Origin of the sequence: Paenarthrobacter sp. NPDC057981 (assembly GCF_042886835.1) — a bacterium.
Lineage (GTDB): Bacteria > Actinomycetota > Actinomycetes > Actinomycetales > Micrococcaceae > Arthrobacter.
Genome location: NZ_JBHVQI010000003.1, coordinates 56955 through 112910, shown reverse-complemented (window position 1 = coordinate 112910; position 55956 = coordinate 56955). Strand labels below are relative to the sequence as shown.

Sequence of the window (55956 nt, the reverse complement as noted above, 5' to 3'; positions counted from 1 at the left end):
GCCCTGCCGTGTGGCTGCCCTTGAGACACCCATGGGGGTCTTGCCGAGCAGGCTCTGTTCGTCCAGGCTGCCTTCACCGGTGATCACCAGGTCGGCGCCCTTCAGTTTGTTTTCCAGCTCAGTGAATTCGAGTACGACGTCGATACCCGGCCGCCGCTCTGCCTTCAGTGCCGCTATGGCAATGTAGCCAACGCCGCCCGCCGCGCCTGCGCCTTCAGCTTTGGCCGCGAACTTGGCGTGTTGCCCGGTCGCTGCGGCGAGGACGTCGACGAAGTGGCTCGCGGCTGCGTCCAGTTCGGCTACGTCGTCCGGCGTCGCGCCTTTTTGCGGACCGAAGATGGCTGGGGCTCCGCTGGCCCCCAAAAGGGGATTGTCGACGTCGGACGCCAACACGAACTCAGTGGCTTCGATCCGTACGTCGAAGTTGGCGAAGTCGATGCTGTCGAGCTGGGCGAGGGCGGCGCCGCCGCCGGGGAGCTCGTTGCCGTTCTTGTCCAGGAAGACGGCGCCGAGGCCCTGCAGGACACCCGCTCCTGCGTCGGTGTTGGCGCTGCCGCCCACGCCGAGGATGATCTTCCGGCAGCCGAGGTCCAGTGCGGCGCGGATCAGCTCGCCCGTGCCGATGCTGTTGGCGGTCTTGGCTGTTTTCGACGTTGGGCCCTCGGGGAGGAGGGCCAAGCCGGAAGCTGCCGCCATTTCGATGACAGCTTCCTCGCCGCGGATGGCGAAGTCGGCCTTGACCGGTTCGCCGAGCGGGCCGGTGACGGTGGTGGTACGGCGGGTGAAGCCGGAGCCGATGGCGGCGTCGATGGTTCCTTCGCCGCCGTCGGCCACCGGAATGCGGGTTGCTTGTATGCCCTGGCCGAAGCCCGCCAGCAGGCCTGTTGCCAGGTGCTCGGCGACCTCGGGCGCGGACAGCGAGCCCTTGAATTTGTCCGGGGCGATGACAACACGCATTCCGGTGCCTCCTTACTGTTTCTCTTTAGGCCTTGGTCAGGATCGCGGTGGGTGCGTCCGCCGCGGTCTCGGCCAGCTCTTCGAACTCGTTCACGCCGTTGATCTCAACGCCCATGGAGATGTTGGTGATCTTTTCCAGGATCACTTCAACAACCACGGGAACCTTGAATTCGCCGGCCAGTGCCTTGGCCTTGTCGAAGGCGGCGGGCAGGTCGTTCGGGTTCTCAACGCGGATGGCCTTGCAGCCCAGGCCTTCGGCAACCTTGATGTGGTCAACGCCGTAGCCGTTGGTCTCCGGGGAGTTGATGTTCTCGAAGGCCAGGGAAACGTTCTGTTCCATGTTGAAGCCGCGCTGGCTCTGACGGATCAGGCCCAGGTAGGAGTTGTTCACCACAACGTGGATGTACGGCAGGTTGAACTGTGCGCCCACGGCCAGTTCTTCGATCATGAACTGGAAGTCGTAGTCACCCGAGAGGGCAACAACGGTGGCGTCCGGGGTGCCGCGTACAACACCCAGGGCTGCCGGTGCGGTCCAACCCAGCGGGCCGGCCTGGCCTGCGTTGATCCACTTGCGGGCACCGAACACGTGCAGCATCTGAGCACCGGCGATCTGGGACAGACCGATGGTGGACACGTAGGTGGTGTCCTTGCCGAAGGCCTTGTTCATCTCCTGGTACACGCGCTGCGGCTTGATGGGCACGTTGTCGAAGTTGGTCTTACGGTGCAGGGAACCCTTGCGCTCCTGGCACTCGGCAACCCAGCCCGAGTAGTCCGGCAGGGTCTTGGCTGCCTGGCGCTCGCGTGCCAGCTCCAACAGACCGTCCAGCGCCGCACCGGCGTCGGACGCAATGCCCAAGTCCGGGGAGAAAACGCGACCGATCTGGGTCGGCTCGATGTCGATGTGCACGAACTTACGGCCTGCCGTGTAGGTGTCCAGGCCGCCTGTGTGGCGGTTGGCCCAACGGTTGCCGATGCCGATGACGAAGTCGCTCTGCAGGAAGGTTTCGTTGCCGTAACGGTGCGAGGTCTGCAGGCCAACCATGCCGGCCATCAGCTGGTGGTCGTCCGGGATGGCGCCCCAGCCCATCAGGGTGGGGATGACAGGAACGTTCAGGATCTCGGCCAGTTCAACCAGCTGGGCCGAAGCGCCGGCGTTGATGATGCCGCCACCGGCAACGATCAGCGGGTGCTTGGCGGCGGTCAGCAGGTCCAGGGCCTTTTCCAGCTGCTTGCGGGAAGCCTTGGGCTTCTCCACGGGCAGGGGCTCGTAGGCGTCGATGTCGAACTCGATCTCGGCCATCTGAACGTCGATGGGCAGGTCCAGCAGAACCGGGCCCGGACGACCCGAACGCATTACCTGGAAGGCCTTCTGGAAAGCACCGGGAACCTGGCCCGGCTCCAGGATGGTCATGGCGAACTTGGTGACCGGCTTGGCGATGGACTCGATGTCCACGGCCTGGAAGTCTTCCTTGTGCAGCTTGGCAACGGGTGCCTGGCCGGTGATGCAGAGCATCGGGATGGAGTCGGCCTGGGCTGCGTAGAGGCCAGTGATCATGTCGGTGCCGGCGGGGCCCGAAGTGCCGATGCAGACGCCGATGTTGCCATCAGCTGCGCGGCTGTAGCCGTCGGCCATGTGGCTGGCGCCTTCAACGTGGCGGGCCAGCGTGTGGCGGATGCCGCCGTGGGCACGCATTGCCGAGTAGAAGGGGTTGATTGCTGCGCCTGGCAGGCCGAACGCCTCTGTGGCGCCTTCCTTTTCCAGGATGGCTACGGCCGCATCAACGGTACGCATCTTTGCCATGGTGTGCTCCTTGAAATCTTGGGTTCGCCCCGCGTTCGGGGCGGAAAAAGGGTGTGGTGAGGGAGCCGCCGTCGTAATTTACGATGGCGGGTTCCCTTGTTTTTGGTGCTTAGGGCCTTAGTTGCGGCCGCTGAGCTGGAGGACCTGCTTGAAGAGGCCCGAGTGGTCCAGGCCGCCGTCGCCCTGGTTGACGGTTGCGGCGACAAGCTGCGCGACGACGGCGCCGAGCGGGACGGCGACGTTGGCCTCGCGGGCTGCCGAGGTGACGATGCCCAGGTCCTTGTGGTGGAGGGCGAGGCGGAAGCCGGGGTCGAAGTTGCGGTCGAGCATCTTCTGGCCCTTCTGGTCCAGGACCTTGGAGCCGGCCAGGCCGCCACCGAGGACCTTCAGTGCTGCGTCGGTGTCTACACCGTAGGCCTCAAGGAAGGCGATGGCCTCGCCGAGGACCTGGATGTTGACGGCCACGATGAGCTGATTGGCTGCCTTGACGGTCTGGCCGGAGCCGGACGGGCCGACGTGGACGATGGTCTTGCCCACTGCGTTGAGGACATCCTGTGCTGCCTCGAAGTCTGCTGCGTCGCCGCCGACCATAATGGAGAGGACTGCGTCGATGGCGCCCTGTTCGCCGCCGGAGACCGGGGCGTCGAGGGGGCGGATGCCTGCTTCTACTGCTTCTTCCGAGAGGCGCTTAGCGACGTCCGGGCGGATGCTGGATGCGTCGATCCACAAGGTGCCCTTCTTCGCGTTGGCGAAGACGCCGTCCTTGCCGCTGACTACGCCCTCAACATCGGGGGAGTCCGGCACCATGGTGATGACGACGTCGGCGTCCTTGACTGCGTCCGCGATGCTGCTGGCGCCCTGGCCGCCCTCGGAGACGAGCTTGTCAATCTTGTCCTGGCTGCGGTTGAAACCGGTGACCGTGTGGCCTGCCTTGACGAGGTTGATGGCCATGGGCAGGCCCATGATTCCGAGGCCGATGACTGCAACGTTGCTCATTGTGGTTCTCTTTCTAAAGTCTTTTTAGCTCAGGTGTGCTTACCCAACTAGGGGACAGTAAGTGTTCTAGCGGGTGCTCATTGGAGCGTTTGCTGTCCCCTAGTTGGGTGGGCGGTGCTTAGTTGGCGTTGGCGCGCTGGCGGATGGCCCAGCTGAATGCCGTCTCCTGCGGTTCCTTGTATTCCAAACCGATGTAGCCCTCGTAGCCGAGTTCGCGGCTGCGGGCGATCCACTCACCGAGGGGGAGGTTGCCGGTGCCGGGTGCGCCGCGGCCGGGGTTGTCGGCGATCTGGATGTGGCCGAAGTCCTTGGCGTGGTTCTCGATGACGGATTCGACGTCGTCGCCGTTGACTGCCAGGTGGTAGAAGTCGGCGAGAAGCTTGATGTTCTGTGCGCCGGATTCTGCCTTGACGCGGGCGATGACCTTGAGTGCATCTTCAGCGGTGAGGAGCGGGTACTTGGGTGCGCCGCTCACCGGCTCGAGGAGGACAGTTCCGCCAATACGTGCGACGCCGGCAGCTGCTGCGGCGAGGTTCTTGGCGGCGAGTTCGTCCTGCTCTTCAGGGGTGAACTCGTCTTGGCGGTTGCCGTAGAGGGCGTTGAAGGCCTTGCAACCCAAGCGCTCACCGATGCCGGCGACGACGTCGATGTTGTCCTTGAACTCGGAGCAACGTCCCTTCCAGGAGACGAGGCCGCGGTCGCCGCCAGGCATGTTGCCGGCGTTGAAGTTCAGGCCCGTGAGCTGAACGCCGGCGTCCTTGATGGCTGTTTCAAACTCGGTTACTTGGGCGTCGGTGGGGACGGAGGTCTCGAAGGGCCACCAGAACTCGACGGCGTCAAAACCGGCTGCCTTCGCGGCGGCGGGGCGCTCGAGCAAGGGCAGCTCCGTCAGGAGGATGGAGCAGTTCACTGTGTACGTCATCGTAGGTCCTTCCGAGGAGGGGCTTTGATCTATCTTCCACTGTGCTTCTTGTTGGCCGTGGTGCTTGGCTTCGGTTTCCGCTTTATGGAATTTAGATTCTGCTTTATGAAAAGTTTAGGGAAGGTGGGGGTGCGAGTCAAGGGGGTGGGTGGGGAGGTGGGGGTTTGGGATACCAAGAGGGACGCACTTTGCTGTGTCGCCGCTTTGCATGGCGGCTTGTTGTTCCAGTCGTGCAAACTACCTTCGCCGGATTTCAGGCCGACGATCAGAGAGGGAAAGTGCTTATTGGCCTTACTTCCTGCGTGCCTGGGTTGTCCGTAGGATTGCCATCGTGTCAGATGGAACTTCAGTCGTCCCGCCACGTCCGTTGAGCGTCGGAGACATCGTCGTTGGTCCGAATGATCTCGTCGGTGAGTGGGTGGGGGCGCAAGTCACGAGTATCGATCCAAGTTGGAAAAAGGTTGGTGTCCTTGACCTGGATTGGTCAGGTCCGGAGCCGTCATCAACCGATGACTTGGACGTCATTGAGCCTCTTGTATTGACGCACAATTCGTGGAATGGCCGATTGTCCTACGTCAATTGCGACTGGGTGCTTCCTCGAAGCTTTCGCGTCCTTGGCAGTCTGCCGCTGATTCACGACCAACCGTCGAATAGCTACACCAGCAGTTGGAGAGTTGGTTATCAGCTGGCCCGGCAACGCACTTGGGACAGGGGCGAACGTGAGTGGAACGAACCAGGGGAACTTTTAATGACCCCCGCGGACCTGGACTGTGCCCTCGCCGAGGGAGCACCCGTTCAAAGTGATGTGCGCAGCCTGAAGGCAACCGGCTTGTCCGAAGTGGACTGTCTTCGGATAGCGTCTACGTTTCCCAATCTGAAGAGACTGACTCTCGGAGGCAACCTCGGACAGGTCACAAACGCTGGAATGCTTAACAGGCTCGGCCTGCTCCAGGACCTCTTTATATCCGACCTGTTCGGCATGACGAAGTCCGACTGCCTGCTTCCTGTCCAAGTTCCAAACCTCGAGTACCTCTACCTATACAGCGTCCCTCATGAGTACGCCTCAGCGATGCGAAGTCGTTGGCGATCGGAGACCGCCAACGGCACAAGCGTCAGCATCACCAAGGCGCGGAAGCCTGAATGGGTCCAAGAGAATCTTGAGAACCCGCTTCGCGACTGGGATGGACGCGAACACATAAGTTCTGGTCGGTTCAAGAAAGCTGTGGCGCAATTCAAGAAAACTCGAAGCGATGTGCTCGAAGCGCTCTCCGCCCAGCCAGACGAGACCACCTTGGGACGGTTAGAGGACGTTGGGCGTGATTACGCTAGCGCCTTCAACCGCCTCGACGGGCGGTCCCCATTCATTGAGACAGAGGAGCGTGAGGAACTGTTCGCCGCGCTTGCCTCTGTCATGGATGAGTTCGAAGTGGAGCTGGGTCGTCCTCTGGACGCCGAGCGGCTGGCCCTTTTATCGGGAGTAGAGGACGCACGGGACTGGTGAGCTGGCACTGCTTTGGGCATGGCCCACGACGCGGTGCAAGAAACTCCAACCGCCACCCCTGAATCAGAGGCCGGTCGCGCTGATCCATCTGCTGAGGTGCCCCGGCTTCTACAAGACGCATATGCTTTGTTATCGGCTATCGGCTATCGGCTATCGAGGCTTACGGAGGTGACGTTTGTCCTTTTTAGTCGCGATTGATCGCGGACGGCAGTGGATTCTTGACAAGTTGCATTACCAGGAGCGGGCGCAGTCATTCAACACATCGGCGACTGCCGAGGGCAGCCTCGAGGATGTCATCGCGATGGGCAGGCTGTCTTGGGTAATGTGCTGTCAGCTGACCGCCAGTTGGGCGGGTTCGACGCAGTCACCTGCGTGGATTTGATTCTGTGGCTAGCAGTCTCCTGCTGTGTTCGTATAGGAGGGTCAGCAGGGCGTTGCCAAGATCACGCCAGCGCTTTGGCGCTTAGGTATGTTGGACAGCTCAGGTGACCCTGCGATGCAATTTTTTGGGGGGCCAGCCAGGTTCTGGTGACGAGACAATCACTTTCAACAGCACGAAGGTCACTCAGTGAGCCGCTAAGCAACGGTCACCTTCTTGCGCGGCCGACGCCCGCTGCAGCCAGAGCCCTCTCGCATTGCAGCCAGGACGATCCGTGCACAGGTGTCTTGGAGCCACGACAGTGCGGGGCCCGCTCCAGTTGCTCAGAGTTCAAACCGTTTATTGTGAAAAGTAGCTACCCAACTTCATTGCCCGAGCAATCGACTGGACTTGATCGTACAAGTCGCTTGCTTCGAATTGAATGCTAACTTGGAATGGATTCTCATCAATTAACGCGGCCATCAATATACACTCGGGCTGAGCGGCTAGTGCGTGAAGTTTGACCTCGTGCCGCTGTGACTCTGGGCCGATTGCTTTGTGTAGTGATGCCAGCTTTGTTCGGCCTTCAATTAAAAATTTTCGAGAAAGGGCCGCTAATTCATCAACAGGTCGTTTTGTTCTTGATTTGATTTCATCCAGATTTTCGAGGGTGAGAGACCGACTTCCCTGTGACCAACCGAGATTTTTAGCAGCCTCCGCCAGCGACTTAGATAACTTTAGAATTGCGAAAGAAGGGAGCTCCGACACGGACTTGACACCTCGGTCTAGTTCTAAATCCAAAAGCTCAACAAGAGCGAGCACTCGAGCGAACTGTCGTTGTGTTTTCTTGGGGATTTCATCGGGTCCTTTGTAGATGAACTCATGCTCAGTCTCCGCCCAAGTGTGTTCTGCCAGCGTACGAATCTGGACTTCACATCTAATCTTGTCACTGAGCGGGGTCGCCGCCCAATTGCAAAGTAGGTCCAAGTGAAGACCCGCATAGGTGAGAGCTTTCACCTCACGGCTGGCCTCTTTGTCATCTACGTCAAGCACAGTGAACTGGTCCGATGCCTCAAAAGCATCGGCTACAGGCCACTTCTCGGACGCGAGTTGAACAATGATTCGAACCCCCAATAGATCCGAGCATTCCTCCCAAGGGTTGGCATAGCGTGTGGATGACTGTGAGTCTTTAGCAGGTTTGCCCTGCTTCACGTAAAGGCTTAAAGGTTCCTTATCCCGGAGTTCAGTCTTATGAGGCTTGATATCAGCAGCAAGCAACGTCGCCGACACGCGGTCGCTAATCTCACTCAGAACTCTCCTGTATTCTTCGCGGTGAAGGACATACGCGTCGTGGGTCTCCTGAGCGGACCAAGAAGGCATCACGATTCCTACTATCGTGATCGAGTGTTGGTAACGGAGCCGAGAGGCACACCTTCAATTGTGACGTCGTAAAGTTCTTCGCTGCCGGAGCTCGTGCGCTTTGATACCTTGACCTGACCATCGCCACCGACAAGGTGCGGAGGTGCTACAAGTGAAATTTCATTGCCCAGGCTAATCTTAAGATTGTCGAGTCTTGGTTTGATACGTCGACTGTCTTTTGTAAAGGCAACCATGGGCACCCCGCGATTTTCAGCGGCCCTTAGTACATCCATTTGGTGACTGGGAGGAATGAAATCAGCAATGAAGTTCTTAGCGTCAATCGTTTGAGCATTGCTCTTAATTGCGATAGCCAAAGCTGCCTGAGCTTGAACCTTTTCGTCGGCGTCTAGGCTGCTCTGCTGGATGGCAGACGTCATCTGGCTGAGGTAGCGTTCCGTCATTACTTCAGGCTCATCGGCTAGTCTCATTCCCAAGAACTCGCCTAAGTAGTAGTTGGCGAAGCCGCCACCGTTCTGAATGTCAGCCAGGACACCCTCAACAGGATCACTGTCCGCATGGGGCGAGAACAGGATAGATACCTTGTAAATTCGGTTCTGTTCGCCGAATACAAGGTCGGGAATACGCTTGATGGCCAAGGCACGATCCCCGTTTTCAAGAACCTGAAGCTCAGCTTGCATTGCCTCCTGGTGTTCGACTTTGGCGACCAGTACGCACGCAGAATCATCGAGTGACGCATCAGCTACGACCAGCAACCCGGTCTTTGCGGTCAGTCTTTGTGACGATGCGAGTCTTATTGCGAGTTGCTGGCTCGTCGTCTTCAAATCGGGAGATGAAAAATGCTCTTGCAGGATTGATGGTGTGGGGCTATCCACCTCACTACTAGGCACGACGCCTAGGGCGCGCTTTTCGAGTGCATCACAGAACCTATCGGTGAGGTAGCCGATATCCTTGGCGTCGAGCTCTACCGGCACGTCGGTCACCAAAGCTTCGAAGCCCTTCTCGCCACGCTCGCTCAGCGCAATTTGATGCATATAAATTGAGTTCAGCTCGAGCGTGCTGTAGTCAGGCAAGATCTCCCCCGAATTTTTCAATCATTGACTGCAAATCATCCCTTGCGATACTTCCATCAGAACGCGCTCAGGCGCCCCTCGTACTGAAGTTTACAGCGCCTCACCCCGAATGCGAGCATCGATTGCGATGGGAAATTATCAACCGATCTGGGTTGACATAACATCGGCTAGCGCCGCGCTTAAGTGGTTCTTGAGTCGTAGGCCATGGTTGCCCAACTGCCTGCCGCGCAACCGAAGTCAATGGCCTTTGGTACTCGGGAGACAAGGACGTCAGGTCAAAGGATCTTTGATGGGACTCCGAGTTTGGAGCTGGTTGACGATTCCATCTCCCGAGTTTTCGGCACGCCCCTTGTCCCAACAATGTGTCTTCTACGGAGATTCTCAACATCACTGACAGTTGTCCTTTGACAAGACCGGAGAAGCGATGGCACGCCTTGGATGCGGCCGCGTCAGTCTGGCTGACGAGAAGCACCGATTTGCAGATCAGGGAACTGGAAGCAGTTGTGCGCGAGCGGATCTGAAAGATCACGGGATTATCGGGACCCTGGTGAGCCGACCGGAGTCGGACCGGATGCTTGACCGTCTCTGTCCAGGGATGAAGCCGTGGTGTGGAAACTGGACCGTGTAGACTCGCAACACTCGCCACCTGCTTGAGCTCCTATATGATTTCAAGGTGCGAGGCGTCAAGTTCCGATCGCTACGGGTTGGCATTGCCACCGATACGGCCAGCGAGGTCGGGGGAGCGATGGCCCGGCTGACGGCGCTGATGTTGCGGCTGCGATCCGCGGACAAACCGGCAGAAGCGGCCCATGGACCCTCAATGTCTTCGCGGCTTTCGGAGCACGGGTGCACCCCTCCAGGCAAGCGTCAACAGAGGTAACCACAAGCCGGGATTGGTGGGAGGCGGCCCGTCTACACGCGGGCTTCCCCTCCATCGCCTGGCGCATGGCTTCTCATGCGATCCTGTGTGAATGACTATGGTGAACTGGGAACGCGAATCGGGCGATCGCGTGGAGGAATTCGCGGCGGCGCTGATCCTTTTGGATAACCCACAGGGCAACCGCATCACGCCTTCAAGAGGTGATGGCGGAATTGACCTTCAGGTCGAATCGAACGGTCAATGGGACATCTACCAAGTCAAGAAGTTTGCCCAGACTTTATCTGGTTCCCAGAAGAACCAGATCAAGGAATCTTGGGAACGGTTTGTTGCAGAGACGTTACCTCTAAAGAACGTCCGTTCGTGGACCCTGGTCATGCCTTGGGACCCCACTAGGGAGCAAATGGATTGGCTTGATGAGCTGACTAGCGGCTACACGTTTGAAATCCGATGGTGGGGACGAGCTCATTTAGACGGCCTAGCCGCTGGTCGACCAGCCGTCGTTGACTACTTTTTCGGAGACGGAGGCCAGCGCATAACCGCTCTTATGGAGCAGATGCTGGCCTTGGGTGGCGGCATTCCAGATGACCAACCAAGGGGCAGCCTGCTTGAGCGCATCGTGGAACGTCAGCAGCAAATTGTCCAGGCTCTTTCCCACGTTGACCCTTTCTACAAGTACGTAGTGGAGATCCGGACGGGCAACGTGAACGACGTTGGAGAAAGCCAGATGCACGGGGACGCCCGGGGCGCGTCCCTCGTTCAATATGTGCAAATCAATGATGAGCAGTACGCGGGGATACGCGTCCTGCCCTTATCGGCAGAGTCTTCCTGGCTCCGGCCGATAGGCGGGACATTTGTTTTCACCCCACCTCCCGGTAGCGATCAAGCTGCAGCGCTTGCTGACTTTTTGGATTACGGGGCGGGGTTCACCGCAATGCCTGGTGAGCTAACCGACGTAAAAGGGCCGCCTGGGCTGTTAGAAGCCGGGGCCGGCCTATTCTCGGTCATTCCGGTCTTTGATGAGAACAGTATGCCTCCCCTCGAACTTCAAGTGAGCACTCCGGGTGAGGGCGTGATCCTTCGCCTACCGCTTACAAACGTCAAGGCTATGGGTGCGCCACGCGGAGATGGCTTCTCGCTTACAGCAGAGGATGCCAGCGGAACATTAAGCTTCGGATTCAAGGGAAGAACCCACGAAGGTGCTAGCCAAGAGACCTTCAATTTCCGTGCCCAATCCTCTGTGGGGAAGTACCCCCATGATGTCCTGCCAGCCATTACCTTCCTTGCGAAGATGGACGGCAAGAACGAGGTCAGTCTTGCTGTGCGCGGTGGTCGGCCTCTCCTTAAACCTCTGGTAGGCGAAAATGGCACATGGGTTCGGGCCTTGGCGTTTGTCACCTTTTTAGAGGACTTGATCCTGATCCAGCAACACACCCACGACGCCCTGAAGGTCCCCGACCTTGAGGTGTGCTCGCAAAAGGAACGTGATTCTGTCGGGGCCATCGCCAAGATGCTGCGAGGCGAAAAGGCCGAGGGCCGCTGGAGCACGTTTACGACAGACGGTATAGAGGTGGACCATTCGATGTTCAGCGAACGTAAACCTATAACCGTGGTCACGGAAGAACCCATGTCCCTGACTTTGGCAGGTGTCCGAACGGAGCTGGATGTATGGATGCGTGTCAGCTCCTCGGGTGTCCCGGAGAGTCGTTCATTAAGTGCTGACGGACTTCTGACCGTTACCGTCACTGACGGCATACTCACGTCAGAGATGATCGAACCGCCCATCGAGACGAATGAGTAGGGGCTAACAAAAGGCGACACAGGGCAGGCCTTACTTATTTGGGGCCAATCTGGATAACCCAATATCGGAGGCTGGGAAACTCCGTCGCCAGCATTAGCAGCTGATACGGACCCGATTAAGGGCCCGGAGCTGCGCGCAGGCTTACCGAGGTGGTCACGAAACCCCTGAACTCCTTGGTACAAGTCCGCCTTTGGCGAACGGTTCCGTTACCGAGGCCTTTCCGCATCTAACTGTCGGAGCCGCCGGTACGGTAAGTGCTACATCGTTGATGACTGGTTGGGATGCAGGCCGCTATCCATGACATGGAAGGGGGACGATTAAGACACCCTGGAGCTCGCGGTAGTAGAGAGAATTGTCGAAGCACTCCCTAAGGTCGGGGGCAAGCCCTATCTCGCAACATCTGTACTCGCACATTCTGAAAAGATCATTGTCGGGGTTTTCTGGACCTCCTTCAGCAGGGGACAATTGGGGAGCTATGGGCGAAACTGCGCCTTTGGCGCGAGTACAACGTCCCGGACGGCCGGAGCTATGCAGCGACGCTGTTGCATTCCCGTGAGGAGTCAGAGCCAAGCTCATCACCGATGTCACGCACCTGGGCATGGAGACTGTGATTTTATCAACCGACATGAGGACCGGAAATGCAGTGCGATCCGGCAGCGCCCTGAGCGCATGCTCACCCTTGGGGCGATCCAGGGTAATGTGACTGGTGCGGAAGCAGTCGCAGCCTCGGCGGCCTTTCCTGTTCTGGTTACCGAATTGTGATGAAGCTAAGAATTCCCGTGATATTGGTAATCGACGAAGCGAGCGGCCGACCATGACGGCTGGCGGTATATACGACAACCTTGGACTTGGTTCCTGACTCCCTGGCCCGCTCAACCAACTAGAGTCTCACGTATTCAATCTCGATTATGTTGGCGCTGTCGGCGCTGGACGCGGACGTTTTGAGCGTTCTGCGGCGCGATTCATGGCCGGCAGGCTCGCCCAAAGATTTGACATCACTCACACCGAAGCTCAAGACGCTGCTGGAGCCGCCTTCATTCGACCCGTGATAGTGAGGAACTGAGGGGTTAGGTTGACGTCTGCCTGGGCATGCGATGTGAGCAGCTGCCACTGGCACTGGCCGATCTAGTACCACGCGCCAGGGTTCAAATTTATCCGACGAACTTTGCTCCAATGCGAGCTGCCGACCTGGACACCTCCGCGATACGCTGGGAACAGCTCACTCGGATGCTGCTGAATAACTAAACGCCTGACCTTGGAGGATAGTGGGGGCTGCCTTCAGAGACTAAAAGGGTCATCACCGGGAAGCCGCTCGAGTCTTCCAACCTGTTCGTACAGTCTGCCAATGGTCGAAAGTGAGGTGAAGACACCACGCATAAAGCCCACCCGGCCCAGAAAATGGAAAGCTGCGTCGTCGAACTCGTCTCCTCCTACTCTGGGTACGGTGCCGAGCCGCTCCTTTAGCCGCGAAATTCGATCTTTTAGGGTTGTGAGCGTGTCTCGAAACTCCTCTACGGCACCCCATTCCAAATTTGTCCTACGCCAGATGTCCAACTCCGAAATTTCATGCGCATATTGATCTGCCTTCTCTAGAAATCGAGAAGCAGCTAGGTGGAAAGCGTCTGGATTCGAATCTGCATGGTCGAGGTCAACTAGGGCGTAATTCAGTTCTGTGGAGTAGTGGTGAGCGAGGTTTGCGGCGCTGTAAATCTTACTGCGGCGAGCTATTCTGCCAAAGTATCCCCAATGAGAACTTGGGTCAAAGCTCTCATCTGAAACTTTGATCTGGTTTCGCATCGGGAGGTAAAGCGTCACGGTCTTCTGGCTACGCCAGGCGGGATTGCTTGGCGCCAGAACCTTTGAAATATAGTCGTTGAGGCAAACGTAGAACACTTGCAGCTTAGCCCGATCAACTACGAACAGAATGACTGGGACGCTTGCGCCCATAGCTTCGACCAAATGGAGTTCTGAAACCTCCATATTGAATTTTATAACATCAGATTCTTGGCTATTTTTATCATAACTTCCAAGAATGATATTATCGGTAGTCTTCACTTGGAGGTAGAAGTGTTCTCCCCATGTTTGGTATTTCTGTCGCCCATCTCCGGACGGGACAGCATGAAAAACTTCGATTTCTAAGTCGAGACCATAATCATGCTGAATTGGTCGAACCACCCACTCAGGCGGAAATGCAAAGGCTGAAAGAAGCTCGCCGAAGCGGCCCTTCAGCTGATTCTCATCTTGATATTTAGTCAATCTTCTCTACTTTGTATAGTCCTATGGTAATCACTTCTGCGAGTTCTCGCATATGGCGTCGATGCCACGAATGATTTTCGTCTATCGGCACTCTGTCGGTAGGGCGAGTCCGGGCCAAGGTTCTAGTCGGGCCATCCACTTGCTTGACCCAGCGTTTTCGCGCTCCTTTCCGATTAGGCGATAGGCGCCGGCTTGTATGGCTCACTGTGGCCGTCATTGCCTAGTAGGAAAACTGTCTCACTTTGACACTCTCAGTATGGATGAGTTCACGCCTATAACGAGACTTTGGGAGCATGCTCCCCCGTGATGACGCGGCCCGAGCCAATAAATAGGCTCGCACCCCTACGCCGCTTTCGGTAATCGCACCAGCGGTCGACCCGCGATTGACCGTCAGACATGGTCGGTTTCCTTCTTCCGGCTAAGCTGAGGAGCGCCGATGGGTATGGCAGAAGTATGGCGGCAGACGCCATCCGCGGAAGGACTACAAATGGCACGGCCGACAGTTCAGGATGTCGCCAGGACTGCGGGTGTTTCCGTGGGGACGGTGTCGCGTGTTTTGAACGGAAGCTCGGCGGTCAGTACGTCGGCCAAGGAGAAGGTCAACGCCGCCATCAAGGAGCTCAGCTACCGTCCTCTCGCCTCGGCACGGGACCTAAGAAGAGACCGGACAATGCGTGTCCTTGCCCTGGCCAAGAACCTCGACTCCCTCGTCATCAGCGAAGTCTTCCGAGGCGTAGGAGACGCAGCAGCGGACAATGGCTACGTCAGCCTTATCGCCGCTACAGACGGGGATCGCGACCGCGAACAGCAACTCGTGGACATGCTGCGCAACGGCTCAGTGGACGGCCTGGTGATCTTCTCGCCGACCATGCCGGATGAGGATGTCAACGCTGTCGCCGAGCAACTGAGCGTCATCCAGGTCTGCGAAATCGTGGACGCAGAGGCCGCCTTCGGGGTGTCCATCGATGACCGTCAGGCAGGCTACGACATCACCAAACATCTCATCGACACAGGCGCCAAGAAGCTGGCCATGCTCGCCCACAGGGGTGCCCGCTCGGGTCGGCTCAGGGAAGAGGGCTTCCGCCAAGCGCTCAAGGAGGAAGGCCTGGCGCCGGACCGGGTCCTCCTGGGTGAAGGCAACTTCGGATTCCACGCCGGACGCAATCTCACAAAGAAACTCTTGGAAGCCAAAGACCTCCCCGACGCCGTCTTCTGCGGGACCGACGTCGTCGCTGCAGGGTGTGTCCGCGAGCTCACCGACGCCGGGCTAAGAGTCCCACAGGACGTCGCCGTGGCCGGCTTCGACGACTCCGCCCAGGCAGAAATGTGCGTGCCGGAGCTGACGACGGTGAGGCAGCCGGCGTATGAGATGGGCCAAGCGGCCTTCGCTGAACTACTGGAACGCATGACAGTCGAGGGCGCGCACCGTAAGGGCCGGACCTTCTTCCCGCACCAACTCGTCATCCGGGACTCCACCAAATAAAAGGGTTGACAGCCACGAGCAACCACTGCAAAACTACTTTGGAATCGATTCCACGGGCCGCAAGGCCTTTTTTCAAAGCAGCATTTGGAATCGATTCCACCACTCAGCACAACACACGGCAATGAAGCCAGGTTCAGGGCGCGCAGCAGCTAGAGCGCACCCAGAACCACTCATCCCCACAGTCACCAAAGGAGCCACTTGTGGACTTGAACCAACCTGCTCTCCCGCTCCAGAACAAAGTCACCAAACGCACAGCCCTCGCCGCAACAGCAATCGCAGCGGCCCTCCTCCTCAGCGCCTGCGGTGGGGGAGCAGCTCCCCAAGGTGCGGAGCAAGCGGCAGCTGCCGATCCGTCGTCGGGCGCGAATGCCAGCGGTGCCGTGAACGTCTGCGGCGTCAAGGACGCGAGCGGCATCTACAAGGGCACGGCGGAAGCGTTCACCAAGGCAAACGGCAAGGTCACGGCCAAGTACACCGAGATCGGCGCCACCACGGACGAAGCCCGCACGCAGATCGTGCAGCGGCTCGAAGGCAAGTCCACGGAGTGCGACATCTTCATCTCGGACGTCATCTGGACCTCCGAGTTCGCATCGCAGGGCTGGCTGCTGGACCAGACCAAGCTGGTGGAGGCCAACAAGGACCGCCTCATTCCCTCCACTGTGGAAACCACCAAGTACCAGGACAAGTACTGGGCCTCGCCGTTCTTCACCAACGCCGGCCTGATCTACTACCAGAAGGACAAGGTAGCCAAGCCGGAGACCTGGCAGCAGCTCTACGCGGAAGCAGCCAAGGCCCCGGGCAACGGGTTCGTCTACCAGGGCAAGCAGTACGAGGGCCTCACGGTGAACTTCCTCGAAATGCTCTACAGCGCCGGCGGCGAAGTCCTCGATGACCAGGGCAACGTCAAGATCGACTCCCAGGAAACCCGCGACGTCCTCAACTTCATGACCGACGGCCTCAAGAACGGCTCCGCCGACCGCGCCGTCCTCACCTACAACGAGGACCCGGCCCGCCTCGCCTACGAGTCCGGCAACTTTGGATACCAGCGCAACTGGCCGCACGTGTACCGTCTGCTGAACGCGACGCCGCTCGCGTCCAGCTTCGCCGTCGCACCTTTGCCGGCGTGGGAAGGCGGCAAGGCCTCGGGCGTGCTCGGCGGCTGGAACCTGGCGATCTCGGCCAACTCCACCAACCAGGCCGGGGCGGTGGCCTTCATTGACTTCGCCACGACGCCGGACTGGCAGAAGCACGTCGCCATGGACTACTCGCAGGCACCGGTCAATGAGGCTGCCTACTCCGACGCCGCGGTGCTCCAGAAGATGCCGTTCGCTACCGAACTTCTCGCCTCGGTCAAGGGTGCCAAGCCGCGCCCGATCTCCCCGGTCTACCCGCAGATTTCGCAGGCGATCTACAAGAACGTCTACGCCGTCCTCTCCGGCACCACCTCCACCGAGGACGCCGTGAAGAAGATGGCCGACGAAGTCGCTGCGGCCAAGTCGAGCTTCTAACCATGGCGATCAAGACCCTCCAACCCGGCCGCGGGGCGTCAAAGCGCCCCGCGCCGGGCGGCGCCCCCGCCCGCGTGTCAGGCCGCGACCGCGCCGAACGCCGTCTCGCCTTCCGTATGACGGCGCCGTCGCTGATCCTCATGGCCCTGGTGGCCGCGGTCCCGATCGGCTACGCAATCTGGCTCTCGCTGAACCAGTACAGCGTCCGCACGGCCGGGCTCTCGCGGTTTGTCGGCCTGGAGAATTACATCAACGCCCTGGCAAGCCACGAGTGGTGGGCCGCGTTCGGCCAGACCTTCCTCTTCGCGGGCCTCTCGGTCACCCTCGAACTGATCCTCGGCACGGCAATGGCGTTGCTGCTCAACCTCGCGTTCAAGGGCCGCGCCCTGCTCCGCACGGTGGTCCTGCTGCCGTACGCGATCGTCACCGTGGTCAGCGCCATCACCTGGCAAACGATGTTCCAGCCAAACCTCGGCTTGGTCACCAACGTCCTCTCCGCGCTGGGACTGCCGGGCGGCGACGTCGTATGGCTGGGTGAGCACGGCTACGCGATGGCGGTGATTGTCCTCGCCGACGTGTGGAAGACGACGCCGTTCGCCGCGCTCATCATCCTGGCCGGACTGCAGGTCATCTCCGCCGAAACGTACGAGGCCGCAGAACTCGACGGCGCCAGCAAGTGGCAGACCTTCGTCCACATCACCCTGCCGCTGTTGCGCCCCGCGATCGTGCTCGCCGCGATCTTCCGCACCATGGATGCCCTGCGCGTGTTCGACCTGCCGTTCGTCCTCACCCGCGGCGCCAACGGCACCGAATCAATGTCCATGCTGGCCTACGGCGAACTCCGCGAAAACCGGCTGGTTGGCGAAGGCTCGGCCCTCTCCATCCTCACCTTCATCACCGTCATGGTGGTCTCGGTCATCTACATCCGCTTCGGCGGCGGCAACATCCGCGACGTCGCGAAGGAGGAGCAATGAGCACGCTGACGGCAGAACGCACGACGCCGGCACCCGCCACCGGGCGCAAGTCACCCAAGCGCCGCTTACGTGGGGAGTCGAAACTCCATCCCCTGGTGTGGGTGTTCGTGGTGGCCGTCATGGGTTTCTCGCTCATCCCCTTCTACTGGCTGGTCAACACCTCCCTTAAGAAGGGAGCGAGCCTGTCCAAGGGCGAGCTCTTCCCGAGCCAGCCAACGCTCGAGAACTACCTCGTGGTCTTCCAGAACCCCGAGTTCCTCCTGGCCTTGCGCAACTCGGTGATTATCGCCGTCGTGACTACAACCGTGGCGCTGGTGTTCGCGTCCTTCGCCGCGTATGCGCTGGCCCGGCTGAAGATGCGCCGCAAGGCGATGATCCTGACGCTGATCCTCTCCGTCACCACGTTCCCGGCCATCGCCATCGCGGCCCCGATGTTCTCCATCTGGCGCGAAATCGGGCTGTACGACACACTGTTGGGCCTCATCATCCCGAAGCTGACGTTCGCGTTGCCCCTGGCGATCTACACCTTGACGTCGTTCTTCAAGGAGATCCCGCGGGAGCTCGAGGAATCGGCGTACATGGATGGCGCTACGCCGTTCACCGCGTTCCGCAAGGTCATCCTTCCGTTGGCAGTCCCCGGTCTGGCGACTACGGCGATCCTGGTGTTCATCTCGGTCTGGAACGAGTTCCTCCTGGCCGTCACGCTGACCACCTCGCCCGAAGCCCGCCCGGTTCCGGTGGCGATCGCGTTCTTCAGCGGAACCAGCGAGTTCGACCAGCCCCTCGGCACCATCAGCGCGGCCTCGGTGATCATCACCGTCCCGCTCGTGATCCTGGTGCTGCTGTGCCAGAAGCGCATCGTCTCCGGCATGACCGCGGGCGCGGTCAAGGGCTAACAGCTTTCCAAAACCATCAAGAAACCCAGAAAGAACAGGAATAACGTGAGTATTCAGCAGCAGGCCACCACCGCAACCCTCAAGGTGGGAGTTGTGGGCATCGGTTGGGCCGGCCAGCAGCACCTCAAGGCGTACAGCAACATCGACGGCGTCGAGATTGTCGCCGTCGCGGGTATGGAACCAGAGCTCCTGGCCCAGCTGAAAGAGGAGTACAGCATTCCGCACGCCTTCGCGCGCTGGGAAGACATGATCGAGCTCGAAGGTCTCGACGCCGTCAGCGTCGCAGTGCCGACGTTCCTGCACGCGCCCATCGCGATTGCTTCGCTTGACCGGGGCCTGCATGTGCTGAGCGAGAAGCCCCTGGCGCGCAACGCCGTCGAGGGTCAAGCGATGGTTGACGCCGCCCGGAAGGCGGGCCGCGTCCTCGACGTCGCGTTCAACCACCGCCGGCGCGGCGACATCCAAGCGCTCAAGAACGTGATCGACGAGGGAACCCTCGGCCGCCCGTACTACGCCAAGGCTTCGTGGCTTCGCCGCCAGGGCATTCCGATGCTCGGCAGCTGGTTCACCAACCCCGAACTCGCCGGCGGTGGACCGTTGGCCGACATCGGTGTGCACGTCCTGGACTACTCGCTGCACTTGCTGGGTGAGCCCAAGGTGTTGGCCGTCTCCGCTTCGACCCACTCCGAACTCGGCCCGCGCGGCCTCGGCGGCAACGCGAGGTATACGGCGTCGAACTCCAGCCATAAGTTTGAAGTGGAGGACTTCGCCTCCGCGTTCATCCGGCTGGAAGGCGGCGGAACCTTGATCCTCGAAGCGGGCTGGGCCACCTACCGTGACGAGCGGGATCTGATGGACTTCACGGTTTACGGGACCGACGGCGGAGCGGACTTGCGCTCGGTGGGCGCCTCCGAGAACCCCGTCGCAGACGTGCACATTTTCACCGAGAAGGACGGCCAGAATGCCGACTTCGAGGTAGTGGCCGAACCCGGAAAGGCGCACCAGGCCGTCGTCGACGATTTTGTTGCTGCCGTCCGCGGCGGCGAGACCGTGTGGGGAAGCCACGACGGATCGCTTGCCCTCAGCCGGGCGCTGGTGCTCGACGCCTGCTACAAATCCGCCCTTGAACAACGTGAAGTGGTGCTCTGACATGTCTGATACGAAACTGAAGATCGTCGTCTGGAACGAAGGCGTCCACGAGGCCCGCAACGAGCCCGCCACTATCGGCGAGATGTACCCGGAAGGGATCCACGGCGCCATCGCCGCCGGGCTCCGGGGCTTTTACCCGGACTCTGAAATCACCACCGCTACCTTGGCTGATCCGGAACACGGGTTGTCCGAGGAAGCCCTGGCGCAGACGGACGTGCTGCTCTGGTGGGGCCACATTGCCCACGAGGAAGTCGCCGAGGAAGTGGTGGAGCGCGTGCAGCGGCATGTGCTCGGCGGCATGGGCTTGGTGGTGCTCCACTCCGGGCACTTCGCCAAGATCTTCACTCGCCTGTTGGGGACCACGTGCTCGCTCAAGTGGCGCAACGAGGGCGAACGGGAGCTGGTGTGGACCGTCAAACCGTCGCACCCGATCGCGGCCGGGATTGAAAGCCCGATCGTGATTCCGCAGCAGGAAATGTACGGGGAACTGTTCGATATTCCGGAGCCCGACGACCTGATCTTCATCAGCTCGTTCACCGGGGGAGAGGTGTTCCGTTCAGGCGTGACCTTCTCGCGCGGCAAGGGACGGATCTTCTACTTCAGCCCCGGCGACCAGGAATACCCGGTGTACCACCAGCCGCAGATCCAGAAGGTCATCGCCAACGGCGTGGGCTGGGTTGCGCAGCCGGGTGTCTTCCGCGAGGCGCCCGAGGTTTCCAACCCGTCGCGGGACTGGTTCGCCTAAGCCATGACAGTATCTCTTCCTGCTGGCCGTCCGTTGGGCGTGGCCGCTATTGGCTACGCGTTCATGGGGAAGGCCCACTCCAACGCGTGGCGGAACGTGGCCAGCTTCTTCGACGTCCCGGCCTTCGAGCAGCGTGTGCTGGTTGGTCGGGACGCCTCGGCGGTGGCCGAGGCCGCCCGCAAGTATGGCTGGGCGGAATCGGCGACCGACTGGCGATCCGTGATTGCGCGGGACGACATTGACATCGTGGACATCTGCGCTCCGGGCTGGATGCACGCGGAGATCGCTATCGCTGCGCTGGAAGCCGGTAAGCATGTGCTCGTGGAGAAGCCGCTGGCCAACACGTTGGAGGAGGCTGAGTTGATGACTTCGGCGGCAGCTTCGGCCCTCGAGCAGGGCGTGCAATCGATGGTCGGGTTCAACTACCGGCGCGTCCCGGCGCTCGCCTTGGCCCGCGAGTTGATCGCCGAAGGCCGTCTCGGAACCGTTCGGCACGTCCGTGCCGCCTACCTGCAGGACTGGCTATCCGACGTCGAAACCCCCATGAGCTGGCGGCTCCGGAAGGAGACCGCCGGCTCCGGGGCGCTGGGCGACATCGCTTCGCACGCGATCGACCAGGTCCAGTACCTGACCGGCCAGACCGTCACCGAGGTGACCGGGACGCTGCGGACCTTTGTTGCCGAACGGCCCGGTCCGTCGGGCCTTGAGAACGTGACAGTGGACGACGCCGCGTGGACCACTTTAGGGCTGACCGGCGGCGCGAGTGCCTCCGTGGAAGCGTCACGGGTGGCTACCGGACAGAAAAACTCCCTGAAAATTGAGATCTATGGGTCTTTGGGTTCGCTGACGTTCGACCTGGAGAACCTGAACGAGCTCGGCTTCCTGGACGCTACGTTGCCCGTGCGGGAGCAGGGGTTCCGGCGGATCCTGGTCAACGAGCCTGAACACCCGTACCTCGAGGCATGGTGGCCGCAGGGGCACATCATTGGCTGGGAGCACACGTTCACGCACCAGATCCGGGACTTCCTGTCCGCGATCCGCGATGGTGAGTCGCCGTCGCCGTCGTTCGAGGACGGGCTGCAGGTCCAGCGGGTGCTGGCCGCCGTCGAAGAGTCGGCGCGGAACAGAAGTGTGGTGACGGAGGTCCGACAACGGGTTGCCGTCGGTTAACCGGCAAGGGCCGCGACCCTTGAGGGTCGCGGCCCTTGCGGGCGGACTGCTACTTGATCAGTGCTGCTGCCTGCTCCATGAGGTCGCTGGCGGTGGCGACACCGTTGGCTTCAGCACCCTTGCCGGACGCCGTTGCGGAAATCAGCACCCCATCCTTGATGGCGTAAGCCATGTAGGTGGTTTGTGCCGAGCCGCTGGCCGTCGACATTTCGGTCTTGTAGGCCACGGTTCCGGGAACTGCATTGATGCCGTCGAACTTTTCAGTGGAGACGTTCATCGACTGACCGGACATGGTAAGTGTCATCTTCGAGCACTTCTCAACCTCGGCGCCGCTCTTGTCGATGCTGTCCTGAAGCTTCTGCTTCTCGAGCCCGGACGTCAGAGTCACCATTGTCATGACCCCTGATGCAGCGTCCAGATCTGCACCGGCGGCTGTTGTCGAACCGGCGAGGGTTTCAGTTCCGCCCAGCGTTGCAAGGTCCTTGCACTCAGCCGGTTCAATGGTGAACATGCTCATGAGCGCCTTAATGGGGTTCTCCTGGGCGAGTTCCTCGCTGGAAGCAACAGTCAATTCCTTGCCCGACTTCGGCTTGATCTGCTTGACGAGTTCAACGAGCTCGTCGTTGGTGTACTGCTTGGCGGCGGTGGGCGTGGGTGACGCCGTAGCCTCCGGCGAAGCGCTATTCGTGGAGCCCGTTGACCCACCACAACCTGTCAATGCCATCACTACCAACGCCGATATTCCGACGCTCTGCAGCGCAAACTTCTTCACTCTATTTCCCCCATTGGGTCTGCATTTACTGCCGGGGATTCCCAGCTGAGATAAGACTATCGGTCGCGAGGGTGTGTGCCCGTTCGCCCAGTAAGTTGCCGACCGTGATCCCTACTAATGGAAGAGAACGTAGAAGACGATCGCCAGTGCGGGGAAAAGCGCCTGGCCAATAGCGCTGGCAAGGAGACGCTTCTCCGAAGCCCTTCAAGAGAAGATGGTGTGCATTATCTAGAAGAGACTCACAACAAACTCTTCGATCCTTTCGAAGATCTCGGATTGCGCCGTCTGGGAAGCACGCCAATCGTTGTGAATCTGTAGGGAATGATCGGCCCCCGGCACTTCAATAAACGTGCCGTTAGTCTCCTCCAGTCGTCCTCCGTCCCAGAGTTTGTCCTCTGATCCACCGATGAACAGGTCAGACTTGGGGGTGGCAGCGATCGTGCTTCTCACTGAGGCATCGGTGAGGAGTGGTGTCAACCAGATGCCCGGAGTCAATGTCTCTTCGGCCCAGGGGATGCAAAGAGTGCTGAATGACTTGGCCACGATAAGCCGCTTATGCGCTTCGGGTGATTCCGCGAAGGCTTGCTGGGCGGCCATGGCAGCGAATTCGTGAGGATTAGCACTTGGAGAATCTTCGGGAGTCCATTTGACAGCGTGTACATGCCATCCCAAGGCGCCGAGCATCTCGCCTATCCAAAAGAGGACAGGCCCTTCCACCGGGTAACCGGAGCCAGGCAGCATTACAGCTACTTTGTTGGTTTCCGGATTATCCGTTGCGGCTCTTGCCCAAGTGAAGGATTTCATAGTGCATGCTACTGCTCGGACTGACGGGCAAATTCCACTCCCGCGTTATCGGTCACCGAGCTTCATCCCTTCTTGATCACGGGAGATGCTCCCTGCAGGCACATGGAAATGGCCATACCGGCGCAAGCAGAGATACATCCCCACGAAGCTGGCCACACCTAGGACCGGGGCGGCCCAGCCAACCACCGGCGAGTCGCGCAGGAGTATGGCAATTACCGAAAAGGCCATCGCCGCTACCGTGATCGCCGGGCTTTCACGGACCTTTTCGCGGCGGACACGGGAGCCCATCTGGCCGTAAAAGAAGCCAACCATCAGCGGAAAGGCGGTGAAAACGCAAGCCACAATCAGAAGCCAAGGCATAGCTATCGTCGTAGCAGCGCCGATTGTCAGGCCGTAAGAGGCGGCTAAGACAAGCCAGTAGCTGTTTGCACCATTTCGCGTCCTGACCACCATTTATGCACCGTGTCCTTTCTACCTCCGGCCTCAGAGCGATGAATAGCTATTTGGCCTGCCGTCTGTAAGCCACGTAGGTGGCAACCATCCCCACAGCCGCGGCGAAAGACAGCCACGCCGCCAACGGATTACTGAAGTACGCGATGCCGGCTGCAATCAGGAGCGCGGCAGCCGCAGTAAGGGTCAATAGCTTCATCGCCTCAGGATGCACCACCAAACGGCACTCATGAGTAGCACGACAGGAAATGAGTGGTCTTTTGGGGTTCTCTAGGTGCTCGCCAAGCCGAAAATGAGTGGTTTCAACAGCTGTCTAGGTGCTGAACCGGTCTCCCCCTGTCGAAAACGGCGGCCCGTGATGAAGCGGGGTGGGCAACTCCGCTCCACCACCTAGACGGCCGCGGGTCACCACCTAGATGACCACAAATCGCCACCTAATTTTGGCAATCCACCACCTAGTTTTCAAACTTTGGTCCTGTGCAAGCAATTCCATTCAGTTAGATGCCGATAGGTGCGGTGTTCACCGCAACCAAATTTGGATGCAAAAGTATCCAATTACATCGGAGGAAATTTGAAGAAGAATCTCTTGATGTCCACAAGGGTGGTCTTGGCCACGACACTGAGCGCTTGTCTCTTGGCAGCCGGTCTGGGTCCTGCCGTGGCCGATGACCACCGGGGTGGTTCACGTGCGATCGAACACACACGGTCGAATCCGTGGAGGGGCGACGCCGAATCGCCCGTCGCGACCGTACCGGTTGCGGGCACTGAAATAGTTACAACCGACGAACAATCGCAAGACAGCATCTCGGTATCGCTTCCCGGGACGCCTTCGCTTCCCGACGACGTGGATCTAAGCGGAGTACCGGCTGGGCTCTTTCATGGCGAGGATGCTCCCCTGGTGAGCACAGCGCTGCCCGCGGCATCGGTCACCGCCTACGCAACTGAGTATGGAAGTCAGTCCATCATCAGCGTCGAGGGTGACGCGGCGCCCCACGAGTATCGATTCGATTTGGATCTTCCTTCAGGAGCGTCAGCAGAAGTGAACGCTGACGGTTCTGTTCGGATCGTCGACGCCACCGGCAAACCGCTGGGTCTTGTGCAGGTTCCGTGGGCATACGATGCCAACGGGGCGAAGGTGCCCACATCGTTCTCCCTGGTAGGTTCGCAGCTCGTCCAAACGATCTCCCATGATGCCTCTACGGCCTACCCGATTAAGGCGGATCCAAGCATTCAGTGGATTCCGTGGCCGGTGCTCGCCGTCTGGGGTGCGGAGATAAAGGCCTTCAGCTCCATTTCAGTCGCCCTCGCGGCCGGCGGGGCATGGGCGGGATGTACCTTCACGCGGCTTTCCGGAGCCTGGGCGAAGATTGTGAGTCAGATCTGTACGGTAGTCGGTATTGCCGGCGTCAAAGGAGTCGTCGATGCTGTCGCTTCAGTATGGGGGCCTTCGTACATCAATAGCGGCACGTGTTACGGCGTTCCGCTGTACAACCCCCGGGGTGGCTTGGCAACCATGCCAGCCCGGGATTGCTGGTAGCAGAGGTGCTGCTTTGACCAGGGAAAAACCATGAAATGGTACCGGTACGTTCATCCAGCAATTTTCGTTGCATCGTTCATGCCGCTCGTGTTCTCATGGGTTCCGTTTTGGCAAGGCGTCGCTATACCGCTGGTCGCACTAATCCCCTTTGCAGCCAACGAAATCTGGCTTTCCCGAAAGGACAGGAAGCCGTCTGGTGGTAAGGCCCCGTAGGCATCCTGGCGGCGAACCCCCGGCACACGGGTCTTTGACCGGCGCCGGGGGTTTGCCCGTCTGAATTGCTTGAGCCACCTAGACGAAGTCTTTTTCACCACCTAGACGAAGCCAAAAAGCCCCTAAATTGGCCCGATTCACCACCTAGTTTTCCGATTCCACGCTGGGGTGACCAAAACCGCCCGTAGGGTCGGTTCAACGAACACATTCCAGCGCAACACTTTGGGGGAGTGCCAACAGATGACAACCACACCAGAGAGAGACACCGATCCCGTTCTGCAGACTTTGGAGGGAACGGAGCTGCCCGTGGTCCAGCGGGACGTCCACGGATTTCGCCTGTATGACCGGCTCATCGCCAACCAACCGACTGAGATTCCCGAGATCCTGGCCGCTGCGCGCCAGACCTCCGGGTCAATCCTTGAGCTGGCGCCCGGTTCCGGCCGCTTCACACGGAGTCTAAATCCCTTGGGGAGGGAAGTGTCCGCGGTGGAGCTGAACCTGCCAGAGTCCCAGCCGGAAGACACATATGGTTGCGTCATCCTCGGATCAAGTTACGCGACGCTCCTCGAGTCCCACCGCAGGCGACTGCTCTTCCGCTTTGCTAACCGGTGCTTGGCGTCTGATGGCCTTTTCCTGATGACAGTGCTGAACGCAGATCACCGCTACGAGCCAGGATCCACCAACAGCGGCGCCACGATATCGCAGTTGGACCAGGACTCCTTCCTGGTCACGGTTGAACGTCGGGATGCCCTTAACGGCGCACGGCACGTGAGTCTGAGCCACATCAGCTTTAACGAGCACGGAACCTACCGGTCGTCTGAGTACACGAGCGATATCGCCTTCGTGAGCACCGAGCTCATCGAAGAAGAACTCAACGCTGAGGGTCTCAGCGTTTTGGAACGTCGGCCCATCAAGGTTGACCCCGAAACTGCTGGCATTGAAGCGCTCAACCTTTGGGTGTGTGCCCGGAATCAACAGGGCCAGACAGAAGTAAAGGATCGTCCATGAGCAACAAATCGATGAGCTGGCTAATCCTGGCCATGGTCCTGGGATTCTATTCCCTGTACGTCTTCATTTCCGGTGCCAACGACTCCGTTTGGTCGCTCATCACCGGCGTCGTTTGCGCCCTCGCTGCCTGCACAGCGTACTGGCGATCCAGATCGGAACGCAGAGCGGACCGCGGCTGACAATGCCGCGGTCCGCTTTGACGGTAGGAAGCTACTTGAGCTTTGGACCCTTTCCGGGGCCTTGACCATGGTCCGAGACCACCATCGCCGACCCACCTCCGCGACGCGTCGGCTCGGCAACCGCGGTGAGCTTCCCGCCGTCGCCGAATTCGATGGCGGTCGCCGCGCCTATCTCGGCTTGGGAAGTGAACGCGTCACCTGCCGGCATCAGGTTGTGACCCTTCGCCTTCAGCGCCGGGCCGTAGGCATCAATGAACGCCGGCTCCGAGCTGACTGTGGTGCCGTTCCTCGGCGCTGCACGGGGTGCCGCGATGGCCTCGGAGACGGTCATGCCCAGGTCAACCCGGTTGATGATGGTTTGCAGGACAGTCGTGATGATGGTGGAACCGCCCGGCGAACCCAGAGCAAGGAACGGCTTGCCTTCGTCCAGGATGATGGTGGGCGACATGGAAGACCGCGGCCGCTTCCCTGGCTGAATACGGTTCGGATCAGCGGCGTCGTAAACGGTGCTGAAGTCGGTCAGCTCGTTGTTCAGGAGGAACCCACGGCCGGGAACAACGATTCCGGAGCCGCCCGTCTGCTCGATGGTCAGCGTGTACTCCACCACGTTGCCCCACTTGTCCGCAACCGTCAGATTGGTGGTTGAAATGTTCTCGGTATCGGACTCCTTGGCGTGCGGTGCCGCCGAAGTGGGGCACGCGCCGTCGTAATCCGTGACGTCGCCCGGGGCGACCGGCTTCTTGGCTGCCTTCGCCGGATCGATCAAGCAGGAGCGTTCCTTGCCGAAGGCAGGGTCCAGCAGTGCACTGGTTGGAACCTGCACAAACGCGGGATCACCGACATACGCGCCACGATCGGCGAATGCCAACGAACTGGCTTCGAAGTAGTGGTGCAGCGCGTCCGTCGGCTTCATCTCGGACAGATTGAACGGTTCAAGGATGTTCAAGGCTTCGCCGACCGTGGTTCCGCCGCTGCTCGAGGGTGCCATGCCGTAGACGTCATAGCCGCGGTATTTCATGTGCGTGGGGTCCTGATCCACAGCAACGTAATCCGCCAGGTCCTGTGCGGTCATGAAACCAACGGGAACGGGCAAGGTGGGCTTGGCAACTTTAGGCGGCGCCTGCACGGTATTGACGATGTCGGCAGCAAGCTGCCCGCCGTAGAAGGCGGCAGTGCCTTCCTCGGCAAGGAGCCGATAGGTCGCCGCGAGATCGTGGTTCTGGAAGACACTTCCGACGGCGGGAGCGTCACCACCGGGAAGGAACAGATCCTTGGTGGAGGAGAAGTTGCTGAAACGGGCCTGGTTATCCTCGGTTTGTTGGCGGAATGTCTCGTCCACCACGAAACCTCGGGTCGCCACCTTGATGGCGGGCTTCAGCGCATCTCCCAGACTCAGGGTGCCCCAGCGTTCCAGCGCCCGCTCCCACGTGGCAGGCGTGCCGGGGACGCCGACGGATACGCCGCTGGTCACCAGTTGTGGGGTGAAGTCGTACGGCTTGCCGGTGCTTGGGTCGATGAAAGCATCGTTAGGCATCGCCGCGGGGGCGGTTTCCCGGCCGTCTATGGTACCGACTTGGCCGGTCTTGGCGTTGTAGAAAACGAAGTAGCCGCCGCCACCGATGCCCGCGCTGTAGGGTTCGGTGACTCCGAGGGTCGCCGCCGCAGCAACGGCGGCATCGGCAGCGTTTCCGCCCTTCTTCAAAACCTCGATGGCGGCTGCGGATGCTTCAGGATCCACGGTGCTCACGGCCCCGCCGTAGCCGGTTGCTGTCGCTGTTTTCTCCGTTTGACGGGGATCAGCGAAAGCCGGATTGGCGATACCCAGGCTTGTAGCGCCCAGTGCGAAGGCTGCTGTGACAGCGGCCAGCTGACGTCTCACATGAGTCATGGTTTCTCCCAGAATTTTCCCAGACGATGATGTGGCGAACGGTTCGGCCACCCTACCCCGGGGGTTCTGCGAGGGACAAAGGTTGATTCTTGAAGCAGCGACGGCGGCTCAAGCCTGCGCTGGGTTCTTCCGGCCGGTCATTGCGCGAATTCCTGCACCAGCCAGCCCAATGCCCACGGCGAGCAACAGCGTTTGGCCGGCACCGCCGTCGGGCCCCAAAGCGGCGGTGAGGACCTGCTGGCCCATGAGGACCATCTCGGTGACATCCCCGGCGATCGCGCGGGTCGCCAACACTGACTGGACCGCGGTGAAAACGGCCGGGATCACCCACAAGAACGCGAGGTCCAGAACCCAGACGATAGTGCGGCGGGCGGGTTTGAGACCGCACCAAGCCAGTGCGCAACCCACCAGGACAGCGGGGATCCAGTGGGCTATTGTCGGGACTTCGAGGGGCATGTTGCTTCGCCCCGCAACGCCGATGACCCACTGTACTGCCCAGGATGTGAAGGGGACGGCGACGAGTCCGACCCCCAGAGCGGTAGCAGCACGAGACGTCGAGCCGATCAGGAGCTGCGCCACGATACTGGCAGCAATCGAGAGGGTGACGCAGGCAAGCAGGCCGAAGTAGTAGAAGTCCGTCAGCTTCCCGCCGGCGAGACCGTCGTTGAGCACTGTAAAGGACTGCGCTGTTGCCACCACCTGGACCATTAAGACGCCGACAACCGCGCACCACATCGCAATGGCCCGGCGGGCCGGATTCCAGAGCCGTACCGCCAAGCCAGCGAGGGCGCCGCCGGTGGTCAGGAGCGCGACCAGGGTGAGGATCTCATACTGACTCAACGGCAGCAGCGCCAGCGGCATCTGATCCGGCATCACCGGGGAAGCCCAGAGGTTCTGCAGCGGCAGCTTCGCGCCAGTAATCCACCAGGGGAGCAGGCCAAGTGCTCCAGCAAGGGTTCCGATCAGCAACGCGACTGCAGCTTGGACGCTCGCCCTGCCCGGATGGCTGGCCGACGGCGGCGCGTGTTCCGTTGCGTGCTGGGCGTGGCTCACGGAAGCTCCTTGGTATCGGGGATTGCGCGGCGGGCTGGGCCCGGGTAAGAGAGTCAAACCGTATACTACATTGATTGGATTAAGTGGACCTGAATGGTGATTTCTTCAATAAGCGATTAATGAAGAAGCAGGTGCTGGGGCTGCGTGACTTAGGGGAAGATGCCGTTGGCGGAAGCCGGAAGAAGGACGAATTCGGCGGTCCCGCGGGGTGCGCACGTTTTTGTTGATGAATCCAAGTCGAAAGCGTATTTTGTTGCCGCCACCGTGGTAGCCCCGGAGGCCCTCACGTCTGCAAGGCGAGCAATATCGGATTTGCGCCGCGCGGGCCAGCGCAGCGTTCACTTCAAGAGCGAGAGCGACAGTTCAAGGAATGCTTTCCTGAGAGGTGCGATTCGAGCTGGGCTGAGGGTTCGTCTTTATGTTGCTCGTGGCCTCCCCGACAAAGTTGCCCGGCCTTTGTGCCTGGAGCGCCTAATGGAAGACCTTGTTTCGGGTGTGGCTGCCAGGCTGGTGTTGGAAAGCGACGCGTCGTTGGAGCAGGCAGACCGTCGCATTATTGCGCGGCACCTTCGGGAAAACGAGAGTGGTGGTTCGTTGCGCTACATGCACTCCCGGCCCCACGAAGAACCTCTTCTCTGGGTGAGTGATGCAGCGGCTTGGTGTCACCAAAAGGGTGGCGATTGGATTCGTAGGTCAGCCCCGCTGGTGGAAGAAATCATCCCTTGCGTTCCTTAAATACCGCAGGTCCGGCTCGTCATACCATCCGGAAGACTGCCAGACCCACTTCGCAGGGCTACTGCCCATTGCACTCATCATCTTACCGCAATTGCCGGATTGGGGTATTGCTGGTTGCGCACAGCCCAGCACCAACATGGTGTACTAAACAACCAGCCGCAGCGGCCTTTGCCCCAGCTGCACAGTGATCTCCTGCCCCCACGAAGCCGTCAGCCGGTCGTCCTCCATGCCATCGCCGAACACCACCAGCTGGTCCGATGCCACGGTGATCCGCAGCGTTTCGCCTGCTTCCAGCACACCTTCGGTCAGTGAAGCGCCCGTGACCGGTGACGGCCATGCCTCGCGGACAAACCACGCCAGCCGAGGATCGGTGGGTGCGGGCAGCGTCCGACCGCCGCGTTCCAGGGCAATGGAAGCGCACCATCCCGTGGCGCCCGTCCCGGTGGAAACGATGAGGCCCGACGACGACTGCCGCTCAGTCTGTCCGCCTGCCTGGGTGAAACTCGGGGCGGTCAGGGTGTACTTGGCCGACTGGTGCGAGGCGTGCCCGACGAAAACTTCGTTCAGCGCCGAAAGCTGCTGACCGTCGTCGAGCGTTGCTGTCACCGTGGTGAGGGCCTGGCAGCGAAGCCGCCCAACGTCGCCGGAAGCCAGAAGGGCGGCAGCCGCGGCAGGGGTGTGCCGCACCAGTACGCCCGGGTTCGCGCCGGGTTCTGGATCGATGCCGATCACAGGCTGCCCATTCAGATACTTGGCGACGTTCGCCACCAGCCCGTCCTGCCCCACGACGGCGATGATGTCTTCGTCTGTCAGCAGGAAGCGGCTGAGGTCCGCACGTTCCACTTCGGCATGCCGCCAATCCGCCGGAATGGATGCCCGCACGGCCGTGAGTGCGGAAGTGAGGCGCTCGTGCCGGTCCTGAACGTCCTGGAGGCTGCGGCCACGGGTGCGGAGGAAGAACTCCGCCTGGCCCCGGGTGGCGTGCCGGTCCAGCAGTTCCTGGAGCTCGGTGCGCCGGTGGACGATGACGATGCGCGGTGTTGCCATGGTGCGACCTTACTTGGTGGTTTCGGTGGTGGCGGTGTCCTTGAACAGCCCGGCGAGTGCTCCGCTGAGCAGGTCCGGGGTGATGGTGAGGTTCCCGATGTTTGGCAGGCTTCCGGCTGCGTCCTTGAGGGCCAAGGCCAGGAGGGTGGTCTGGTCCATGCCGCTGTAGACCTCCATGGTGGCAGCTTCGCGGGCGGCTGCCGCTTCACCCACCAGGCGAATCTGGTTGGCCTCCGCAGCGGCGCCGATTCCCTGCCGTTCAGCGGAACCTTGAGCTTCGATCAGCCCGGCAGCTGCCTTCTCCTCGGCGGCGCGGCGGGCGTTTGCGCCTTCCTGCGCCACCAGGTTCTCCCTGCGGACGGCCAGTTCGATCTGGCTCGCCATTTCGTTCTCGGAGATGGTGCGTTCACGTTCGACGGCGACTGCCCGCCTTTCGTACACGGCCCGGTCCGCTTCGGCTTGGAGCTGCTCGCGGACAGGGGTCTGCAGGGCACGTTCGACCTCGGCTTCGGGCCGGACGGCGAGGACCTGGACGCCCAGGATCTCGATGCCGGTGGATTGCAGCCTTGCGTCGGCGCGGAGGGCATCAGTCAGGACGAGACGGAGCTGGCTGACTCCGCGTTCCAATGCCTCGGCGAGCGTGGTGGTGGCGATCTGGTCGATCGCGTGGCTTTGGCACAGCTGGCCGATGATCGTGGATACCTGCTCGCGACCGGTCGCGGGGGCCTTGGCTGCGGTTTGAAGTCCGAAGTCGAGGCGGGTGGAGACCGCAACGGGGTCGATGAAGCGGTAGGTCACGTTGGCCTGGACGCTGACGTCCTGGTGGTCCCGGGTGATCGCGTGGAAGAGAGTGGGCAGTTCCTGGTCGTCCACTGGGACTTCGCTGAGCACTGAGTTCGCGGGGCGGAAGAAGAATGCCTGGCCGACTCCCTGGTGCTTGACCGCACCCTTCTGCAGGTGCACGACGTAGCCCGTGGGGCTGCCGAGGAAGTGGCTGATCCAGGGGTAGCGCTTGATGGTTGCCATGATGTTTCGCCTCTTTCGTTTAGTTCTCGTCACTTTGACGATAATCAAACTCTAGGTAGACGCGATCATTATTGTCAACATGACGATAACTCCCCTAGGATTGCTTCATGCCTTCAAATCATCCGGCGCCTGAGCGCTTTCCGGTGACTGTCGACGTCGTCGCCCTTACCGTGCGCGACGGCGAGCTGCACGTCCTGCTCATCACGCGCCTCATCGAGCCCTTCCGCGGCAAGCTTGCGTTGCCTGGCGGCTTCGTCCTCGCGGGCGAGGACTTGCTGGAGGCGGCGGTCCGTGAATTGGCGGAGGAGACCGGCGTCGAACGCTTGCCTGGGCACCTCGAGCAATTGGGGAGCTATGGGCCCAGGGGGCGTGACCCCCGCGGTGATGTGCTCACTGTCGCGCACCTGCTCCTGGCGCCCGACTTTCCGGTGCTTGCGGCCGGCAGCGACGCCGAGCAGGCGGCTTGGTATCCCGTCCGGGAGGTTCTCAATGGCCAACTGGAACTGGCCTTCGATCACGCAAAAATCCTCGACGACGCGCTGGAGCGGGCCAAGTCGAAGCTCGAATACTCACCCTTGGGCGCGGCATTTTGCGGTGAGGAATTCACCATTGCCCAGCTCCGCGCCGTCTACGAGGCCGTATGGGGCACGCGCCTCGATCCGCGCAACTTCCACCGAAAAGCGACCGGGACGCCCGGTTTCCTGGAGGACACCGGCCGCATGACAGCGGGCGACGCCGGCCGCCCGGCCGCGCTGTTCAGGCTCGCTCCCGAATCGCGTCCGACGGCGGGCCACCCCGCCCGTGCGGTGCTGAACCCGCCGCTGATGCGCCCCCGCCCCTAACCCCCGCCGGGCCCCACGGGCGGGAGTTTTTGTACAGATAACGCACTTTAGAGGCCCTTTTAGGCGCGTTATCTGTACAAAAACGCGCCGGGAGGGGGGTCTCTCGTGTCCGTGAGCCGGAGCGAACTCCGGATGCAACGCGCCGGGGAGTGGGTGCTGGACAGGCGCCGCGAAACGGTAGTAAGTTTCCTGACGAACTACTACGCCAAAGGAGGATGCACGCCTATCATGATGCTATGTACGGACCGCTCGCGGGAAAGATTGGTTTGGATCCTTTTCCACGGGGGTACGTAAGAAATATGGAGATGAATTTCTCCAACCGGTGCCCGTTGGCATGGGTGGCGCTCCACATGGTGTGGGGTACCAGCGGACGCCTTCCTGAATAGACAAACAGTTATTGAAAGGGATGCGTAGCTCAATGAACACACTCCTCATAATCGCAGGTGTAATCGCGATCATCTTGCTTCTTGTAGGCGGTCTGAACCAGGCCCTTAGTTTCCTGCTGTGGGTAGGAATTATCCTGCTCGTGCTGGCACTTATTGGTTGGGTCGTCGGCAGGGGCCGGTCTCGCGTATGACAACTGATCCAAGCGAAGTTGCCGGTTTTTCCCAGGTTCGCGATGGAACCACCACCCCTGGCCATCCCATTCCCAGGGAGCCGGGGGTGCCAGAAACCAGCGGTCCGGGAGATGCCGGTGACGCATCGTCGGGAAGTCAGGATGACGCCGTCGATGCTGGTCCCAGCGAATCTGCCAATCCACCCGGGCCGGCAGAAGAAAAGGATGAAAAGACCGCGGACAACCGTGGTCTGACAACCGAGACCAATCCAACGGATTGATCGGATCAGCGGGCGGCGGACGGGAGATATCCGGTCCGCCGCCGCGCTTCTTTTGGAAACTGTGGCACTAATTGCTGAACGTCGTCACTTAGCGATTGGGGTAGAAATGAGAATCGGCTCAATCCTCGGGCTATTCGTCGTTGTTTGGCTCATTATCGGGGCAGTAGCCGCCGGCCAGAGGGGATACTACAGCGCCCCGCCCGCCCAATGCTCGCAGGTGGCCACGATTGCCTTGAATATTGTTGCCGGCCCACTCAATTACACGGGTTTGAATCCCCAGGGCGGATGCGAGATACCGAAGCCGTCATGAGAAACACCCCGCAGTTCCGCACGGTGGCACTGACCTTCCTGCTGATCGTTGCCGCGCTGCTGGCTGGCTGCTCACAGAGGCCCGCCGCCGACTCCTTGGAAGGACCTGCCAAAGAAGTGGCTTCCGCCGTGCGCGCGGCCAGCCTTGCGCTGGACCTCAGGATTGCGGACAGCACGACGGCGGCCGCCGCATCCACCACTGCTGACGACATGCTGGGCGACGTCGAATCCGCCACGGATCACGTCCACCGGCTCTCAGCGCAAACCCAAGAGGAAAGCATGCTCCGGAACGACGTCCTGGCCGCGTTTTCTTCTGTTTCCCGGGCGCTCCTGCACGCGCGCGATGCTCTCTCCCCGACCTCCGGAGTCTCCGATGATGCGCAGGGTCGCGCCGAACTTTCCACCGTGCAGGGTGAACTCCGCGTTGCCACGGATCAACTCGACAACCTCATGACCAAGGCCGGCATCCAGTGAAACGGCTCCTCGGTGTTGCGCTCGGCATCCTGACTGCGATCGGGGGCTTTGTCGACATCGGGGACCTTGTGACCAATGCCGTGGTGGGCTCGCGGTTCGGGATGTCGCTGGCTTGGGTAGTGCTGGTGGGTGTTGTGGGTATCTGCCTCTTCGCCAATATGTCCGGCCGGGTGGCTGCGGTCTCCGGCCGGGCTACCTTCGAGGTAATCCGGGAGCGACTGGGTGCGAGAGCCGGATTGGCCAATCTGGGAGCGTCGTTCCTTATCAATGTCATGACAGTAACTGCCGAAATCGGCGGCATTGCCCTGGCGCTCCAATTGGCCAGTGGCGTGGCCTATCTGCTTTGGGTTCCTTTCGCCCTGCTGGCCGTGTGGCTTGTGGTGTGGCGGGTCAAGTTCAAAATCATGGAAAACGTCACCGGGCTTGTTGGATTGTCCTTGGTGGTGTTCGCGGTGGCCCTGTTCCTGCTGAAACCCGACTGGGGTTCGCTGCTCGGACAAGCTTTGCCCCCGGCGGTACCTGAAAGCGAGAGTGCCGGAACCTACTGGTACTACGCCATTGCATTGTTCGGTGCCGCGATGACGCCCTATGAAGTGTTCTTCTTCTCCTCGGGAGCAGTCGAGGAACGCTGGAAGATCAAGGACTTGGCGCAGTCGCGTATCAATGTCCTCCTGGGTTTCCCGCTGGGAGGGTTTCTGTCCATAGCGATCGCCGGGTGCGCCGCCGTCGTTCTTCTGCCTGCCGGCATCAGCGTCACGTCGTTGTCGCAGGTGGCGCTTCCCGTCGCTCAGGCCGGTGGCCAGCTCGCCCTGGCGGTGCTGATTCTGGGCATAGTTGCGGCAACGTTCGGGGCGGCCTTGGAGACGACGCTTTCCAGCGGATATACCCTGGCGCAGTACTTCGGCTGGTCTTGGGGCAAGTTCCGTAGTCCCGCCCAGGCCGCCCGTTTCCACGTGTCCATGATCGTGGTGCTGTTGGCTGGCGTCGCGGTGCTGGCGACGGGCGTCGACCCCATCCTGGTCACCGAATACTCAGTCGTCTTTTCGGCAATAGCCCTTCCACTGACCTACCTGCCGATACTCATCGTGGCCAACGATCCGCAATACATGGGCAAGCACGTCAACAGCCGGGCGGTGAACATCGCAGGGGTGATCTACCTGTTCATCATCCTGCTGGCATCCTTGGCCGCCATTCCATTGATGATTGTCACAGGAGCCGGAGCATGAGCAAGAACAAGCGCGTCCAGCCACAGGAAATACACGCCGCACCCCAGTTGGCGGGGCTGGTGCTCGATGCCCAGCTGCACTTGCTGGACAGGCAGGTATTGGACGTCGACGGCGTCCCTGTCACCACTGTTGACGACATCGAGTTGAGTGGTCCGGAAGCCAACGAAAAGATCCCCGAAGGAACGGCCGGTCCCCACATCACGGCGCTGCTCACCGGACCGGTCCTGGGAACGCGCATCTTCGGCGGCAGGCCGCCGTCGAGCCGTTTGATCCGCATCCCCTGGAAAGTGGTGGCGGACGTGGACACGGTACTGACATTGGGTGTGCGCGCAGATTCAATGGATGCCTCGTGGGTGGAGCGGTGGCTGCGAACCCACGTCATTGCCAGGATTCCTGGAGGCCGCCATGAACCTTAACGATCTGCTGGCCAGCGAGGTGGTGGATGCTACCGGGCAGCGATTGGGCGAAGTCTCGGACTTCCGTTTCGTGTTGGATGCTGCGGGCGGCCAGCTCTTGAGCCCAGCCAGGCTGGTGGGCATTGTGGTGAGCCCGCGGACGGCGGCGTCGTTCCTTGGCTATGAGCGGCAGGGCCTCACCCAGCCATGGCCGTTGGCCCAGCTGTTCCGGTGGTGGCATAGGGGTTCATTCCTGGTGCTCTGGGAAGACATCGCCGTGATGGGGCCAGGGGAGGTGGGGCTGCGGCCCGGCTTCACTGCCTACGACGCGCGGCTGACACGATAAAGCATATGGCGGCTAAATGCTAAGTTTACTGATAATTTCGTCAAAGGCATGGACATGCCACTAAGCATCCTTATAGGTTCGAAGTGTTCCATTAACACGTTCGCCGCATCGGAAAGGACACGTCACATGGACAAGCAGGACGCCACACCGGAAGAGGAAGTAGGGGGCTACGGCACTCCTACCGCAGAGCAGGAAACAGGCGGCGGCCAGGCCCAGCCCCGCGTCGAGGAAGACATCGACGAGGCCGCACTGGGAGAGGGAGCCGGCGCGCCGAACCTCAGCCACCTGGATCCCGAAGACTCGGACAGCTCAGGAGAGCCAGGCGCAGGCCGCTTTGGCGGGATCGACGAACAGTCCCACGCGGAGCAGTCGTCGCAGCCGGCAGACGCTGACGAACTGCCGGACGGCAGTGGCAACGACCTCCCGCAGGAAGAATCGCCCAACGACGATGACGAAGAGAACTTCGACGCCGGCTAAATAGCTTTGGCTGGCGCGCTTAGACTGGCGCGCCACTGGTTAAGCAGCCAGCCGGCTGGTGCGCCGCCGGGAATCACGAATCTGGAAACAGAGACAAGATCGAAGGAGCAAAACCCATGGCAACGGTTAACAAGTCAATTGACGTAGATGTGCCCGTGTCTGTGGCCTACAACCAATGGACGCAGTTCGAGTCCTTCCCGCAATTCATGAACGGCGTGGAGGCTGTGGAGCAGATCGATGACACTGCCCTGCACTTTTCCACGAACGTGGGCGGGGTCAAGCGGGAATACAACGCCCAGATCATTGAGCAAGTCCCGGACGCCTTGGTGAGCTGGGCCAGCGTTGACGGCCCACGCAACTCGGGAACGGTGAGCTTTGTGCCACTGGAGGATGGCCGGACCCGCGTCAACGTGGCCATCGACTGGGAGCCGGAAGGTCTTGCCGAAAAGGCAGGATCGGCGCTCGGCGTGGACGAGCTCCGGGTTGGTGCCGACCTGGACAAATTCAAGAAATTCATTGAGGCACAAGGACATGAAACCGGTGCCTGGCGCGGAACGGTGTCCGGGGGCGATGTGGATGACACAGGCGGAGCCCTTCTGTAAGTTTCAGCCCCAAGCGAGGGCCGGCCATTTCAACGGGCCGGCCCTCGCGGCATACTTGGAGCAAGCCGCAACGAGGGAGTTATGAGGGCCATGGCAACGTCCAGCAGCGTGGAAGCAGAGCAAAAATTCGACGCCGTGGAGTCCACTCCGCTTCCGACGCTGGAGACCATCGATGGCGTGGGAAGAGTCGGCGAACCAGTGAGCCATACGCTCGAAGCCACCTACTTCGACACGAGGCAGCTTGCCCTGGCCAGACACGGAATCACCCTTCGGCGCCGCACTGGAGGGCACGACGCGGGCTGGCACCTGAAACTTCCGCTCGGCCCCGGCAAACGCACGGAAATCCATGCTCCCTTAGGCAGCGAGGATGTTGTGCCGACGGAACTCATGGACCGGGTGCTCGCCTACACGCGGGCCAACGCAGTCTCGGTGGTGGCAACCTTGCACACGGAGCGCACGAGCTACGCCTTGTATGGAGGCCACGGAGAACGTGTGGCTGACTTTGTGGATGACCATGTCCGCGCCAACGTGACCTTGGGGGAGGCCCACGAGCTGCAATGGCGGGAGTGGGAGGTGGAACTGGCAGCCTCCGACGGCAAAGGTGATGCTCTGCTGGCCGACCTGACCCATCAGCTTTCCTCGGTCGGCGCGACTCCCAGTAAGCGGTCGTCCAAGTTGGCCACGGCTTTGGGCGGCCAATGGCCTACGCCCGGGAAAGCCGAGGAGAAGAAGGACAAAAAAGCCGCCAAAACCGAGGCATCCGTTCCAGTGCTCAGCTATCTGCGTACGCAGCTGGCCGGCCTGCTCCTCCAGGATGCCCACGTCAGATTGCACCGGGACGATTCCGTTCACCAGCTGCGGGCCTACACGCGGCGGATCCGCTCCGTCCTGCACAGCTACCGTGAGATATTTGAGCCCGAACCCGTTGCCGGACTCGAACAGGGATTGAAGTCGCTGGCGGAAACACTGGGCAGGTACCGTGACACGGAAGTCCTGCACGAACATCTCCGCGCTTCCCTGGATGAACTGCCCGAGGAACTTGTCCTGGGCCCACTGCACGCGGAGCTGGAGGAGCGTATGGAGGTCAGGGCCGACACCGCGAAGGCAGCCATTCAAGCGCGGTTGACCAGCCCGCACTACTTCCGGCTTCTTGATGACCTCGAGGCTTTCATCGACACACCACCCCTGACCGAAAAAGCCAAGGCGCCAGCCCGGAAAGCCACCGCGAAGCTCGTCAACAAAGCGGTCAAACGGCTCCACAAACGCCACGACGCGGCGGTGGCGGCCGCCGTCGGGCATTCACGCGACGAAGCCTTCCACAACGTGCGGAAGGCGGCGAAAAAGATGCGTTTCGCGGCAGCTGCTGCGGAAAGCGTCCATGGCAAGCGCGCTGCGAAGCTTGGCAAGGCTGCGCACAACGTGCAGTCGATCCTTGGGACCCGCCAGGACAGCGTGATGGCGCGCCGCGAGTTGCTGGATCTTGGCTCGGCAGCCGGTGCGGGGAGCGCGGCGTTCACCTACGGGGTGCTTTATGCCGTGGAAGGCACAGCATCGGATGCTGCGCAGCGGAAGTACCTGAAAAAGAGCGCCAAGGTGTTGAAGCTGCGGCTCAAGAAGTAGCCTGCGAGTCGGCCACGGCACTGGCACGCGGCAGAGCCCGGATTGCCCTCTAGTTGCCCACAGCAACCAGACGTAAACTGGCCTTCGGTTCACATCTAGGCTCGGAGACAGCATGCTCTGGAAGGTACTGGTTCGCTTCCTGCGGCCGCATCAGCGGCTGTTGGTCGCCGTCGTCGTTTTTCAACTGGCGCAGTCGATCGCATCCCTGTACCTGCCAACCCTGAACGCCGACATCATCGATAACGGCGTCGCCGCCGGGGACACGGATTACATTCTGCGGATGGGCGGCTTGATGCTCCTGATCACGCTCCTGCAGATTGCCTGCGCCGTGGTCGCTGTCTACTTCGGTGCCAAGGCTGCCATGGGGATGGGCCGCGATGTCCGTGACGCGATCTTCAGCAGGGTGGGCGAATTCTCGGAGCAGGAAGTCACCCGATTCGGCGCGCCGTCGCTGATTACCCGCTCCACCAACGACGTCCAGCAGGTGCAGCAGCTGGTGCTGATGTCGTGCACACTCATGGTCACGGCGCCGATGCTCAGTATCGGTGGCGTGATCATGGCGGTGCGCCAGGACGCCCAGCTGTCGTGGCTGATCGCCGTGTGCGTGCCGGTGCTGCTGGTTGCGGTGGGCCTGATCGTCTCGCGCATGGTGCCGCTGTTCCGCAAAATGCAGGTCCGGATCGACGCCGTCAACCGCGTCCTGCGCGAGCAGCTCACCGGCATACGGGTGGTGCGGGCGTTCGTGCGCGAGGACATGGAAGTGTCCCGTTTCGGGCGGGCGAACGACGACGTCACGGACGTTGCGCTGCGGGCCGGCCGGTTGATGGCGCTCATGTTCCCTGTGGTCATGCTGGTGATGAACGTGTCCAGCGTGGCGGTGATCTGGTTCGGCTCGTTCCGGATCGAGGACGGCTCCATGCAAGTAGGAACCCTGATTGCGTTCCTGAGCTACCTCATGCAGATCCTCATGTCCGTCATGATGGCAACCTTTATGGCGGTCATGATCCCGCGTGCCTCCGTCTCCGCCGACCGCATCGGCGAGGTGCTGGAGACCGACTCCAGTGTCCGGCCGCCGTCGAACCCCGTTTCCCTGACGGGCCGCCGCCGCGGCCAATTGGAAATGCGCGACGTCGGATTCGCCTACCCAGGTGCCGAACGGCCCGTGCTGAGCGGTGTCACCTTCACCGCGTTGGCCGGCCAAACTACGGCGATCATCGGCAGCACAGGCGCCGGCAAAACCACGCTCGTCAATCTGATGCCACGGCTCTTCGACGCCACCACCGGCTCTGTCCGGATGGACGGAGTAGACGTTCGTGACCTCCACCCGGACCTGTTGTGGGGGCATATCGGCCTGGTTCCACAGCGGCCGTACCTGTTCTCCGGCACTGTCCGCAGCAACCTCCATTACGGTAAGCCGGACGCCACCGAGGACGAATTGTGGCAAGCGTTGCGCGTGGCCCAGGCGGATGATTTTGTGCGCGGGATGGAAGGCGGGCTCGATGCGGCCATCTCGCAGGGCGGCACCAACGTCTCCGGCGGCCAGCGGCAGCGGCTCGCGATAGCCCGGGCGCTGGTGAAGCAGCCGGAGCTCTACATTTTCGACGATTCCTTCTCCTCCCTGGACACCGCCACGGATGCCCGGCTGCGCCAAGCGCTCAAACGGCACACGAACGGCGCCACCTTGGTGATCATCGCCCAGCGCGTGTCCAGCATCGCCGACGCGGACAGGATCCTGGTGCTCGACGACGGCAGGATCGTTGGGCAGGGAACACACGAAGAGTTGCTGGAGACATCCGAAACGTACAGGGAGATCGTGTCGTCCCAGCTGGCAGCGGAGGAGGCAGCATGAGCACCACCACTGCACCAGCCGGAGGGCGCGGACCTCAGCGTCCGGCAATGGGCCCCGGGCGGGGTGGACCGTTCGCGGGGATGAACGTGCCCGCCGAGAAAGCCTCCAACTTCAAAGGCTCGGCGCGCCGGCTCCTGGGAACCTTGCAGCCGGAACGACTCTGGCTCGGCCTGGTCCTGGTATTGGCCGTGGCAAGCGTTGCGCTGTCCGTGATCGGTCCGCGGCTCCTCGGCGAGGGGACCAACCTGATCTTCGCAGGCATCGTGTCCAAGCAGCTGCCCGCCGGGGTCTCCAAAGAACAGGTCATCGCGGGGCTTCGCGCCTCAGGTGAGAACAGCAAAGCGGACATGCTGAGCGCCATGACCCTGACACCCGGCGTCGGAATCGACTTTGGCGCGCTGTCCTCCGTACTGTTGTGGGCACTTGCCTTGTATGTCTTGGCCTCAGCGTTCGGTTGGATGCAGGCCTACGTCCTTAACGGCGTCGTACAGCGGACCGTGTACCGCCTCCGCCAGCGCATCGAAGCCAAAATCCACCGCCTCCCGCTGCGCTACTTCGATTCCATCCAGCGCGGTGAGCTGCTCAGCCGGGTGACCAACGACGTCGACAACATCTCCCAAAGCCTCCAACAATCCATCAGCCAGGTAGTGTCGTCGCTGCTGACGGTGCTGGGCGTGCTGGTGATGATGTTCATCCTCTCGCCCCTGTTGGCGCTGATCGCCCTGGTCACCATCCCGCTGACGTTGGGCATCACCATGCTGATCGCCAAGCGCTCGCAGAAGCTCTTCGTCGCGCAGTGGAAGAACACCGGCGAGCTCAACGGGCAGATCGAGGAAACCTACACCGGGCACGCCTTGGTAAAGGTCTTCGGACGGCAGAACGAGGTGCAGGAGAAGTTCCGTGCCAAGAACGCCGAGCTTTACCAAGCGAGTTTCGGTGCGCAGTTCGTCAGCGGTCTGATCATGCCTGCCATGACGTTCATCGGGAACCTCGTCTATGTGGGGATTGCCGTGGTGGGCGGCCTGCAGGTGGCTTCCGGGGCCATGCAGTTGGGCGATGTGCAGGCGTTCATCCAATACTCCCGGCAGTTCACCATGCCTCTGGCGCAGCTCGGATCCATGGCGAACATGCTGCAATCCGGTGTTGCCTCAGCCGAGCGCGTATTCGATCTGCTGGATGAGGACGAGGAATCGCCTGAACCTCCCGCCTCTGACACGGGGCCTGGTCGAGGCCGGCTCGTGTTCGAGAACGTCTCCTTCAGTTATTCGCCGGACAAGCCGCTGATTACGGATCTCAGTTTGGTGGCTGAGCCCGGGCAGAGCATCGCCATTGTTGGGCCTACCGGCGCGGGCAAGACGACGCTGGTGAACCTCATGATGCGGTTCTACGAGCTCGACGGCGGCCGGATCACCTTGGACGGCGTTGACATCGCCACCATGTCCCGGCAGGAACTGCGCTCGCGGATGGGCATGGTCCTCCAAGACACGTGGCTGTTCGGTGGGACCATTCGCGACAACATTGCCTATGGCAAGCCTGATGCTTCCGAATCCGCCATTGTGGAAGCGGCCCAGGCCACGTATGTGGACCGCTTTGTCAGGTCCCTGCCCGAGGGCTACGACACCGTCCTCGACGACGAGGGCAGCAACGTGTCCGCCGGCGAAAAGCAGCTGCTGACCATTGCCCGGGCTTTCCTGTCCCGGCCATCGGTGTTGATCCTGGATGAAGCTACGAGTTCCGTTGATACCCGGACCGAGGTGTTGGTGCAGAAAGCCATGAATGCCCTGCGCTCGGACCGGACCAGCTTTGTGATTGCCCACCGGCTCTCCACCATCCGCGACGCCGACCTCATCCTGGTGATGGAGGCCGGGCAGATCGTGGAGCAGGGTACCCACTCGGAGCTGCTGGCTGTTGGCGGCGCCTACTCCAGGCTGTACGAAGCCCAGTTCGCGGCACCGGTGGCAGAGGTCTGAGGGCTCCTCTGCAGGGGAGCTGTACCTTCACGACCCCTTTCAACTTCGGGGCGGCCTTTTTCAACCGACTTCGGTTGTATTTGCCTTAGCCGGGGCTGAAAGTGGGTCGTGGCGGTACACGCCTGGTGGAGGCAGGATTTACTTTCGACGCCGGGCGGCCGCGTAGGAAGGTTCCCGCAGCCGCCTGGTCCAGCTGTATGTCCCGGCCGTGGGCAGGGGATGCAGGACCGGGTCGAAGCGTTCGTCGATGTCTTCTGCGTGATCGGCGACTCTGAGCGTCAAGGTTCCAAACCTTGTCCACGCCCCCAGCGGGCTTGCGTGATGGAGTTCCAGCATCCACGGCTTTTCTCTCAGGAGTGAGTGGAAGGCGCCCGGGTCAATGGGCAGCTTCTCCGGTCCTCCAATGGTCCTGGCGGCGATGAGGATAGGCCCGGAGCCGGATTTGTACGGCATCATGCTGGAGAAGACAGCGCCCGCAGCATCCCGCCGGAGCCTCAGGATGAAACGGCCCAGCCCGGTGGGACCGGTGGTGGCCAGCAACATGTCCGAACGTTCGCCCTGCTCCGTGAAGCGAACTGCGAGGCCAATGATGTCCGGGAGGGCGTCCGGTAACCCGATGGACCGGGAGATCCGGGCTTCAACTTCTGTGCTTCCTGGAGTGTCCAGCCAGGGGATTCCCGAGGCCGGACGGTCTCCGTCGTCCCTTTCCAGGGTCCCCACCAAGCGGATTCCCTTGGGGTGGATCGGCCTGTTGGGTCGTACCACCTTGATGGCTTTGAAAATTCCAGCAAACACGCTGCCGACCAGGGCTTGTAGTCTGCTGCTTACTGTCTTCCTGCTGGTTACTGTCTTGCTGCTGCTTACTGTCTTCCTGCGTCTCACGGTCTCCACCCGATCACCCTATGTGCCCCACGCGGAGAAAGACAGGCTCCTGATTAATGCTGGGGCGTGCCTTCATGACTTTCTTTAAGACCCAGCCGCTCCGAACTCAACCATTTCGTGGTGATTTTGGACTTCCAAGGCCTCAAAGCAGGTCGTGGCGGCACGCGGCACGCGGCCCACAGCCTCCAACTAGGGCAACCGCGATGGCCGCAGCACGTTGGCCTCGCCGGCCTTGGCGGGATCCAGCGGCACCGGGCTGAGCAGAACGGCCGGCCCACGGTGCAGCAATCCGCCGGAAATGACCTGGCAGCGGACACCACCCCGCCCGCGCATCGCCTTGTGGGCGCCGGGAGCCAGCATCTGGTCCATCCAGGCGCACGGATGGGCTGGGCGCCCGGCCTTCAAGCGCACCACATCTCCACCGGACTCAAGCGTGAACTCGTGGCCCAGCAAGGGAGCCAGCTCCACTCCGCGCAGCACAACGTTCCGGCGGGTCAGCAGGGGGTCGAAAGGACCGGCTCCAAGCTCAGCAGCAATGGCTTCCAATGCCTCGATGGCGAACACCGTCACTGCGGCGTCCATGTGCGCGGCCTTGCCAAAGAACCTGTCCCCGACAATGCCTTTGCCGGCAACCAACTCAGCCTGATCGGCGTCGTCCGTTCGAACGTCAGCCGCCCCTTCGCGGGCGCGGCCAAAGTACGCATGCCCCGGCGACACCAGCAGGTGCAGCACCTCGACGTCGTACCTGTACTCAGCTGTCATCCCCCAACGCTAGCCCCTGTTGCCGCGCAGCGCAGGACCCATTGTCCAGCCATGTAAAGCGTGCTTTACTTTATCCATGAGTAAAGCTTCCTTTACATCACGTGGGGCGCCTGCCCAGCACTACGTTTTGGCCGCCATCCTCGGCGCCGTCCTGACCATCGCGGTTGCGGTAGTGGTCGGAGTAACCAACCCGGGTGACTTTTGGCCCGCAGCAGGGATCGGCGCTCTCTGTTCGGCATACCCGGCCCTCTCGCTCGGGGTGCGGATCTTCGTCTCCAACAACACCGTCACCCGCGACGCCCACGGCGAGCAAAGCGTCGAGCTGCAATGGATGCGGGAGGCTGGCGCGGGTGCCTTTCTGGATGTTTTGGTGGCCACGATCATTGCTGCGCTGGTGCTGGCCATCGGTCGTTTCCAGATTGACGCCCTACCGGTGCTGCTGGGACTTGTTGGCCTCAGCGCCGTGGATGCCGGACTCCGCTACGTGACCATCCGCCGTCGAGCACTTAAGTGAAGAACAACCTCGCCGAGCGACGTGCCAGCCGCAACTGGACCCAGGCGGACCTGGCCGCTGCGCTCGGAGTGTCCCGGCAGACCGTCATCTCCATCGAGAAGGAGAAGTTCGACCCCTCCCTGCCTTTGGCCTTCCTCATCGCGCGAACCTTTGGCTGCGCCATCGAGGACATCTTCACTGCAGAGTGATCGGCCCGCACAGATACAGTGGGCACCGTGAACTTTGCTGAAGCGGCCGACGGCGTGCAGCTCGCCTGGACATCCGAAGGCCAGGGCGAACCGATGCTGCTCATCGCCGGACAGGCGACGGCCATGGACGGTTGGGGCCCGACGGCGGAACTTCTGTCCCGCTGTTACCGCGTCATCCGCTTTGATCACCGGGGGATTGGCCTCAGCGGCAAGGGTGAAGCTGATCGCTACACCACCCGTCTTCTCGCACAAGACGCAGTGGCCGTCCTGAATGCAGCCGGCGCGGATTCAGCACACGTGTACGGGCATTCGATGGGCGGGCGCATCGGGCAGTGGCTGGCGATCGATGAGCCTCGGAAAGTGCGGACCTTGATCCTCGCAGCCACAAGTGGGGGAAAGCGGCCGGAGGTCGGGACCAAGCCGGACGAGGCTGCTTTGGAGGCACTGGTGAGCGGCGACATGACCCGTCTTGAACCTCTTTTCTTCGACGCCGCATGGGCCCGGAGCAACCCCGAAGCGACGCACACCTTCTTCAATTCCCGGGCTTCGGCGTGGGCCAAAACGCGTCACTTCCAGGCCAGCCGCGAACACGATGCCTGGAGTGAGCTTGGCACCATCCGGTCTCCGACGCTGATACTGCATGGCACCGAGGACAGGCTGACTCCTTTGCTTAACGCCCAGCTTCTCCGCGGGCACATCCCCGGCTCCGTGCTGGTCAGGGTTCCCGGCGCAGGGCACGGGCTCCACCTTGACCATCCGGAAACCGTCGAGTGGATCCGGCAGTTCATTGAACGCAGGAGCGGCTAGCCCGCCCCACCAACGTGACGGAGCAAGGCATCCACAATAGGCAGCTGCCCCTTGACGAGCTTGGTGCGGGCCACGGCCTCTTCAAACCACTGGGCGTCGTCGATCTCCGGGAATTCCTTGATGGCGCCGGAGCCTTTGGGCCATTCCATCGGGAAAGTGTTGCTGACAATCTCCTGGGGCTGAAAATCGTTGGCTTCTGCGGTGAAAGCGGTGATGAGCTTTCCTGAGGGCTGCCGGAATGTACCCAGCAAAACGTACTCGGCCGGTGGGGGAGGAGTGCCGATTTCTTCGGTGAATTCGCGACGTGCGGCAGTCAGCGCGTCTTCGTTGTCGGAAAATTCACCTTTGGGAATCGACCAGGCGTGCTGGTCCTTCCTGGCCCAAAAGGGCCCTCCCATGTGGGCTATCCAGAGCTCCAATTGTTTTGCGCTGTTGCGGCGGTAAAGGATGATTCCTGCGCTATGGATACTGATGGTGCCTCCCCGGCCAAATGCTGCCTGCACTTTCACAAGAACACCTCAAGGCTACGCCGCCGGACACCGCCGTTATCCAATCGATGTTAATTCCGGGATCTCCGGTGCCAATTTCACTTCCGACAGGACTGCGGCTCCCCGATAATCGAGGAGTTGTACCTTCTTCGGGGGTGGAGGGTATTGCGGCCAGCGGGACCAGCCGCCGGCATTTCTGGGCGCATCAGCAGGAGGAAACAGCTATGGCATTGTCAGTGAGGCTCCTTCCACGAGGGGGAAGAAAAGTGATGGGGGTGGCCGTGGTTGCAGCGGTTGCCTTTTCGATGTTTGCGGGAACAGGTCCATCCCAGGCGGCGGACACTACGCCCATGGCCGATGATCCTGGCCCTGTGGGGAGTTTTGCGTGGAAGGGATTCAATTGGCAGAAGCGTTTCTGGGGCGGAGCCCCCATGTACAACGCGAGCTGGGATCCCAACAATGTCAGCAATCCGGACGCAAATGGCTATGTGAAACTGTCCATCAGCAATCCCACCGGATCGTCTCCGGTGGGCGCAGAATTCCAGTCCACGCGTGAAGGTTTCGGCTACGGCACGTACAGCACCACGGTGGAAAAGGACGTCAGCGCGCTCCAAAAGGAAGTGGTGTGGGGCTGCCTGTTCACATATGACCCCAACGCAACGCCCGGTTACACGGAGATCGACCTCTGTGAGGCGTCGGCGTGGGGCGGAGGCGGCGCCTATGGCGAGAGCTGGCCTGTGACGCAGGGACATGGGTACTGGTTCGATGCCAGCTTGCCTCCCGGGCAGGGCAACAACACGGTCACCTTCGACGTCACGAATTCGTCGATCCTCACTCACCGGATGGTCTGGGAGCCCGGCAAGATCACCTTCGAGACGTTTGCGGGGGAAGGTTACAACGGGCCCCTTCTGAAGAGAACCGTCCTTGAGGGCTCCACGGTTCCTACGCCCGCCAAGGAGCAGATCCATTTCAACCTGTGGGTTACCGGTGGTGGGGGCGGAGACGCGGCACATGTGGCGCCGGAGTCCGTCACTATCAGGGACTTCTCCTTTATCCCGGCCAACCAGCTCACGGGGCCCACTCCCACCATCACGGGCACAGCCGCGGTGGGATCAACGCTGACGGCTGTGCCGGGTGCGTGGCCAGCCGGAACCACTCTGGCGTATCAGTGGTTCAAGAATGGCACGGCTATTTCGGGAGCCACGGGTCCCACCCGGGTTTTGGCCGCTTCGGATCAAGGTGCCGCCCTGACCGTGCGAGTGACCGGAAGCCTGACCGGCTATGCCTCGGCCACGAAGGAGTCCGCCTCAACGGCGGCGGTAGTGGCGGGAACCTTGGTGGCGCCCACCCCCACTATCACCGGTACTCTCTCCGTAGGTTCGACGCTGACCGCCAACCCGGGAACGTGGACATCCGGGACCTCGTTGGCGTACCAGTGGTACCGCTCGGGGGCAGCGATTGCAGGAGCGACGTCCAAGAACTACAAACTCGTCGCTGCTGACCAAGCGGACACCATGAGCGTCCGGGTCACGGGAACCAAAGCCGGCTACACCACGGCGTCCAAGTTCTCGGCCAGCACGGCGGTGGTTCCCTAGGAGCCGGAAGGCAGGCTCTTATCTGCCCGGACGGGAACGATCCTCTTGATCGCCAGGCCCAGCGCCAACATGGCAAAAGCGGCCAGGGCGAGCCAGAACAGATCGCCTGCTCCGGTCATTGCGAGTGTGCCGGATCCCATTCCGCCTGCGGCTGCTCCGGCGAGGGGGTTTACGGGGTTGTTGTACATCGGGGAACTACCAAACTTTCTTACGGTTGAATGCTGCGTCCAGGTACGCCTTGGCGTGGACAGCCTGGAGGAAGACGTCGATCACTGTTTCGTACATGGTTGCGGCCAGCAGCATGTACCTCCAGCCCCGGAAGCGCACAGTAATGATGCGTTCCAGGATGAAGACGCCGGTGACTGCAACCCAGAAGGGCTGGAGGTTGAGCCCCATTCCTGAGATGAGTGCGAAAAGGATGGAACCAAAGTAGGCCAGCGTCACTACGACGCCGATCATTGAAAGGAACTGACGGCCCCAGTAGGGCCTGGTCACTTTGGTCCACCCGTACTGCACGCAGTTCTCCACCGCGCCCCGCTTCCACCGGAGCCGTTGTGCCCACAGTTCACGCCACGTGGGCATGACCTCCGTGACCAGCGTGCAGTTGGCTGGGGAAGCGATACGGTAGCCCAAGGTCAGCAGGGCGAAGGAGAGCTCGTTGTCCTCGGTAAGGACGGACGTGTCATAGATGCCGCCCGTGCCGTTGCCTGGTGGGAGTGTGCCCTGGAGGCGGGCGGCAGCGACATCACGAAGTGTCTTGACGCGGAAGAGTGCAGCCGTGCCGGTCACCACCAGGCACTTGCCGTGGAGGCGCTTCACATCGCGGGCGTAGCGGGCGTATTCGTTTCGCTGGAGATGGCCGACGAAGCCGCCCCCGGGACCTCCCCGGAAGACCCCACCCACCGCGCCGAGCAGATCGTCCCTCAGGAGGTTCGCCGTGGCATTCTCAATGAAATCCAGAGCCAGCTGGGAGTCGGCATCCTGGACCAGGATCAGGTCCTCGGGGTCGGCGTCGGGAAGCAGCCGGCTGAGGGCGAAGTTCAGGGCACCGGCTTTCTTGTCCTTGTTTCCCACGGTGCGGATGACCTCTGCCCCCTGAGCCAGTGCGAGCTCTTCGGTGTCGTCCGTGCAGTTGTCGGCCACCACGATCACGCGGTCAGGCCGGTGGCTCTGGTTGTTCAGGGAGACGAGGGTTTCGGTGATGCCGGCGGATTCGTTGTGGGCCGGAACCAGCACGGTGACTACGCCGCCGGCTGCACGGTGGGATCCGCGTGGCGCCACGGCTGGGTCCGGTGCATCCGTGGTGACTGTGTTGTCGGTGAGCATGGTGACCCCTCCGTTCCTGCGTTGATTGCGTTGTCTCATTTAGAGTTCCAACGCGAACGCAAGAAAGGGGCAGGCAAACCGTCAAGGAAAACTCAAGGTTTGCTCAGGACTTACCGGCAATCAAGTTCGTGGGAGGAGTGCGGGAACGGGGGGAAATTTGCGGGTGGTTTCGCTGGCTTCCAGCGAACTCACGCTTCAAACGCAAGAGGACGACGGCGGGAGGTCCCGGCGTCCTCTTGCGTTTGTTTCGAGCTGCTTAGCGGCTCAGGGCAACCGTGAAGGTTTTCGGTCCGCTGAGGGTCACGGCGATTCCGCAGTTTTCAGCGGCAGCGCGGTGGGAGAGGGACTGGATGGCGGCATCGATGGTGTGGTCGATGGCCGACTTGTCCCAGATTTTCAGCGTGATGGAGTCAGTATGTGTCGTCATTGTCAGTACTTTCACTCAGGCCGTTGACAGCCCCAAGCCTCTTCGCCCGGGGCCGCATCCTCGTCGGTGAGGATTGCTGATTCAGCTTGTATGGGAACGGATTCCCTCATTCATGGTTCATGCTGCCCACCCCGAATAACAAGCCAAACGGCCCAAGTGTGACCGATTACACGTTCCTCATTACTCCGTGTAACCGGTGGCGGCACTGCGCTCGCGCCAACGCTCAACCTCGGCCCGCATGGCTTCCTCCACGGCGTTGTAGGCATAAACGGCGTCGGCTCCCAGCAGCAGGAAGGCCGGGGTTTCGTCAGCCTCGACGGCACTGATGATCAATTGCGCGGCCTTGTCCGGATCACCGGGTTGGGTGCCGTGGACGGTGTCGTTTTCCTTGCGGCGCTTGCCCGCGGTTTCGGCGTAGTCGTCTATGGCTACAGCGGACTGGGTCAGGGACCGGCCTGCAAAGTCGGTCCGGAAACCACCCGGTTCCACGGCCGTCACGGTGATCCCCAGGGGTGCCAGTTCCTTCTGGAGGGAGCCCGAAATGCCTTCCAGCGCAGCCTTCGTGGCCGAGTAGTACCCCGAACCGGGAGGGCAGATCCGCGCCCCGATGGAGGAGATGTTCACGATCGCACCGGAACGGCGGGAACGCATGCCGGGCAGGACGGCCTTGATCATGGCGACGGGACCGAAAACGTTGGTGTCGAACAGGGCCCGGACGTCGGCGTCGTCGCCCTCTTCCACGGCAGCGCGGTAACCGTAGCCGGCATTGTTGACCAGGACGTCAATGACGCCGAAGCGTTCCTCCGCCTGGTTCACGGCCGCGTCCACCTGGGACTGGTCGGTGACGTCCAGGGCCACGGCGAGGGCTGTCGTCGGGAATTCCGTGGCGAGGTCCTGCAGGGAATCGGTGTTGCGGGCGGTGACGACGGCGTTATCGCCTTTCGCGAGGACCGCTTGGGCCAGTGCGCGGCCAAGTCCCGTGGAGCAGCCAGTGATGAGCCAGGTAGTCATGATGTTCCTTTCATGGTTGACCTATCCAACTGAACGCTACTCCCCACGGCTGAGGGAGTGCCTGGGTTAACAGGTACTGACAGGGCCACTGTGATCAGCCCACGTGGACCCACGGGCGCCGGCTCACGTCCGGTTCTGCCTCCCGCAGGACCTCCCGGGTCACTGGCGCGATCTCGCCCTCGCCCAGGAACAGGAAACGCAGCAGGTTGGTGATCGGGTTGCCTTCGGTCCAGCGGAAGTAGATGTGGGGCATCAGGCCTGTGACGTCGCGAATGTGGAGCAGCACGGAGGCAATGGTGTTCGCCACCACCGGACCGTGGACCTCCAGGATCCGGTAGCCGTGCCGTTCGACGCCGTTGACGTAGAGCTCTGTCTCGAAATCGGAGGTGTCGTCCAGCACCACTTCCAGGAACATACCGTGATAGTTGAGGGGGAGGTGGCTGACTTCGATGGCCGAGACCAGCTTCTCCCGGTACGCCTCGGCCGTGAGCCTGCGGGGTTCATGGGCGATGAGCCGGATGGGACCCGAGTCGTCGTCGAGGATGAATTCGAGGGCGTTGCGGTCCATGTGGACATGCGTGGCGTGCAGCTCAAAGGACCTCCGCACCCGGGACAGCAGGGAAATGCCGATGATTCCCGCGATGAAGACGGCCGCGATCCGGATGCCTTCCGGGCGCTCAACGATGTTCGCCACTGTGGTGTAAACGAAGACCGTGGCTATGGCACCGAAGGCAATGGTCCGCTTGCGTTGATGACGACGGCGGCTGGACAGTGTCACTGCGACGGCGGCTGACGTCATGAGCACCAAGACGCCGGTTGCGTACGCACCGCCCTGGGCGTCGACGTCGGCATTGAAGACCACGGTGATGAAGAACCCCACCAGCGTGAAGACGAGAACCAGTGGCCTGACTGCCTTGGCCCAGTCGGGAGCCATGCCGTAACGGGGGAGGTAGCGCGGGACGAGGTTGAGCAGGCCGGCCATGGCGGAGGCCCCGGCAAACCACAGGATGGCGATGGTGCTGACGTCGTACACCGTTCCGAAACCGAGGCCCAGGTACTCGTGGGCCAGGTATGCCAAGGCGCGGCCGTTGGCCTGGCCGCCGGGTTCAAACTCGTGCTCGGGGATCAGTACCACCGTGGTGAAGCTGGTCGTGATGAGGAAGGAACTCATGATCAGGGCTGCTGTGGTGAGCATGCGTCGCGTACCCCGGATGCGGCCCGTGGGCTTGGCATCGGTGTCGTCCGGATCGCCTTGGACCTGCGGCATCACGGCAACGCCGGTTTCGAAGCCCGAGAGGCCGAGCGCGAGTTTAGGGAAAACGATGCACGCGATTGCTATGGCCATGATCGGGTTGCCGTGCGAGGTCCACAGCAGTTGCCACCAATTCCCGACCGCCGTGGGATGGGTGAGCACTTCCACCACCGTCGTTGCTACGACCACCACGTTCAGCCCGAGGTAGAGGATCACCAGGACAACGGCGACACCGATCGCCTCCTTGAAACCACGCAGGAACACGGCCGCCAGGAGAGCCAAGAGGAACAATGTCACCAGCACGTTCTGGCCTTGCAACCAGCCAGGCATGACCGGGTTCTGGATGAGGTGGGCTGTGGCGTCGGCAGCGGACAGAGTCATGGTGATCATGAAGTCCGTGGCTGCGAAGCCCAACAGCACCAGGACCAGGAGCTTGCCGCCCCAGCGGGGGAGCAGCCGCTCCAGCATGGCAATGGAACCCTCGCCCCGGGGGCTCTCGCCCGCCACCCGTCGGTACACAGGCAGCGCACCGAGCAGGGTCACGGCAACCAGGACGATGGTGGCCAACGGCGAGATCACCCCTGCTGCCAGCGCAGCGATGGCCGGCTGGTAACCCAACGTGGAGAAGTAGTCCACACCCGTCAGGCACATGACCTGCCACCAGTGGTGCTTCTTTTCATGGGCCGCGCTGACGCCGCCGGGCCCTGGGTGTCGCCCTTTGTTGTCCTGCAGCCCGAACAGGAGCCAGGTCCGGAACGACGTCCAGCCGCTGGGCCCCTGTGCGGAGGGGTCAGCCGGCGGCCTGCTTAACGTGGTCATGGGTTTCCTCCCAGCCCTACGCTCATTCAATCTGAGCTGAACATAGCACCGCTAAGGATGCTTGGTACCGGACCGGGAAGATTCTTGATGAGTCCTTAACGCGGCAGGTCCAGGGTGTACACCACCAGCTGAACCTTGGGCGCCGGCCGGGGCTTTTCCCGTTCCGGCCTGCGGACGTAGCCCAGGCGCCGGTAAAGGCTCTGGGACGGTTCATTGTCGACGGCGGTGTCCAGGACCACGCGCTTGGCGCCTTGGGCCGTGGCGAGTCGTGCGGCCTCGTCCATGAGTCGCTGTCCGAGCCCTGTCCTGCGGGTTTCCGGCAGTACCGCGAGCAGCCTGAGTTCTGCTTCGCCCTCTTCCGCCTGCCGGCTCAGGCGCGAACCGTAGGGCAGCAGGCTCGCCGTACCCACCAGTCGCCCTGTGTCCGTGTCTTCAGCAACCAGCAGAACGCCTTCGTGCGCACGGGCCGCCGCGTCGAGCAGCAGGTTCAGGCGCTCGCCGTCGGGCTGGTGTGCGCCGGGAAGATGGTGGCCGAAGCCTTCGTACGTCAGCCGCCCGACGGCGTCGTACTCTTCGTGGCGGGCCTCGCGGATCACATAGGTGCCGGTTGCGGCGGTTGCTTGGGTGGTCATCTTTGTCCTTTCGACGACGACGGCGGTCAGCGTGCGCGGGCCGCGGCGGGTTCCGGCCGGGAGGCCAGGCCAAGGTGCGACTTCAGGGTGGTGCCGGTGTATTCGGTGCGGGCGAGGCCGCGTTCCTGGAGGATCGGAATGACCCGGGTGGCGAAGCGCTCCAGGTCCTGGGGGAGGAGGGAGAACATGAGGTTGAAGCCGTCGGCGGCTCCCTCGGCATGCCATCGTTCCAGGGAATCGGCGACGTGTTCCGGGCTGCCGATGAAGTCGTAGTTCCGCTTGTCTCCGGTGAGGATGGAATAGAGATCCTTGAGGGTGACCTCGTGTTCGCGTCCCCGGATCTGTTCGCCGGCGGAGCGGAAGTCAGTGCGCGGGTTGGCAATGCCGGGAATGCCGGACTGTTCAACGGTGGTGTCCGGGCCAAGGCCGGTGAAGTCGATGTCTCCTGCGAAGTACTCCTGCAGGAAGTCCAGCACCTGCTGGTCGGTGATGAGGTTGTCCAGTTCGCGGATGCGTTCCAGTGCTTCCTTGCGGTTGTCGGCGACGATGGGGGAGATGGCTTGGTACACGTAGAGCTCATCAGGGTTCCGGCCGAACGTCTCTGCCTGTGCCCGCACCGAATCCCGGTAACGCCGGGCCTGCGGGATATCCGGGTGGCTGGCGAACAGGGCGTTGGCGAAACGGGCGCCCAGGCGTTGTCCCGGACCGGACGTACCGGCCTGCGCCAGGAGTGGCGAGTGCTGCGGGGATGGGGCGATATTGAGGGGGCCTGCCACCTTGAAGAATTCGCCCTCGTGGTTGAGGCGGTTGAGCTTGTGGCGGTCGAAGAATTGGCCGTGCTCCTTGTTGTACAGGAAAGCGTCAGCGTCCCAGGAATTCCACAAACCACGCGTGACTTCCACGAATTCTTCGGCACGCTGGTATCTGAGGCCGTGTTCGAAGTGCTGGTCCGCGCCGTAGTTTCCCGCTGTGCTGTTGGTCAGGTCCCGCGTGGTGACGATGTTCCAGCCCACCCTGCCGCCGCTGATGTGGTCTGCTGTGAGCGCTGCGCGGGCGAAGTTGTACGGCTGGTCGTAGGACGTTGACGAGGTAGCGATCAGGCCGATCCTGTCCGTCACTGCGCCCAGGGCCGTGACCAGGCCGATGGGGTCGAAACGGTTGAGGATGCCCGGGTTGGAGGTCTCGTCAATGGCAAGGGAATCGCCCAGGAAGATCGCGTCGAACTTCGCATCCTCGGCTGTTTTGGCCAGTTCCACCTGATGGGCGAAGTCGATGCTGGCCTGCGGGAATGCCGTTTCGTGGCGCCAGGAAGCCAAGTGGATGCCCGTCCCTACCAAGTAGGCGAAGAAGTGGATCTGCCGGCGTTCGTTGGCGAGGTGCTGGTTCATGGCGTGGTTTCCTGGTGTCCCTGGCATGGCTGAGGGGCGGCTGGCTGTGTGGCGGCAGCGGGCCGCCCCTCAGACGACTACTTGGTCTTCTTGATGGCTGCTTCTTCGGCGGTCAGGACTTCCTGCAGCTTGGCAGCGGTCCAGTCGGCCTTGAATTGCAGGTTTCCGTCGTTGAGCTTGGTTACAGAGGCTTCAACTTCGGGCGTGTGGTAGGCGTCCACGATCTTCTTCCAGACGGGATCGTCCTTCCGGTCGGCCTTCACAACGAAACCGTTGATGTAGGGAGCCAGGGACTCGGAGTTCAGGTCTTCCTTGAAGATGATCTTGTCGTCGCCCAAGCCGCCCTTCTGGGCCTGCGTGTT

General features: G+C 61.5%; 53 protein-coding genes (2 of these 53 running past the window's edge). 27 read left to right on the top strand and 26 right to left on the bottom strand.

Annotated elements, in window-relative coordinates; all coding sequences use genetic code 11:
• The 4 genes from ACFVSI_RS05215 to ACFVSI_RS05200 form a co-directional block, all read right to left on the bottom strand.
• Positions 1-957: the 5' portion of a glycerate kinase gene (locus tag ACFVSI_RS05215; protein ID WP_387820391.1), read on the bottom strand. Its footprint begins 210 nt before the window's first position; 957 of the gene's 1167 nt are visible here — the first part of the coding sequence; the start codon lies at positions 955-957; its stop codon lies off the left edge, out of view.
• Between the two features lie 25 nt (positions 958-982).
• On the bottom strand, positions 983-2758 hold the full coding sequence (gcl, locus tag ACFVSI_RS05210; protein WP_262276115.1) for a glyoxylate carboligase: 1776 nt from the start codon (positions 2756-2758) through the stop codon (positions 983-985).
• Between the two features lie 117 nt (positions 2759-2875).
• Positions 2876-3754 (bottom strand): 2-hydroxy-3-oxopropionate reductase, encoded by an 879-nt coding sequence (locus ACFVSI_RS05205; protein WP_387820389.1) that lies wholly within the window; start codon positions 3752-3754, stop codon positions 2876-2878.
• 118 nt (positions 3755-3872) lie between these two features.
• The gene (locus tag ACFVSI_RS05200; RefSeq protein ID WP_387820387.1) at positions 3873-4676 is read right to left on the bottom strand and encodes a hydroxypyruvate isomerase family protein; all 804 of its coding nucleotides are present in this window, start codon (positions 4674-4676) and stop codon (positions 3873-3875) included.
• A gap of 829 nt (positions 4677-5505) precedes the next feature.
• On the opposite strand from ACFVSI_RS05200, the gene ACFVSI_RS05195 reads away from it, so the two are divergent.
• The gene (locus ACFVSI_RS05195) at positions 5506-6177 is read left to right on the top strand and encodes a hypothetical protein (protein WP_387820385.1); all 672 of its coding nucleotides are present in this window, start codon (positions 5506-5508) and stop codon (positions 6175-6177) included.
• Between the two features lie 718 nt (positions 6178-6895).
• Here the strand turns inward: ACFVSI_RS05195 and ACFVSI_RS05190 are convergent.
• Both ACFVSI_RS05190 and ACFVSI_RS05185 read right to left on the bottom strand, forming a co-directional pair.
• On the bottom strand, positions 6896-7915 hold the full coding sequence (locus ACFVSI_RS05190; protein WP_387820383.1) for a hypothetical protein: 1020 nt from the start codon (positions 7913-7915) through the stop codon (positions 6896-6898).
• An 11-nt stretch (positions 7916-7926) separates the two neighbouring features.
• Positions 7927-8985, bottom strand: coding sequence for a nucleoid-associated protein (locus ACFVSI_RS05185; RefSeq protein WP_387820381.1), 1059 nt, complete (start codon positions 8983-8985; stop codon positions 7927-7929).
• Between the two features lie 971 nt (positions 8986-9956).
• Here ACFVSI_RS05185 and ACFVSI_RS05180 point away from each other — a divergent pair.
• Positions 9957-11663 carry a hypothetical protein gene (locus ACFVSI_RS05180; protein WP_387820379.1) on the top strand — a complete coding sequence of 569 codons (1707 nt, stop codon included), beginning with the start codon at positions 9957-9959 and terminating at the stop codon, positions 11661-11663.
• Positions 11664-12941: 1278 nt separating this feature from the next.
• On the opposite strand, the gene ACFVSI_RS05175 is transcribed toward ACFVSI_RS05180, so the two are convergent.
• A complete protein-coding gene (locus ACFVSI_RS05175) occupies positions 12942-13919 on the bottom strand; it encodes a DUF4365 domain-containing protein (RefSeq protein ID WP_387820377.1) in 978 nt (325 codons plus the stop codon).
• A 487-nt stretch (positions 13920-14406) separates the two neighbouring features.
• On the opposite strand from ACFVSI_RS05175, the gene ACFVSI_RS05170 reads away from it, so the two are divergent.
• The 7 genes from ACFVSI_RS05170 (at position 14407) to ACFVSI_RS05140 (ending at position 21844) form a co-directional block, all read left to right on the top strand.
• Positions 14407-15402 carry a LacI family DNA-binding transcriptional regulator gene (locus ACFVSI_RS05170; RefSeq protein WP_387820375.1) on the top strand — a complete coding sequence of 332 codons (996 nt, stop codon included), beginning with the start codon at positions 14407-14409 and terminating at the stop codon, positions 15400-15402.
• Positions 15403-15602: 200 nt separating this feature from the next.
• Positions 15603-16910, top strand: a complete 1308-nt coding sequence (locus ACFVSI_RS05165; RefSeq protein ID WP_387820373.1) for an ABC transporter substrate-binding protein — start codon at positions 15603-15605, stop codon at positions 16908-16910.
• 2 nt (positions 16911-16912) lie between these two features.
• Entirely contained in the window at positions 16913-17884 is a 972-nt protein-coding gene (locus tag ACFVSI_RS05160; protein WP_387820372.1) for a carbohydrate ABC transporter permease, read from the top strand.
• Positions 17881-18780: a carbohydrate ABC transporter permease gene (locus ACFVSI_RS05155; RefSeq protein ID WP_387820370.1), complete on the top strand. Its 900-nt coding sequence runs from the start codon at positions 17881-17883 to the stop codon at positions 18778-18780. The genes ACFVSI_RS05160 and ACFVSI_RS05155 overlap by 4 nt, the downstream gene beginning before the upstream one ends.
• Before the next feature lie 45 nt (positions 18781-18825).
• On the top strand, positions 18826-19929 hold the full coding sequence (locus ACFVSI_RS05150; RefSeq protein WP_387820368.1) for a Gfo/Idh/MocA family protein: 1104 nt from the start codon (positions 18826-18828) through the stop codon (positions 19927-19929).
• Between the two features lies 1 nt (position 19930).
• The gene (locus ACFVSI_RS05145) at positions 19931-20674 is read left to right on the top strand and encodes a ThuA domain-containing protein (protein WP_387820366.1); all 744 of its coding nucleotides are present in this window, start codon (positions 19931-19933) and stop codon (positions 20672-20674) included.
• Between the two features lie 3 nt (positions 20675-20677).
• On the top strand, positions 20678-21844 hold the full coding sequence (locus tag ACFVSI_RS05140; RefSeq protein ID WP_387820364.1) for a Gfo/Idh/MocA family protein: 1167 nt from the start codon (positions 20678-20680) through the stop codon (positions 21842-21844).
• A 49-nt stretch (positions 21845-21893) separates the two neighbouring features.
• Here the strand turns inward: ACFVSI_RS05140 and ACFVSI_RS05135 are convergent, their stop codons facing one another.
• The 4 genes from ACFVSI_RS05135 to ACFVSI_RS05120 all read right to left on the bottom strand — a co-directional run bounded on the left by ACFVSI_RS05135 (position 21894) and on the right by ACFVSI_RS05120 (position 24069).
• Positions 21894-22616 carry a hypothetical protein gene (locus ACFVSI_RS05135; RefSeq protein ID WP_387820362.1) on the bottom strand — a complete coding sequence of 241 codons (723 nt, stop codon included), beginning with the start codon at positions 22614-22616 and terminating at the stop codon, positions 21894-21896.
• Positions 22617-22844: 228 nt separating this feature from the next.
• Positions 22845-23420 (bottom strand): hypothetical protein, encoded by a 576-nt coding sequence (locus ACFVSI_RS05130; RefSeq protein ID WP_387820360.1) that lies wholly within the window; start codon positions 23418-23420, stop codon positions 22845-22847.
• Positions 23421-23465: 45 nt separating this feature from the next.
• Positions 23466-23873 (bottom strand): hypothetical protein, encoded by a 408-nt coding sequence (locus ACFVSI_RS05125; protein ID WP_387820358.1) that lies wholly within the window; start codon positions 23871-23873, stop codon positions 23466-23468.
• Positions 23874-23919: 46 nt separating this feature from the next.
• Positions 23920-24069: a hypothetical protein gene (locus ACFVSI_RS05120; RefSeq protein ID WP_387820356.1), complete on the bottom strand. Its 150-nt coding sequence runs from the start codon at positions 24067-24069 to the stop codon at positions 23920-23922.
• A 390-nt stretch (positions 24070-24459) separates the two neighbouring features.
• Here ACFVSI_RS05120 and ACFVSI_RS05115 point away from each other — a divergent pair, with 390 nt between their 5' ends.
• The 3 genes from ACFVSI_RS05115 (at position 24460) to ACFVSI_RS05105 (ending at position 26807) form a co-directional block, all read left to right on the top strand.
• Positions 24460-25407: a hypothetical protein gene (locus tag ACFVSI_RS05115; RefSeq protein WP_387820355.1), complete on the top strand. Its 948-nt coding sequence runs from the start codon at positions 24460-24462 to the stop codon at positions 25405-25407.
• Positions 25408-25860: 453 nt separating this feature from the next.
• Positions 25861-26628, top strand: coding sequence for a class I SAM-dependent methyltransferase (locus tag ACFVSI_RS05110; RefSeq protein ID WP_387820353.1), 768 nt, complete (start codon positions 25861-25863; stop codon positions 26626-26628).
• Entirely contained in the window at positions 26625-26807 is a 183-nt protein-coding gene (locus ACFVSI_RS05105; protein ID WP_387820351.1) for a hypothetical protein, read from the top strand. The genes ACFVSI_RS05110 and ACFVSI_RS05105 overlap by 4 nt, the downstream gene beginning before the upstream one ends.
• Before the next feature lie 31 nt (positions 26808-26838).
• On the opposite strand, the gene ggt is transcribed toward ACFVSI_RS05105, so the two are convergent.
• The 4 genes from ggt to ACFVSI_RS05085 all read right to left on the bottom strand — a co-directional run bounded on the left by ggt (position 26839) and on the right by ACFVSI_RS05085 (position 32556).
• Entirely contained in the window at positions 26839-28695 is a 1857-nt protein-coding gene (gene ggt, locus ACFVSI_RS05100) for a gamma-glutamyltransferase (protein ID WP_387820349.1), read from the bottom strand.
• Positions 28696-28803: 108 nt separating this feature from the next.
• Positions 28804-29748, bottom strand: coding sequence for a hypothetical protein (locus ACFVSI_RS05095; protein WP_387820347.1), 945 nt, complete (start codon positions 29746-29748; stop codon positions 28804-28806).
• Between the two features lie 879 nt (positions 29749-30627).
• Positions 30628-31530 (bottom strand): hypothetical protein, encoded by a 903-nt coding sequence (locus ACFVSI_RS05090; protein WP_387820345.1) that lies wholly within the window; start codon positions 31528-31530, stop codon positions 30628-30630.
• A 9-nt stretch (positions 31531-31539) separates the two neighbouring features.
• Complete coding sequence (locus ACFVSI_RS05085; RefSeq protein ID WP_387820343.1) at positions 31540-32556, bottom strand: SPFH domain-containing protein; 1017 nt, start codon at positions 32554-32556, stop codon at positions 31540-31542.
• A 107-nt stretch (positions 32557-32663) separates the two neighbouring features.
• On the opposite strand from ACFVSI_RS05085, the gene ACFVSI_RS05080 reads away from it, so the two are divergent.
• From ACFVSI_RS05080 to ACFVSI_RS05030, 11 genes are all read left to right on the top strand, one after another.
• Positions 32664-33398, top strand: coding sequence for an NUDIX domain-containing protein (locus ACFVSI_RS05080; protein WP_387820341.1), 735 nt, complete (start codon positions 32664-32666; stop codon positions 33396-33398).
• A 663-nt stretch (positions 33399-34061) separates the two neighbouring features.
• Positions 34062-34235 (top strand): hypothetical protein, encoded by a 174-nt coding sequence (locus ACFVSI_RS05075; protein ID WP_189020560.1) that lies wholly within the window; start codon positions 34062-34064, stop codon positions 34233-34235.
• 306 nt (positions 34236-34541) lie between these two features.
• The gene (locus tag ACFVSI_RS05070) at positions 34542-35018 is read left to right on the top strand and encodes a hypothetical protein (RefSeq protein ID WP_387820339.1); all 477 of its coding nucleotides are present in this window, start codon (positions 34542-34544) and stop codon (positions 35016-35018) included.
• Positions 35015-36244 carry an NRAMP family divalent metal transporter gene (locus ACFVSI_RS05065; protein ID WP_387820336.1) on the top strand — a complete coding sequence of 410 codons (1230 nt, stop codon included), beginning with the start codon at positions 35015-35017 and terminating at the stop codon, positions 36242-36244. Before ACFVSI_RS05070 ends, ACFVSI_RS05065 begins: the two co-directional genes overlap by 4 nt.
• Entirely contained in the window at positions 36241-36660 is a 420-nt protein-coding gene (locus ACFVSI_RS05060) for a hypothetical protein (protein ID WP_387820334.1), read from the top strand. The genes ACFVSI_RS05065 and ACFVSI_RS05060 overlap by 4 nt, the downstream gene beginning before the upstream one ends.
• A complete protein-coding gene (locus tag ACFVSI_RS05055; protein ID WP_387820333.1) occupies positions 36650-36985 on the top strand; it encodes a PRC-barrel domain-containing protein in 336 nt (111 codons plus the stop codon). Before ACFVSI_RS05060 ends, ACFVSI_RS05055 begins: the two co-directional genes overlap by 11 nt.
• Before the next feature lie 126 nt (positions 36986-37111).
• Entirely contained in the window at positions 37112-37462 is a 351-nt protein-coding gene (locus ACFVSI_RS05050) for a hypothetical protein (RefSeq protein ID WP_387820331.1), read from the top strand.
• Positions 37463-37578: 116 nt separating this feature from the next.
• Positions 37579-38064, top strand: coding sequence for an SRPBCC family protein (locus tag ACFVSI_RS05045; protein WP_387820329.1), 486 nt, complete (start codon positions 37579-37581; stop codon positions 38062-38064).
• 90 nt (positions 38065-38154) lie between these two features.
• The gene (locus tag ACFVSI_RS05040; RefSeq protein WP_387820327.1) at positions 38155-39684 is read left to right on the top strand and encodes a CHAD domain-containing protein; all 1530 of its coding nucleotides are present in this window, start codon (positions 38155-38157) and stop codon (positions 39682-39684) included.
• Between the two features lie 112 nt (positions 39685-39796).
• Positions 39797-41533: an ABC transporter ATP-binding protein gene (locus ACFVSI_RS05035; protein ID WP_387820325.1), complete on the top strand. Its 1737-nt coding sequence runs from the start codon at positions 39797-39799 to the stop codon at positions 41531-41533.
• Complete coding sequence (locus tag ACFVSI_RS05030; protein ID WP_387820323.1) at positions 41530-43503, top strand: ABC transporter ATP-binding protein; 1974 nt, start codon at positions 41530-41532, stop codon at positions 43501-43503. The genes ACFVSI_RS05035 and ACFVSI_RS05030 overlap by 4 nt, the downstream gene beginning before the upstream one ends.
• Before the next feature lie 138 nt (positions 43504-43641).
• Here ACFVSI_RS05030 and ACFVSI_RS05025 read toward each other — a convergent pair whose 3' ends face one another.
• Together ACFVSI_RS05025 and ACFVSI_RS05020 are read right to left on the bottom strand one after the other, a co-directional pair.
• On the bottom strand, positions 43642-44298 hold the full coding sequence (locus tag ACFVSI_RS05025; RefSeq protein ID WP_387820321.1) for a hypothetical protein: 657 nt from the start codon (positions 44296-44298) through the stop codon (positions 43642-43644).
• Between the two features lie 276 nt (positions 44299-44574).
• Positions 44575-45147 carry an MOSC domain-containing protein gene (locus ACFVSI_RS05020; protein WP_387820320.1) on the bottom strand — a complete coding sequence of 191 codons (573 nt, stop codon included), beginning with the start codon at positions 45145-45147 and terminating at the stop codon, positions 44575-44577.
• Positions 45148-45223: 76 nt separating this feature from the next.
• Between ACFVSI_RS05020 and ACFVSI_RS05015 the strand changes: the two genes are divergently transcribed.
• The 3 genes from ACFVSI_RS05015 to ACFVSI_RS05005 are packed head-to-tail and all read left to right on the top strand — an operon-like array spanning position 45224 to position 46656.
• Positions 45224-45661 carry a hypothetical protein gene (locus tag ACFVSI_RS05015; protein WP_387820318.1) on the top strand — a complete coding sequence of 146 codons (438 nt, stop codon included), beginning with the start codon at positions 45224-45226 and terminating at the stop codon, positions 45659-45661.
• The gene (locus tag ACFVSI_RS05010; RefSeq protein ID WP_387820316.1) at positions 45658-45849 is read left to right on the top strand and encodes a helix-turn-helix transcriptional regulator; all 192 of its coding nucleotides are present in this window, start codon (positions 45658-45660) and stop codon (positions 45847-45849) included. Before ACFVSI_RS05015 ends, ACFVSI_RS05010 begins: the two co-directional genes overlap by 4 nt.
• A gap of 27 nt (positions 45850-45876) precedes the next feature.
• Positions 45877-46656: an alpha/beta fold hydrolase gene (locus tag ACFVSI_RS05005; RefSeq protein ID WP_387820314.1), complete on the top strand. Its 780-nt coding sequence runs from the start codon at positions 45877-45879 to the stop codon at positions 46654-46656.
• On the opposite strand, the gene ACFVSI_RS05000 is transcribed toward ACFVSI_RS05005, so the two are convergent.
• Positions 46653-47129 (bottom strand): NUDIX domain-containing protein, encoded by a 477-nt coding sequence (locus ACFVSI_RS05000; RefSeq protein ID WP_387820892.1) that lies wholly within the window; start codon positions 47127-47129, stop codon positions 46653-46655. The two genes, ACFVSI_RS05005 and ACFVSI_RS05000, sit on opposite strands and share 4 nt — an antisense overlap.
• A gap of 365 nt (positions 47130-47494) precedes the next feature.
• Between ACFVSI_RS05000 and ACFVSI_RS04995 the strand changes: the two genes are divergently transcribed.
• Positions 47495-48739, top strand: a complete 1245-nt coding sequence (locus tag ACFVSI_RS04995) for a hypothetical protein (protein ID WP_387820313.1) — start codon at positions 47495-47497, stop codon at positions 48737-48739.
• On the opposite strand, the gene ACFVSI_RS04990 is transcribed toward ACFVSI_RS04995, so the two are convergent.
• The 8 genes from ACFVSI_RS04990 to ACFVSI_RS04955 form a co-directional block, all read right to left on the bottom strand.
• Positions 48736-48927 carry a hypothetical protein gene (locus ACFVSI_RS04990; protein WP_387820311.1) on the bottom strand — a complete coding sequence of 64 codons (192 nt, stop codon included), beginning with the start codon at positions 48925-48927 and terminating at the stop codon, positions 48736-48738. The genes ACFVSI_RS04995 and ACFVSI_RS04990 overlap by 4 nt on opposite strands.
• Positions 48928-48934: 7 nt before the next feature.
• Positions 48935-50065 carry a glycosyltransferase gene (locus ACFVSI_RS04985; RefSeq protein WP_387820889.1) on the bottom strand — a complete coding sequence of 377 codons (1131 nt, stop codon included), beginning with the start codon at positions 50063-50065 and terminating at the stop codon, positions 48935-48937.
• 256 nt (positions 50066-50321) lie between these two features.
• Positions 50322-50492 carry a hypothetical protein gene (locus ACFVSI_RS04980; protein ID WP_186313584.1) on the bottom strand — a complete coding sequence of 57 codons (171 nt, stop codon included), beginning with the start codon at positions 50490-50492 and terminating at the stop codon, positions 50322-50324.
• A 180-nt stretch (positions 50493-50672) separates the two neighbouring features.
• Positions 50673-51503, bottom strand: coding sequence for an oxidoreductase (locus tag ACFVSI_RS04975; RefSeq protein WP_387820309.1), 831 nt, complete (start codon positions 51501-51503; stop codon positions 50673-50675).
• 94 nt (positions 51504-51597) lie between these two features.
• Entirely contained in the window at positions 51598-53574 is a 1977-nt protein-coding gene (locus ACFVSI_RS04970; RefSeq protein WP_387820307.1) for an amino acid transporter, read from the bottom strand.
• Between the two features lie 95 nt (positions 53575-53669).
• Entirely contained in the window at positions 53670-54206 is a 537-nt protein-coding gene (locus ACFVSI_RS04965) for a GNAT family N-acetyltransferase (RefSeq protein WP_387820305.1), read from the bottom strand.
• A gap of 26 nt (positions 54207-54232) precedes the next feature.
• Entirely contained in the window at positions 54233-55594 is a 1362-nt protein-coding gene (locus tag ACFVSI_RS04960) for an LLM class flavin-dependent oxidoreductase (protein ID WP_387820303.1), read from the bottom strand.
• A 77-nt stretch (positions 55595-55671) separates the two neighbouring features.
• Positions 55672-55956: the final stretch of a MetQ/NlpA family ABC transporter substrate-binding protein gene (locus ACFVSI_RS04955; RefSeq protein WP_387820301.1), read on the bottom strand. The gene runs 600 nt beyond the window's last position; the window shows 285 of its 885 coding nt (coding positions 601-885); the start codon falls outside the window, past its right edge — the gene reads right to left on this strand; its stop codon occupies positions 55672-55674.

What these genes read in the sequence shown, in the direction of transcription:
- gcl (WP_262276115.1), bottom strand. Translation starts at nt 2,758, where the DNA reads ATGGCAAAGATGCGTACCGTTGATGCGGCCGTAGCCATCCTGGAAAAG.
- ACFVSI_RS05205 (WP_387820389.1), bottom strand. Translation starts at nt 3,754, where the DNA reads ATGAGCAACGTTGCAGTCATCGGCCTCGGAATCATGGGCCTGCCCATG.
- ACFVSI_RS05200 (WP_387820387.1), bottom strand. Translation starts at nt 4,676, where the DNA reads ATGACGTACACAGTGAACTGCTCCATCCTCCTGACGGAGCTGCCCTTG.
- ACFVSI_RS05190 (WP_387820383.1), bottom strand. Translation starts at nt 7,915, where the DNA reads ATGCCTTCTTGGTCCGCTCAGGAGACCCACGACGCGTATGTCCTTCAC.
- ACFVSI_RS05180 (WP_387820379.1), top strand. Translation starts at nt 9,957, where the DNA reads ATGACTATGGTGAACTGGGAACGCGAATCGGGCGATCGCGTGGAGGAA.
- ACFVSI_RS05170 (WP_387820375.1), top strand. Translation starts at nt 14,407, where the DNA reads ATGGCACGGCCGACAGTTCAGGATGTCGCCAGGACTGCGGGTGTTTCC.
- ACFVSI_RS05160 (WP_387820372.1), top strand. Translation starts at nt 16,913, where the DNA reads ATGGCGATCAAGACCCTCCAACCCGGCCGCGGGGCGTCAAAGCGCCCC.
- ACFVSI_RS05155 (WP_387820370.1), top strand. Translation starts at nt 17,881, where the DNA reads ATGAGCACGCTGACGGCAGAACGCACGACGCCGGCACCCGCCACCGGG.
- ACFVSI_RS05145 (WP_387820366.1), top strand. Translation starts at nt 19,931, where the DNA reads ATGTCTGATACGAAACTGAAGATCGTCGTCTGGAACGAAGGCGTCCAC.
- ACFVSI_RS05140 (WP_387820364.1), top strand. Translation starts at nt 20,678, where the DNA reads ATGACAGTATCTCTTCCTGCTGGCCGTCCGTTGGGCGTGGCCGCTATT.
- ACFVSI_RS05130 (WP_387820360.1), bottom strand. Translation starts at nt 23,420, where the DNA reads ATGAAATCCTTCACTTGGGCAAGAGCCGCAACGGATAATCCGGAAACC.
- ACFVSI_RS05125 (WP_387820358.1), bottom strand. Translation starts at nt 23,873, where the DNA reads ATGGTGGTCAGGACGCGAAATGGTGCAAACAGCTACTGGCTTGTCTTA.
- ACFVSI_RS05120 (WP_387820356.1), bottom strand. Translation starts at nt 24,069, where the DNA reads ATGAAGCTATTGACCCTTACTGCGGCTGCCGCGCTCCTGATTGCAGCC.
- ACFVSI_RS05115 (WP_387820355.1), top strand. Translation starts at nt 24,460, where the DNA reads ATGTCCACAAGGGTGGTCTTGGCCACGACACTGAGCGCTTGTCTCTTG.
- ACFVSI_RS05110 (WP_387820353.1), top strand. Translation starts at nt 25,861, where the DNA reads ATGACAACCACACCAGAGAGAGACACCGATCCCGTTCTGCAGACTTTG.
- ACFVSI_RS05105 (WP_387820351.1), top strand. Translation starts at nt 26,625, where the DNA reads ATGAGCAACAAATCGATGAGCTGGCTAATCCTGGCCATGGTCCTGGGA.
- ggt (WP_387820349.1), bottom strand. Translation starts at nt 28,695, where the DNA reads ATGACTCATGTGAGACGTCAGCTGGCCGCTGTCACAGCAGCCTTCGCA.
- ACFVSI_RS05090 (WP_387820345.1), bottom strand. Translation starts at nt 31,530, where the DNA reads ATGGCAACACCGCGCATCGTCATCGTCCACCGGCGCACCGAGCTCCAG.
- ACFVSI_RS05085 (WP_387820343.1), bottom strand. Translation starts at nt 32,556, where the DNA reads ATGGCAACCATCAAGCGCTACCCCTGGATCAGCCACTTCCTCGGCAGC.
- ACFVSI_RS05080 (WP_387820341.1), top strand. Translation starts at nt 32,664, where the DNA reads ATGCCTTCAAATCATCCGGCGCCTGAGCGCTTTCCGGTGACTGTCGAC.
- ACFVSI_RS05070 (WP_387820339.1), top strand. Translation starts at nt 34,542, where the DNA reads ATGAGAAACACCCCGCAGTTCCGCACGGTGGCACTGACCTTCCTGCTG.
- ACFVSI_RS05060 (WP_387820334.1), top strand. Translation starts at nt 36,241, where the DNA reads ATGAGCAAGAACAAGCGCGTCCAGCCACAGGAAATACACGCCGCACCC.
- ACFVSI_RS05055 (WP_387820333.1), top strand. Translation starts at nt 36,650, where the DNA reads ATGAACCTTAACGATCTGCTGGCCAGCGAGGTGGTGGATGCTACCGGG.
- ACFVSI_RS05050 (WP_387820331.1), top strand. Translation starts at nt 37,112, where the DNA reads ATGGACAAGCAGGACGCCACACCGGAAGAGGAAGTAGGGGGCTACGGC.
- ACFVSI_RS05045 (WP_387820329.1), top strand. Translation starts at nt 37,579, where the DNA reads ATGGCAACGGTTAACAAGTCAATTGACGTAGATGTGCCCGTGTCTGTG.
- ACFVSI_RS05040 (WP_387820327.1), top strand. Translation starts at nt 38,155, where the DNA reads ATGGCAACGTCCAGCAGCGTGGAAGCAGAGCAAAAATTCGACGCCGTG.
- ACFVSI_RS05035 (WP_387820325.1), top strand. Translation starts at nt 39,797, where the DNA reads ATGCTCTGGAAGGTACTGGTTCGCTTCCTGCGGCCGCATCAGCGGCTG.
- ACFVSI_RS05030 (WP_387820323.1), top strand. Translation starts at nt 41,530, where the DNA reads ATGAGCACCACCACTGCACCAGCCGGAGGGCGCGGACCTCAGCGTCCG.
- ACFVSI_RS05020 (WP_387820320.1), bottom strand. Translation starts at nt 45,147, where the DNA reads ATGACAGCTGAGTACAGGTACGACGTCGAGGTGCTGCACCTGCTGGTG.
- ACFVSI_RS05015 (WP_387820318.1), top strand. Translation starts at nt 45,224, where the DNA reads ATGAGTAAAGCTTCCTTTACATCACGTGGGGCGCCTGCCCAGCACTAC.
- ACFVSI_RS04995 (WP_387820313.1), top strand. Translation starts at nt 47,495, where the DNA reads ATGGCCGATGATCCTGGCCCTGTGGGGAGTTTTGCGTGGAAGGGATTC.
- ACFVSI_RS04990 (WP_387820311.1), bottom strand. Translation starts at nt 48,927, where the DNA reads ATGTACAACAACCCCGTAAACCCCCTCGCCGGAGCAGCCGCAGGCGGA.
- ACFVSI_RS04985 (WP_387820889.1), bottom strand. Translation starts at nt 50,065, where the DNA reads ATGCTCACCGACAACACAGTCACCACGGATGCACCGGACCCAGCCGTG.
- ACFVSI_RS04980 (WP_186313584.1), bottom strand. Translation starts at nt 50,492, where the DNA reads ATGACGACACATACTGACTCCATCACGCTGAAAATCTGGGACAAGTCG.
- ACFVSI_RS04975 (WP_387820309.1), bottom strand. Translation starts at nt 51,503, where the DNA reads ATGACTACCTGGCTCATCACTGGCTGCTCCACGGGACTTGGCCGCGCA.
- ACFVSI_RS04970 (WP_387820307.1), bottom strand. Translation starts at nt 53,574, where the DNA reads ATGACCACGTTAAGCAGGCCGCCGGCTGACCCCTCCGCACAGGGGCCC.
- ACFVSI_RS04965 (WP_387820305.1), bottom strand. Translation starts at nt 54,206, where the DNA reads ATGACCACCCAAGCAACCGCCGCAACCGGCACCTATGTGATCCGCGAG.
- ACFVSI_RS04960 (WP_387820303.1), bottom strand. Translation starts at nt 55,594, where the DNA reads ATGAACCAGCACCTCGCCAACGAACGCCGGCAGATCCACTTCTTCGCC.